At 40.3% G+C, this 57671-nt stretch carries 63 protein-coding genes and 1 riboswitch (1 of these 64 running past the window's edge); of the genes, 7 read left to right on the forward strand and 56 right to left on the reverse strand.

All coding sequences use genetic code 11. The features are described 5' to 3' along the window. Positions 1–439: 439 nt before the first annotated feature. The 25 genes from FZC88_RS15270 to FZC88_RS15390 all read right to left on the reverse strand — a co-directional run bounded on the left by FZC88_RS15270 (position 440) and on the right by FZC88_RS15390 (position 23390). The gene (locus tag FZC88_RS15270; protein ID WP_044336344.1) at positions 440–979 is read right to left on the reverse strand and encodes a ReoY family proteolytic degradation factor; all 540 of its coding nucleotides are present in this window, start codon (positions 977–979) and stop codon (positions 440–442) included. Positions 980–1119: 140 nt separating this feature from the next. Next, the gene (locus FZC88_RS15275; protein ID WP_148995553.1) at positions 1120–2379 is read right to left on the reverse strand and encodes a tetratricopeptide repeat protein; all 1260 of its coding nucleotides are present in this window, start codon (positions 2377–2379) and stop codon (positions 1120–1122) included. 35 nt (positions 2380–2414) lie between these two features. Continuing rightward, the gene (locus FZC88_RS15280; protein ID WP_148969458.1) at positions 2415–3185 is read right to left on the reverse strand and encodes a hypothetical protein; all 771 of its coding nucleotides are present in this window, start codon (positions 3183–3185) and stop codon (positions 2415–2417) included. A gap of 258 nt (positions 3186–3443) precedes the next feature. Further along, on the reverse strand, positions 3444–4736 hold the full coding sequence (aroA, locus tag FZC88_RS15285; protein ID WP_148969459.1) for a 3-phosphoshikimate 1-carboxyvinyltransferase: 1293 nt from the start codon (positions 4734–4736) through the stop codon (positions 3444–3446). Positions 4737–4748: 12 nt separating this feature from the next. Continuing rightward, the gene (locus FZC88_RS15290; RefSeq protein ID WP_148995554.1) at positions 4749–5852 is read right to left on the reverse strand and encodes a prephenate dehydrogenase; all 1104 of its coding nucleotides are present in this window, start codon (positions 5850–5852) and stop codon (positions 4749–4751) included. Between the two features lie 77 nt (positions 5853–5929). Next, the gene (gene hisC / locus FZC88_RS15295) at positions 5930–7030 is read right to left on the reverse strand and encodes a histidinol-phosphate transaminase (RefSeq protein ID WP_148995555.1); all 1101 of its coding nucleotides are present in this window, start codon (positions 7028–7030) and stop codon (positions 5930–5932) included. A 13-nt stretch (positions 7031–7043) separates the two neighbouring features. Continuing rightward, positions 7044–7433: a chorismate mutase gene (gene aroH, locus FZC88_RS15300; protein ID WP_148995556.1), complete on the reverse strand. Its 390-nt coding sequence runs from the start codon at positions 7431–7433 to the stop codon at positions 7044–7046. A gap of 70 nt (positions 7434–7503) precedes the next feature. After that, positions 7504–8589 carry a 3-dehydroquinate synthase gene (aroB, locus tag FZC88_RS15305; protein ID WP_148995557.1) on the reverse strand — a complete coding sequence of 362 codons (1086 nt, stop codon included), beginning with the start codon at positions 8587–8589 and terminating at the stop codon, positions 7504–7506. Between the two features lie 3 nt (positions 8590–8592). Then, complete coding sequence (gene aroC / locus FZC88_RS15310; RefSeq protein WP_148995558.1) at positions 8593–9765, reverse strand: chorismate synthase; 1173 nt, start codon at positions 9763–9765, stop codon at positions 8593–8595. Between the two features lie 213 nt (positions 9766–9978). Next, positions 9979–10752 carry a CheR family methyltransferase gene (locus tag FZC88_RS15315; protein WP_148995559.1) on the reverse strand — a complete coding sequence of 258 codons (774 nt, stop codon included), beginning with the start codon at positions 10750–10752 and terminating at the stop codon, positions 9979–9981. Positions 10753–10897: 145 nt separating this feature from the next. Then, the gene (ndk, locus tag FZC88_RS15320) at positions 10898–11344 is read right to left on the reverse strand and encodes a nucleoside-diphosphate kinase (protein WP_148995560.1); all 447 of its coding nucleotides are present in this window, start codon (positions 11342–11344) and stop codon (positions 10898–10900) included. Between the two features lie 102 nt (positions 11345–11446). Beyond that, entirely contained in the window at positions 11447–12409 is a 963-nt protein-coding gene (gene hepT / locus FZC88_RS15325) for a heptaprenyl diphosphate synthase component II (protein ID WP_148969466.1), read from the reverse strand. A gap of 27 nt (positions 12410–12436) precedes the next feature. Further along, positions 12437–13138 (reverse strand): demethylmenaquinone methyltransferase, encoded by a 702-nt coding sequence (locus tag FZC88_RS15330; RefSeq protein ID WP_148995561.1) that lies wholly within the window; start codon positions 13136–13138, stop codon positions 12437–12439. Positions 13139–13144: 6 nt separating this feature from the next. Beyond that, positions 13145–13978: a heptaprenyl diphosphate synthase component 1 gene (locus tag FZC88_RS15335; RefSeq protein WP_148969468.1), complete on the reverse strand. Its 834-nt coding sequence runs from the start codon at positions 13976–13978 to the stop codon at positions 13145–13147. A 197-nt stretch (positions 13979–14175) separates the two neighbouring features. Continuing rightward, positions 14176–14397: a trp RNA-binding attenuation protein MtrB gene (gene mtrB / locus FZC88_RS15340; RefSeq protein WP_034758340.1), complete on the reverse strand. Its 222-nt coding sequence runs from the start codon at positions 14395–14397 to the stop codon at positions 14176–14178. A 13-nt stretch (positions 14398–14410) separates the two neighbouring features. Next, positions 14411–14977 (reverse strand): GTP cyclohydrolase I FolE, encoded by a 567-nt coding sequence (gene folE / locus FZC88_RS15345; protein WP_148969469.1) that lies wholly within the window; start codon positions 14975–14977, stop codon positions 14411–14413. A 228-nt stretch (positions 14978–15205) separates the two neighbouring features. Then, positions 15206–15478 carry an HU family DNA-binding protein gene (locus tag FZC88_RS15350; protein WP_034758336.1) on the reverse strand — a complete coding sequence of 91 codons (273 nt, stop codon included), beginning with the start codon at positions 15476–15478 and terminating at the stop codon, positions 15206–15208. 622 nt (positions 15479–16100) lie between these two features. Further along, positions 16101–17579: a stage IV sporulation protein A gene (gene spoIVA / locus FZC88_RS15355; RefSeq protein ID WP_148969470.1), complete on the reverse strand. Its 1479-nt coding sequence runs from the start codon at positions 17577–17579 to the stop codon at positions 16101–16103. Between the two features lie 253 nt (positions 17580–17832). Beyond that, on the reverse strand, positions 17833–18543 hold the full coding sequence (locus tag FZC88_RS15360) for a hypothetical protein (protein WP_262371883.1): 711 nt from the start codon (positions 18541–18543) through the stop codon (positions 17833–17835). A gap of 31 nt (positions 18544–18574) precedes the next feature. Then, positions 18575–18775 carry a DUF2768 domain-containing protein gene (locus FZC88_RS15365; RefSeq protein WP_148969471.1) on the reverse strand — a complete coding sequence of 67 codons (201 nt, stop codon included), beginning with the start codon at positions 18773–18775 and terminating at the stop codon, positions 18575–18577. Positions 18776–19140: 365 nt separating this feature from the next. Beyond that, a complete protein-coding gene (locus FZC88_RS15370; protein ID WP_148995562.1) occupies positions 19141–20187 on the reverse strand; it encodes an NAD(P)H-dependent glycerol-3-phosphate dehydrogenase in 1047 nt (348 codons plus the stop codon). A gap of 16 nt (positions 20188–20203) precedes the next feature. Then, a complete protein-coding gene (gene der / locus FZC88_RS15375) occupies positions 20204–21514 on the reverse strand; it encodes a ribosome biogenesis GTPase Der (RefSeq protein ID WP_148969473.1) in 1311 nt (436 codons plus the stop codon). Between the two features lie 174 nt (positions 21515–21688). Further along, positions 21689–21880, reverse strand: a complete 192-nt coding sequence (locus tag FZC88_RS15380; RefSeq protein WP_113970716.1) for a capping complex subunit for YIEGIA — start codon at positions 21878–21880, stop codon at positions 21689–21691. After that, complete coding sequence (locus FZC88_RS15385) at positions 21877–22773, reverse strand: YIEGIA family protein (RefSeq protein WP_148969474.1); 897 nt, start codon at positions 22771–22773, stop codon at positions 21877–21879. Before FZC88_RS15385 ends, FZC88_RS15380 begins: the two co-directional genes overlap by 4 nt. After that, entirely contained in the window at positions 22770–23390 is a 621-nt protein-coding gene (locus FZC88_RS15390; protein WP_148995563.1) for a YphA family membrane protein, read from the reverse strand. Before FZC88_RS15390 ends, FZC88_RS15385 begins: the two co-directional genes overlap by 4 nt. A gap of 96 nt (positions 23391–23486) precedes the next feature. Between FZC88_RS15390 and FZC88_RS15395 the strand changes: the two genes are divergently transcribed. Next, entirely contained in the window at positions 23487–23618 is a 132-nt protein-coding gene (locus FZC88_RS15395) for a YpzI family protein (RefSeq protein WP_113970719.1), read from the forward strand. Between the two features lie 309 nt (positions 23619–23927). On the opposite strand, the gene fni is transcribed toward FZC88_RS15395, so the two are convergent. The 8 genes from fni to sleB all read right to left on the reverse strand — a co-directional run bounded on the left by fni (position 23928) and on the right by sleB (position 30888). Beyond that, positions 23928–24986: a type 2 isopentenyl-diphosphate Delta-isomerase gene (gene fni / locus FZC88_RS15400; RefSeq protein ID WP_148995564.1), complete on the reverse strand. Its 1059-nt coding sequence runs from the start codon at positions 24984–24986 to the stop codon at positions 23928–23930. A gap of 12 nt (positions 24987–24998) precedes the next feature. Next, positions 24999–26132, reverse strand: a complete 1134-nt coding sequence (gene rpsA / locus FZC88_RS15405) for a 30S ribosomal protein S1 (RefSeq protein ID WP_148970016.1) — start codon at positions 26130–26132, stop codon at positions 24999–25001. A 120-nt stretch (positions 26133–26252) separates the two neighbouring features. After that, the gene (locus tag FZC88_RS15410) at positions 26253–26834 is read right to left on the reverse strand and encodes a lysophospholipid acyltransferase family protein (protein WP_148969477.1); all 582 of its coding nucleotides are present in this window, start codon (positions 26832–26834) and stop codon (positions 26253–26255) included. A 1-nt stretch (position 26835) separates the two neighbouring features. Then, positions 26836–27504 (reverse strand): (d)CMP kinase, encoded by a 669-nt coding sequence (gene cmk, locus FZC88_RS15415; protein WP_148995565.1) that lies wholly within the window; start codon positions 27502–27504, stop codon positions 26836–26838. 100 nt (positions 27505–27604) lie between these two features. After that, positions 27605–27802 carry a YpfB family protein gene (locus FZC88_RS15420; protein ID WP_262371884.1) on the reverse strand — a complete coding sequence of 66 codons (198 nt, stop codon included), beginning with the start codon at positions 27800–27802 and terminating at the stop codon, positions 27605–27607. A gap of 49 nt (positions 27803–27851) precedes the next feature. Beyond that, positions 27852–28499, reverse strand: a complete 648-nt coding sequence (locus tag FZC88_RS15425; RefSeq protein WP_148995566.1) for a flagellar brake protein — start codon at positions 28497–28499, stop codon at positions 27852–27854. A 152-nt stretch (positions 28500–28651) separates the two neighbouring features. Next, positions 28652–29998, reverse strand: a complete 1347-nt coding sequence (gene ypeB / locus FZC88_RS15430; protein ID WP_148995567.1) for a germination protein YpeB — start codon at positions 29996–29998, stop codon at positions 28652–28654. Between the two features lie 14 nt (positions 29999–30012). Then, entirely contained in the window at positions 30013–30888 is an 876-nt protein-coding gene (gene sleB / locus FZC88_RS15435) for a spore cortex-lytic enzyme (protein ID WP_148969481.1), read from the reverse strand. 201 nt (positions 30889–31089) lie between these two features. Here sleB and FZC88_RS15440 point away from each other — a divergent pair, with 201 nt between their 5' ends. Continuing rightward, positions 31090–31434: a hypothetical protein gene (locus FZC88_RS15440; RefSeq protein ID WP_148970017.1), complete on the forward strand. Its 345-nt coding sequence runs from the start codon at positions 31090–31092 to the stop codon at positions 31432–31434. Positions 31435–31532: 98 nt separating this feature from the next. Here the strand turns inward: FZC88_RS15440 and prsW are convergent, their stop codons facing one another. Then, on the reverse strand, positions 31533–32219 hold the full coding sequence (gene prsW, locus FZC88_RS15445) for a glutamic-type intramembrane protease PrsW (protein ID WP_148969482.1): 687 nt from the start codon (positions 32217–32219) through the stop codon (positions 31533–31535). A gap of 90 nt (positions 32220–32309) precedes the next feature. On the opposite strand from prsW, the gene FZC88_RS15450 reads away from it, so the two are divergent. Next, positions 32310–33284 carry an asparaginase gene (locus tag FZC88_RS15450; RefSeq protein ID WP_148969483.1) on the forward strand — a complete coding sequence of 325 codons (975 nt, stop codon included), beginning with the start codon at positions 32310–32312 and terminating at the stop codon, positions 33282–33284. 68 nt (positions 33285–33352) lie between these two features. On the opposite strand, the gene FZC88_RS15455 is transcribed toward FZC88_RS15450, so the two are convergent. The 7 genes from FZC88_RS15455 to FZC88_RS15485 all read right to left on the reverse strand — a co-directional run bounded on the left by FZC88_RS15455 (position 33353) and on the right by FZC88_RS15485 (position 39897). Beyond that, positions 33353–34312 (reverse strand): YpdA family putative bacillithiol disulfide reductase, encoded by a 960-nt coding sequence (locus FZC88_RS15455; RefSeq protein ID WP_397541199.1) that lies wholly within the window; start codon positions 34310–34312, stop codon positions 33353–33355. A 246-nt stretch (positions 34313–34558) separates the two neighbouring features. Continuing rightward, complete coding sequence (locus tag FZC88_RS15460) at positions 34559–35836, reverse strand: Glu/Leu/Phe/Val family dehydrogenase (RefSeq protein WP_148995569.1); 1278 nt, start codon at positions 35834–35836, stop codon at positions 34559–34561. A gap of 560 nt (positions 35837–36396) precedes the next feature. Then, the gene (locus FZC88_RS15465; RefSeq protein WP_187443270.1) at positions 36397–36981 is read right to left on the reverse strand and encodes an adaptor protein MecA; all 585 of its coding nucleotides are present in this window, start codon (positions 36979–36981) and stop codon (positions 36397–36399) included. A gap of 71 nt (positions 36982–37052) precedes the next feature. Further along, entirely contained in the window at positions 37053–37964 is a 912-nt protein-coding gene (locus tag FZC88_RS15470; protein WP_148969487.1) for a MerR family transcriptional regulator, read from the reverse strand. Between the two features lie 97 nt (positions 37965–38061). Beyond that, on the reverse strand, positions 38062–38826 hold the full coding sequence (locus tag FZC88_RS15475) for a metallophosphoesterase (RefSeq protein WP_148995570.1): 765 nt from the start codon (positions 38824–38826) through the stop codon (positions 38062–38064). Next, a complete protein-coding gene (locus FZC88_RS15480; RefSeq protein ID WP_148969489.1) occupies positions 38819–39202 on the reverse strand; it encodes a hypothetical protein in 384 nt (127 codons plus the stop codon). The genes FZC88_RS15475 and FZC88_RS15480 overlap by 8 nt, the downstream gene beginning before the upstream one ends. Positions 39203–39261: 59 nt before the next feature. Next, entirely contained in the window at positions 39262–39897 is a 636-nt protein-coding gene (locus FZC88_RS15485) for a CBS domain-containing protein (RefSeq protein WP_148969490.1), read from the reverse strand. A gap of 151 nt (positions 39898–40048) precedes the next feature. Between FZC88_RS15485 and FZC88_RS15490 the strand changes: the two genes are divergently transcribed. From FZC88_RS15490 to FZC88_RS15500, 3 genes are read left to right on the forward strand one after another with little or no spacing between them, the layout of a single operon-like run. Next, the gene (locus FZC88_RS15490; protein WP_044340146.1) at positions 40049–40270 is read left to right on the forward strand and encodes a spore coat associated protein CotJA; all 222 of its coding nucleotides are present in this window, start codon (positions 40049–40051) and stop codon (positions 40268–40270) included. A 6-nt stretch (positions 40271–40276) separates the two neighbouring features. Next, positions 40277–40537, forward strand: a complete 261-nt coding sequence (locus tag FZC88_RS15495; protein WP_113967646.1) for a spore coat protein CotJB — start codon at positions 40277–40279, stop codon at positions 40535–40537. A gap of 21 nt (positions 40538–40558) precedes the next feature. Beyond that, positions 40559–41128, forward strand: a complete 570-nt coding sequence (locus FZC88_RS15500; protein ID WP_113967645.1) for a manganese catalase family protein — start codon at positions 40559–40561, stop codon at positions 41126–41128. Between the two features lie 97 nt (positions 41129–41225). Here the strand turns inward: FZC88_RS15500 and FZC88_RS15505 are convergent, their stop codons facing one another. The 7 genes from FZC88_RS15505 to FZC88_RS15535 form a co-directional block, all read right to left on the reverse strand. After that, positions 41226–41666: a YpbF family protein gene (locus tag FZC88_RS15505; RefSeq protein ID WP_262371885.1), complete on the reverse strand. Its 441-nt coding sequence runs from the start codon at positions 41664–41666 to the stop codon at positions 41226–41228. 122 nt (positions 41667–41788) lie between these two features. Next, entirely contained in the window at positions 41789–42934 is a 1146-nt protein-coding gene (locus FZC88_RS15510; RefSeq protein WP_148969492.1) for a glycosyltransferase family 4 protein, read from the reverse strand. A 49-nt stretch (positions 42935–42983) separates the two neighbouring features. Further along, positions 42984–43511 (reverse strand): phosphatase PAP2 family protein, encoded by a 528-nt coding sequence (locus FZC88_RS15515; protein ID WP_148995572.1) that lies wholly within the window; start codon positions 43509–43511, stop codon positions 42984–42986. A 148-nt stretch (positions 43512–43659) separates the two neighbouring features. Further along, complete coding sequence (locus FZC88_RS15520; protein ID WP_148995573.1) at positions 43660–44349, reverse strand: LysM peptidoglycan-binding domain-containing protein; 690 nt, start codon at positions 44347–44349, stop codon at positions 43660–43662. Then, positions 44342–44941 carry a CPBP family intramembrane glutamic endopeptidase gene (locus FZC88_RS15525; RefSeq protein ID WP_148969495.1) on the reverse strand — a complete coding sequence of 200 codons (600 nt, stop codon included), beginning with the start codon at positions 44939–44941 and terminating at the stop codon, positions 44342–44344. The genes FZC88_RS15520 and FZC88_RS15525 overlap by 8 nt, the downstream gene beginning before the upstream one ends. A gap of 9 nt (positions 44942–44950) precedes the next feature. Continuing rightward, entirely contained in the window at positions 44951–46417 is a 1467-nt protein-coding gene (locus FZC88_RS15530) for a RecQ family ATP-dependent DNA helicase (RefSeq protein WP_187443653.1), read from the reverse strand. Then, the gene (locus tag FZC88_RS15535) at positions 46395–47465 is read right to left on the reverse strand and encodes a YpbB family protein (protein WP_187443654.1); all 1071 of its coding nucleotides are present in this window, start codon (positions 47463–47465) and stop codon (positions 46395–46397) included. The genes FZC88_RS15530 and FZC88_RS15535 overlap by 23 nt, the downstream gene beginning before the upstream one ends. Positions 47466–47688: 223 nt before the next feature. On the opposite strand from FZC88_RS15535, the gene FZC88_RS15540 reads away from it, so the two are divergent. Then, the gene (locus tag FZC88_RS15540; protein ID WP_032087848.1) at positions 47689–47937 is read left to right on the forward strand and encodes a ferredoxin; all 249 of its coding nucleotides are present in this window, start codon (positions 47689–47691) and stop codon (positions 47935–47937) included. Positions 47938–48043: 106 nt separating this feature from the next. Here FZC88_RS15540 and FZC88_RS15545 read toward each other — a convergent pair whose 3' ends face one another. The 8 genes from FZC88_RS15545 to resB form a co-directional block, all read right to left on the reverse strand. Then, on the reverse strand, positions 48044–48613 hold the full coding sequence (locus FZC88_RS15545) for an ECF transporter S component (RefSeq protein ID WP_148969498.1): 570 nt from the start codon (positions 48611–48613) through the stop codon (positions 48044–48046). Between the two features lie 154 nt (positions 48614–48767). Further along, positions 48768–48901, reverse strand: a riboswitch (FMN riboswitch). Between the two features lie 114 nt (positions 48902–49015). Then, positions 49016–49930: a M23 family metallopeptidase gene (locus FZC88_RS15550; protein WP_148969499.1), complete on the reverse strand. Its 915-nt coding sequence runs from the start codon at positions 49928–49930 to the stop codon at positions 49016–49018. Positions 49931–50874: 944 nt separating this feature from the next. Further along, a complete protein-coding gene (locus FZC88_RS15555; RefSeq protein WP_148969500.1) occupies positions 50875–52116 on the reverse strand; it encodes a hypothetical protein in 1242 nt (413 codons plus the stop codon). Beyond that, a complete protein-coding gene (sigX, locus tag FZC88_RS15560; protein ID WP_148969501.1) occupies positions 52088–52642 on the reverse strand; it encodes an RNA polymerase sigma factor SigX in 555 nt (184 codons plus the stop codon). Before sigX ends, FZC88_RS15555 begins: the two co-directional genes overlap by 29 nt. Before the next feature lie 281 nt (positions 52643–52923). Further along, positions 52924–54690, reverse strand: coding sequence for an ATP-binding protein (locus FZC88_RS15565; RefSeq protein WP_148969502.1), 1767 nt, complete (start codon positions 54688–54690; stop codon positions 52924–52926). Further along, positions 54687–55403, reverse strand: a complete 717-nt coding sequence (locus FZC88_RS15570) for a response regulator transcription factor (RefSeq protein WP_113967631.1) — start codon at positions 55401–55403, stop codon at positions 54687–54689. Before FZC88_RS15570 ends, FZC88_RS15565 begins: the two co-directional genes overlap by 4 nt. 117 nt (positions 55404–55520) lie before the next feature. Beyond that, positions 55521–56696: a c-type cytochrome biogenesis protein CcsB gene (gene ccsB / locus FZC88_RS15575; RefSeq protein WP_148970018.1), complete on the reverse strand. Its 1176-nt coding sequence runs from the start codon at positions 56694–56696 to the stop codon at positions 55521–55523. Continuing rightward, positions 56680–57671 carry the 3' portion of a cytochrome c biogenesis protein ResB gene (resB, locus tag FZC88_RS15580; RefSeq protein WP_148995576.1) on the reverse strand. 676 nt of this gene lie beyond the right edge of the window, so only the last 992 of its 1668 coding nucleotides appear in the window; its start codon lies beyond the right edge, outside the window; the stop codon is at positions 56680–56682. Before resB ends, ccsB begins: the two co-directional genes overlap by 17 nt.

The following is a 57671-nucleotide window of genomic DNA, read 5'->3' on the forward strand; positions in this document are numbered from 1 at the left end:
CTTACCTTCTATTAGAAAAAGGAGGAAATATATAGTTTCTTTAGCTCAAAAATCGTCTCATCTCATCCCATAGCTGTCAAGAAAACCATTTGACAGCTATGGGATGAGATGAGAAGGGGTCAGTAAGCTAAAGAAGGAGAAAGTCTAGCCAGTAACGGCTTTAACGCAAAATAAAAGAAGGAGCTAAAAAGGCTTCTTTTATTAAAGTTGCCTTTAAATCGATGTGCATAATGAGTATTGACAGTTTCGTTCATATCAGGAGGCTCGACTTCCTCCCCGGGGAATCTTGTGCCTGGAGCGAAAAGGAACGGTCCCTGTTTTCACACTAACACTTATGATAAAAATAATTTTTTGAAGTTTGCAAAGTCAGTGGTTGAGACCCCGCAAGCGAATAAAAAAGCTCGAATGAAGAGATGTACCTTTCTCTTCATTCGAGCTTTTAGCTTAAGCTATTCAATTCTTTGGTTAATTTCTTGAAGGATTTTTCATCACCGGTATCAAGAGCCTGATCTATGGCCTTTAGCAATCGATCACGTTGAAAGGTTTGCAAACTGTCTTTGAGGAATTGTTCGGCAACAATCCTGTCTTTTTCATTAATCAAAAGATACTTCGGCATAAAAGGGTTTTCTTCAAGTACTGCTGCAAATTGATAACTTGAATTTGCCTTACTGAAGTTCAATTGAATATAAATATCTTCGTCCTTATTTAAACGAATATCGTGAAATGACTTCTCCGCATCAGTTGTCATGATGTTCTCTTTATAGAATCGGAATGGCACATCCTCAACACAATGTGTGGACATTACAAGACCTCTTGGACAGTACTGAGATTCTTCAACAAAATGAACTTTTTTCATTAATTGATCATGACTCATCAGGTAATTCAGTATCCACACACATTCTCTTCTTTTTAATTGATATCGGTTTAAAAACCAGCGAATAAATTCTTTCTTCTCGTTGACAGAAACAGGGGTGGTCATGGTTTTCCCTCCTCTGCAGAATCTTTTTTAGTTTAGGTCCGTTTTCCTTTTGACATACAGCTTAAAAACGTTAGCAACTCTAAGGTGATCTCATGTTTACACACCAGCCAAATCCCTTTGTACCACCGACGTCGTTTCGTTTAGTCTTGTAATCTTTCAATCAGGTCCTGCCACTCGTCATTTGAAGGATCCATTTCAATCAGGTGTTTATATACTTCTACCGCTTCGCCTCTGAGTCCTTCTTCTACTAGAAATTGTCCGTACTCTAGTAAAAACTCTTGATGATTCTTAAAGTAAGTATATGCAATACGGTATTGTTTTAATGCATGATTAAATTGTTCAAGCCCCTCATAGGCCTTTGCCAGATCCCAGTTGATTTGAGGCTCTTCTTCCCCTTCAACCTTAAGCATCTGGGCGATCTCCAATACATCCTCAAACCGATCTTGCGTAAAGAACAATTTATTTATGACTAAAGCTGCTTCGACATAACCTGGATCTAAGGCTAAAGCTTCCCTAAAAAATGTCTCTGCCTCTTTTTCCAGCCCAAGCTTTAAGGAAACTTTCCCACCAAACAAATTCAGCTCCTTGTTGTATTCATCCTGTTTTACGCCCTCTTGAATGGTTTCCAGGCTTTCCTGCAGCTTTTCTTCATGTTCATAGGATCTGGCTAATAATAAATACACCGAATGATATTCAGGATCCAGCTCTTTAACCGAAATAAGCTTTTCTATGGCTTTTTCATAGAATCCAGCCTGATATGCAGTAACGGCATATCCGAATAGTGTATTGATTTCCAGGTGATCCTGAAGAGCTTTTTCGTAATGTGTCAATGCTTCTTCAAAGGCTCCCCCTACACTATAAGCTTCGGCTAACCTTTGATGGACATTGGTTCCACCCAGCTCAGTCGTGCCTTTCTGAATGAGGGCATGATAATGTCTTATCGCTTCCAGGAACCTGCCTGTTTCAGAGTATAATTCCCCCAGGCCGAAATCAATGACAGGCTCATCTGGTAATAACTTCTTGGCTTGTAAAAGCTTCTGTTCACTAACTTCAAATAAACCTTGCATTTGATACAGATCTGCCAAAAGGAGCAATGCTCTTGGATAGGTGGGGTCTTCTTCATCCAATTGTGCGAGTTTGTCTATCGCCTCTTCTTCATTATCCATCTCCACCATCACTTCTGCGAGCTCAATCAGGAGTTCTCCCTCTCCCGGGTAATACTCCAGCAGATTTTCATACAACTCTTTGGATTCCTCAAGAAACCCTAAATGGTGTAATTCTTCAGCCAGGCTGAATTTTTCTTCATGACTTCCAAACTTCAATGCTTGCTTATACTGTTTCTTTGCTTCGTCCAATTTCCCTTCTTCTAATGAAGATAACATTCGTTCAGCGTATGACATGGTCAATCCCTTTCTATAAAAAAGCTAAATAGTCTTTAAATAAAGTACCCGGGTGTTTGAATGACTAGTTCTTCACCAGCACCAGGATAATAATAGCCTCTATTATTTAAGTAAAAACATTTTCCTTTATTCATTGTACATTTTAGCACATGTTGGTCAGTTTTAAATGCAGAGGGCTCAGCACCAGTCTCACCTTCGATATTCATATAGAGGTTATAACTTATTTCTCCACCCACCAAAAAATTTCCTCTAAGGGGATATATTCCAATTTTCTTCAGTTCTTTAAGCCTCAATGGTTCTTTTTGCGGGATTTCATTTGAAAGATGAGGAATTTTCTCGTTTTCCATCGTATTTTGCCATATTTTAAGATGCTTCATTTTTGTTTTTATGTCTATATTTGTCGTAAAAAAAGGGACAAAAGTAATAGGATAATCATATAAAAATCCTTTGATCCATCCCCAGCGAATTTCCTTGAATAGATCTATTTCATCAATGTCAATCCAGACAACGGGAACCTTATGTCTTTTACACGACCGAATGACTGTAGGAGTAATAAGATTTGCAGATGTTTTTAACCCAATCGTGTAATCAAGAGGACTATTTAACAAGGAGGTTTTGCGTTCATTCCATTTAGCTAAGAATTCGTATTCGTACCCTAATGTAAATGCCGTCAGGACAGTAGTACAACCTTTGTGGATAAATTCATCCAGGTAATAATTCTTTATTGAAAGAAAATCAGTTCCTTCAGGCACCTCTAAGTCACACATTACATGTCCGGGGGTCATCATGAAAGATGAAACATCCATCCTCATGTACCGATAATAAGAAAACCTGTCTCTTATGGCCGATATTTTATCGTCTTTAACGAGTAAAGAAGTTTGAGTGACTTTGGAATCTTTAATCCAATTCGCATTTTCAATAATATACGTACTCAAATCACCATCACCTTCCTTTATAGACAAGCTATGAAAGAAGGGATGAAATCATGCTATGCATTCATATAAAAGGAGAGGTGTAAGGACTATAGTATAGTCCTTACACCTCCCTAAAGGAATTCACGTACATTATTTCTGTAAAAGTTTGTTTATATGCTCAAAGAAAGTTGGATACGAAATGTTCACTGCATCCGCACCTTCAAGATAGACGTCAGAATCTGTTATTAAAGAAGCGACAGCCAATGTCATTCCGATCCGATGATCTCCCCAGGAATGAACCTCACCACCGTGTAATGGCGTTTTCCCTTGAATGATCATGCCGTCCTCAGTACCCTGAATGTCAGCACCTAGATGTCCAAGCTCTTGTACGATGGCATCGATTCGATTAGTTTCCTTGACCTTTAATTCTTCTGCATCTTTAATGATGGTCCTACCCCTTGCCTGGGAAGCCAACAGGGCGATAACAGGGATTTCATCAATTAACGATGGGATCAGTTCTCCTCCAATTTCTATTCCTGTGAGATTTGAAGACTCCACCAGTATGTCACCTATCGGTTCTCCACTTTTTGAACTCTCCATTATTTCTATGGATGCCCCCATCTTTTTCATCACTTCAACAATTCCCACACGGGTTTCATTAAGGCCGACATTTTTCAGGAGCACTCGACTATTCGGTACAATCGCAGCAGCTACCATGAAGAAGGCTGCAGAGGAAATATCCCCGGGGACATAGACTTCAGTTCCTTTTAACACCTGACCGCCCTTTACCTTGATTGTATCTCCATGTCTTTCGATATGGCCACCAAATTCGATAATCATTTTCTCAGTGTGATTTCTTGTCTTTTCAGGTTCTTGAATTTCAGTAGTACCTTCTGCCTGAAGTCCTGCCAACAAGAGAGCAGACTTCACTTGTGCACTCGCTACAGGCAACGTGTATGTAATTCCTTTCAGGTCACCCCCGCGGATTGATAAAGGAGTATAGTTGCCTTCTGAACGACCGTCGATTTTAGTCCCGAACTCTTTTAATGGTTCTGTCACTCTTTTCATTGGGCGTTTAGCAATCGAGTCATCCCCAATAAGGATTGAATGAAAAGGCCTCCCTGCCAATATCCCCATAATAAGACGAGTAGTGGTACCCGAATTACCAACATCGAGTATGTCCTGTGGTTCTTTTAAATGATTCCAGCCACCGCCTGAAACGATCACTTCCCCATCACTTACTTGGATATCAACACCTAACTTACGGAAGCATTCGATTGTGCTTAAACAATCCTCACCCATAAGAAAATTATGTATAACGGTTATCCCTTCAGCAACCGAACCAAACATAACAGCCCGGTGTGAAATCGATTTATCCCCGGGAACATGCAGTTCTCCATTAAGACCTTTTTGGGGGTTTATTAATTTCTTTTTTCCTTCCATCCTTATCACCCTTTACCCTAAGAATAATTCATAATCCGTATTTTCTTTTAAGCAGTTTAATGCTCTTTCCCTATCTTCGAGTGTTTGAAAGCTGATGACTAATACTCCGTAAATATCTTCTCTCGTTTCCAGGATTCTTATGTTTGTTAAACTTATGTTTTCCCCGGCAAGGTAAGCAGTAACTTCAGAAATCACCCCTGGATAGTCAGGAACATCAACAAATAAGTCATAGAACGAAGGTATGGCCCCTTTTTCTAGGATTGGAAGATCATCGCGAAAAGTTTTCGCTTCTGTAAAGTAATCAAAGATTCCCTGGGAGTCCTTCTCTTCAATAATGGTGATGACTTCATCCATTTCTGATTTCCACTGTCTGAGAAGTGAAAGCAAAACAGCACTGTTCTGAAGCGTGATATCCTTCCACATCGTCGGGTTAGAAGAGGCAATCCGCGTAATGTCACGGAACCCTCCAGCAGCGAGCCTCCGCAAATAAGGATGCTGTACAGATGATTCTTTCGCTTGATGAACAAGAGATGCCGCTACAATATGTGGAAAATGACTGATCGTACCTGTTAGTTCATCGTGCTCCCTGGGTTCGACGATCAGAAATTTGGCATGCGTTCCTTTCAGCCATCCCTGAAGTTCTTCTACTTTTTGACCAGTAGCACCAGAACCTGGAGTCAGCATATAGAAAGCATTTTCAAATAAGATTTTTTTAGCTGCTGCTACACCGCTTTTGTGAGAACCTGCCATCGGGTGTCCACCAATGAACTGAATCCCTTTAGCAGTCAGTTCCTCGGAACACTTCATAATTTGTTCTTTTGTGCTCCCCGTATCGGTGATTATCGCCGTTTCTTTTAAAGCGAATGATTGAAACTGCGCAATAATCTTTTCAGTTTGAAAAACTGGTGTGGAAATGATGATGAGATCCGCTCTTTCAGCAACAGGTTGTAAAGATAATGACATTTCATCGATAATTCCGAGTGACCTCGCCAATCTTAACTCTTTATGGTTAATATCATGTCCAATGATTGTAGCATCGGGGTGTTCACTCTTTATACAGAGTGCCAATGAGCCTCCGATTAATCCCATCCCGATGACCAATACTGTCCCTTTCATGATTGCCCCCCTCAGTTGATTTGAAAAAAGTCGGAATGGGCTCACATTTCGGAGCCGTTCCGACCATCCATTCCTTTTCACACTTGTTTTTGAAGGGCTAGAAATTCCTTCATTTTCTCAATAACCTCTTCATTTTGTTCATATGAGCCTACCGTTACCCGTACAGAATGAGGATATCCCAGAGCCTCTCCGGATCGTACAATGAATCCCTTACTCATCAAGAATTGAAACACATCATCACCGCTAACACCGAAATCGATTAACACGAAGTTTGCTTGTGATGGTATATAATGCAGGCTGCGTTCCTTGCAGAATTGGTAATACTGCTCCAGTCCTTTACGATTATGCTCCCTGCATTCTCTTATAAACTTCTGGTCTTCAACGGCTGCTGCTGCGGCTCCCTGCCCTAAAGCATTATTATTGAACGGTTCCCGGATTGGTTCTAATTTTCCTATCACATCTTCATTTGCAATTCCAAACCCTACTCGAAAGCCTGCTAATCCGTATGCCTTTGAAAAAGTACGTGTGATCAATAATTGAGGGTATGATTTTAATAATTCCAATGAATTATAGTAGTCCCCGGCCACCACATATTCATAATAAGCTTCATCCAATACGACTAACACATGCGCAGGAACAGCATCCAGGAAGGAGATGAGTTCCTCACTGCGAATATATTCCCCTGTTGGGTTATTCGGTGAGCAAAGCCAAACGACCGAGGTCGTTTCATCAATTTCAGCAAGCATCTTGGTTAATTGATGTCTGCCAGCTGAGTCAAGGGGAACTTCTCTTATTTCTGCTCCTTCAACAATGGCATTGTGCTTATACTGAGGGAAAGTCGGCGTAGCCATAACCGTGCTCTTATCACCGTCTAGTAATGCTCTTGAAATCATCTGAATCACTTCATCTGATCCATTCCCGAAAAGTAACTGTCCAGGGTCAACAGATAGCTGCTCTGCCACCTTCATTCGCAGTTCCTTTGCATAACCGTCGGGATAAATCGCATGTGAAACCGCGTTCGTCTTGAGAAAGGTTTCAACGTTCTTTGAACAGCCGAATGGATTTTCATTCGAAGCAAGCTTCACTACCTTGTCGAGATTGAATAGTTCTTTCACATCATCCATCGTTTTCCCCGGCTGGTATGCTTTAAGATTTTGAATCTGAGATCTCCACTTCATGCTTACCTTCCTTTCAATCGTTTTCATTCGAAATAGACGCGGTATCCTTCAAGTCAGGACGTAGGCTGACTGCATTTTTCATATAAATATGTTGGATGTCTTTCTGAGGTGTAGATGTATTTAAATGAATCATCACTCTAATACAATTCGGCAATGCATCAGGGAGATCCAACTCCTGCATACACATGACAGGAACATATTTCCAGTCTTCAATCCTTCTTAATGCTTTTGCCGGAAATACACTCCTGATGTCACTGGTGGCAGAAATAAATACAGATGCAACATCCTCTGCCATAATATCATTATGTAAAATCATTTCCCTTAAGAGACTTTCAGTTGAAAGGAGAACTTCCTTTTCATTGTCACAATCCGTTGTAGTGGCGCCTCGAACTCCCCTGATCATTCTTCCACTCTCCCTTTATTCCGGCTAATGAGCTCTATTTTTACTTACGTGATTCATTAAGACCAGATTTCTAATTAAACTCTCGAATAAATTGATCTGCCCGTCTTAAGTCCTCAACAGATACTTTCATCATCAATGGTTTCCCAATATCCTTCAATAAGACAAAAACAGGATTTCCATGTTGGGATTTCTTATCAAGTTTCATTCCTTCATATAAATTGTCAAAAGTGATATGAGATGGAATGTTCAGATTGTACCCAAGTGAAGCGACCCAATCAATAAATCCTTGTAGATCGAATGTAAGATCGCAGTATTGTTCACTAAGATAGAGAGCAAAAATCATCCCGATCATCACCGATTCACCATGCGTTCGATTTCCGTATCCACTGGCACTTTCAACGGCATGGCCATACGTATGCCCAAAATTTAAAAACGCCCGGATATTCGATTCTCTCTCGTCCTTCGCAACAATATTTCCTTTAACACGGATCCCTTTCATCAGACAATCGGTTAGAAATACATGATCCAACCGTTCCGGGGAATGAAAATTATCCATCAACTCCTGTAAAAAAGCTCGATCGGATAAAAAGGCGTGCTTAATCACTTCTGAGAATCCGGATAGAACTTCCGTTTTCGGTAAAGTCGTCATATAATCCAAATCAAAAAACACACCTTCAGGCTGATAAAATTGCCCTACCATGTTTTTGCCAAGGGGGTGGTTAATCGCTACCTTTCCTCCAACAGAACTATCATGTGCGAGAATCGTTGTAGGGACACCTATGAAGGGGATCCCCCTCATATAGGTGGAAGCCACGAAACCTGCAAGATCTCCAATGGCTCCGCCTCCGAAGGCTATCACCAGGGCACTACGATCGATATGATTTGCAAGACCGTGGGTGATGGCATCTTCATAAATAGCGAAACTTTTGGCCTGTTCTCCTTTGGGAGCAAGATAAGTCGTTACGTCATATGTTCGACTAAAAATCTCTGAAAAAGCTGTTCCATGAAGGTTGTAGACCTCTTTATCAGCGATGATCCACAATTTAGATACTTGCGGGAAGCTCTTTTTGATAAAAGAAACAATTTCATTCGTCATTTCCACTCCAATTTTCACGTCATACGTTTTGGAAGCAGTGTGAATGGTTATCTGTTTCATTCATTAATACTCCTTGGACTCTTGACGTTGTCTATTGATATCTTCATGAAGCTTATCGAATTGATCACTATGAAATTGTTCCACGATAGCAGAAGCAAGTTCCCACGCAACTACGGCTTCTGCCACTACGCTTGCAGCAGGTACGGCACAGCTATCGGACCTCTCGATACTTGCTTTAAACGGTTCCTTTGTTTCGATATCCACACTTTGTAATGGTTTATACAGGGTGGGAATAGGCTTCATGACCCCTTTAACCCGAATGGGCATTCCTGTCGTCATACCGCCTTCGAAGCCGCCTAGACGATTCGTTTTACGGTAATAACCATGTTCTTCACTCCAGGCAATCTCATCGTGAACTTCACTACCCGGTTTTCGAGCCATTTCAAATCCCAAGCCGAATTCGACCCCTTTGAATGCATTAATACTCATGACAGCCATGGCAATCTTCGCATCAAGCTTACGATCATAATGGACATAGCTCCCGACTCCTGAAGGCATCCCTTCAACGATGACCTCAACCACACCACCTATGGAATCTCCATTTTTCTTCGCTTCATCTATTAAGTCCATCATTTTCTGTGCAGCTTCTTTATCCAGGCACCGGACCGGAGAATCTTCAGTAATATCTCTAAGATCTTTTATAGAATCATAGTGTAGGTTCTCTGCTTTAATTCCACCAATTTCAAGAACATGACCGACAACCTCGATACCTAACAACTTTAATAACTTCTTCGCAACGGCACCTGCAGCCACTCTTACAGTGGTTTCCCTGGCTGATGACCTTTCTAACACATTCCTCAGGTCCCTATGTCCATATTTCATACCACCAACAAGGTCTGCATGTCCTGGTCTTGGCCTTGAAATCTTTCTCTTTACCTCTTCTTCTGCTCCAGGCTCCAGAGGTTCGATACCCATCACTTTCGTCCAGTGAGTCCAGTCTCTATTCTCCACAACCAGTCCTAAAGGAGATCCCAGAGTATATCCATGCCTCACTCCTCCAACGATCGATGCCTGATCTTTCTCGATTTGCATCCTCCGGCCACGGCCATAGCCTTTTTGCCTTCTTGCCAGGTTTTCATTGATATCCATAGCTTCTAATGGCATTCCTGCAGGCAGCCCTTCAATGATGGTCGTTAATTGTGGTCCATGTGATTCTCCAGATGTTAAGTACCTCATTTCACTTTCCCCCTTCAACTCGTTAAAGAATTATGTACCAATATAACATAGAATTCAGATCATTTCCTAGCCCTTAAGTTTAAAAAATTTTCTAAAAACCTCTCTAACACAGAAAAAAACGATGCGACCTAACATTTTTAACTTTTAAACTGTAGCATTCGCCAGAAGCAAGCGTACAGCCGTCCAGTAAATGCAGGATCGACATCGTAAATTTCAGATTTTTTTATAGAAGAATGTGTCTTCTGTCTCGAACCCGTATTGGGATGGGTTGAAAATTTGTTCGGTACTCCCGACAAAGAGTACACCGCCTGGTCTCAGTGATGCATTGAATTTTTTATATAATAGGTTTTTCGCTTCCTCAGTGAAATAAATTAACACATTTCTGCAAACAATCAAGTCGTATTTCCCCTCAAATGGGTCTGACAGCAGGTTCTGCTGCTTGAAAGTCACGTTTCTCCTGATCACTTCATTCAATTTGAACAAGGCGCCTTCCCGGGTGAAATAACGGGCTTTCATTGCGGAGGGGACCTCATTCAGTGATCGTTCAGGGTAGAGACCATTCCTTGCACGTTGAATGGCATTTTTATCGATATCAGTCGCGGTGATGGTCCGTCCAGAAAGAGTCATGTGTTCCGACAGCATCATGGCGATCGTGTACGGCTCTTCCCCCGTAGAACAAGCTGCACTCCAAACTTTAAGCGATTTGTTTTCGTGTAGAAGTCTGGGAAGGATTTTAGTCTCGAGAACTTCCCACCGTTTGTAGTTTCGATAAAATTCTGAAACATTGATCGTCATTCGATCAAGAAACTCTTCCATTTCTTCAGTGTCACGGTTCAGCTTACTGAAAAACTCTTGAAAGCTCCCGCAGCCTTTTTTTTCATACAAGGCCGTTAATCTCCTTTTCATTTGAGCTTCTTTGTAAAGGGAAAGATCGATACCCGTTTTTCTTTTTATCCCTTGAATAAATTCAAGATAATCATTTGACATAAGGACCCACTCACTTTGCTACATAAAAGGTATAAGACTATATGTATTATATCGAACGTCATTCAGAAAAGTTAAACACTATTCCATAAAAAAAGGCAAGTCGCCTTAACACGACTTGCCTAAAAACATTATGATATATCAGATATTAATAAACCCACTCGTTCATTAATTTAGAATACTCTACCAGTTCTTCCTCTTTGAAGAATAAGCCGATTTCTCTAACAGCGCTTTCAGCAGAGTCAGATCCGTGGATGATATTCTTTCCGACTGTCAAGCCGAAATCACCGCGGATTGTTCCAAGGGCAGCATCCTTAGGGTTTGTTGCTCCCATCATTCCACGAGCTGTCGAGATGACGTTTTCACCTTGCCAAACCATTGCAAATACTGGCCCAGAAGTGATAAAGTCAACAAGTTCTCCAAAGAATGGTCTTTCCTTGTGCTCTCCGTAATGCTCTTCAGCAAGCTCATTTGAGATGCTCATTAGCTTCGCCCCTACCAATTGAAAGCCCTTTTTTTCAAAACGTGATACGATATCACCGATTAACCCTCTTTGTACGCCGTCCGGCTTTACCATTAAAAATGTCTTTTCCATTTTCCCCACTCCTAAATATGTATGTATAGAAGTCCTAAGGACATCCCACGAAAATAGTAACACTGATTGGGGTTTTTGGCAACGTTTCCATTTTAAATTTTCTTAATATTTTCTCTTACCAATATAGTTTGCGATATTCTTCAAAGTTTTCTTCACGCGGTTGTATGGGAGATGATTCAGATCTTCCAACGCTCTGTCTAAGTACATTCTGCTAAGCTGATGGGATCGATCTATGGCATCGGTCGCCAAGATGGACGAAATGATATCTTTCATCTCTTCAGGAGAAGTATATTCAGTCACTCTTTCTATCTTCGTTTTAAGAGCAGGGTTTTCCATTGCATATAAAATCGGAAGGGTGATATTACCTTGCCACAAGTCACTGCCTGCAGGCTTACCCAGTTCTTCCTCACTTGCTGTCAGGTCTAATATATCATCTGTAATTTGAAAGCTCATCCCAACATTATACCCAAACCGGTATAATCGTCGATGTATTTCTTCAGGTGCCCCGGAAGAAATGGCACCGATCTGGCAGCTTACAGCAATTAGCAGGGCTGTTTTCCGCTTGATTCTTAGAAGATAATCCCTCAGATTTTGGTCAAATCGATATTTATCTTTTATTTGAGCGATTTCACCTTTACATACTTCAACAATGGTGTGAGAAAGTATTTGATGTGCTTCAGGGGCTTTAATATTCGTCATATACTCGAGAGCTCGTGCAAAGATGTAATCTCCGGTGTACATGGCAATACGATTGTCCCATTGAGCTTTAATCGTTGGCTTTCCTCTTCTTAACTCTGCATCATCGATCACGTCATCGTGAACAAGGGATGCCATATGAATTAACTCCAAAGCCACTGCTACATTTTTCACAATGTTAATATCATATTGTCCGTATTTTGCAGAGAGCAAGACAAAAACAGGACGGATTCTTTTACCACCTGCTTGTAGTAGGTGAAGGGACGCCTCTTGTAAAAGTTGTGATTCTGACTCAATCGCAACTTCCAGTTCCTTTTCAATTTCATCAATATCCGTTTTTAAAAACGAATACATCCTGTTTAGCTTCATAGTTTATCCACCTAATTTACAAATTTCTTACTTTCTGCCTGAATGCATGGCAGCCACTCCGCCACTATATGGTTTTACATGTATATCTTTAAAGCCGGCTTCTTCAAACATTTTCGCAAGCTCCTTCATCCCTGGGAAATCTCTAGCTGACTCCTGAAGCCATGAATATTCATTAAAGCTCTTGGCAAAGATTTTTCCGAACAGTGGCATCACGAAACGAAAGTATGCATAATACATCTGTTTGAATCCGAGCATGGTAGGTTGGGAGGTTTCAAGGCAAACAGCCATCCCTCCTGGTTTCACCACACGATTCATTTCTTTTAAGACGTGGAGGTAGTCAGGAACATTCCGTAAGCCAAAGCCAATCGTGACATAATCAAAGGTATTATCGTCAAAAGGCAGCTCCATTGCATTTCCATGGATCAATTCAATGTTATCCAAGGGGGATTTTTTCACTTTCTCTTCTCCAATTGACAGCATATTTTGGCTGAAATCCAGCCCTACTACATGGCCCGTTTCTCCGACTTTTTCTCCTATCGCTAACGTCCAATCCGCAGTTCCGCAGCATACGTCCAGCGCCTTTGTGCCTGGCTTCACATCCATATGCTTCATGGTATCTTTTCTCCACTTTTTATGCTGTTGGAAACTGATTACCGAATTCATCTTATCATAATTCGAGTATATTTTTTCAAATACTCCGTGGACTTTTTGTTCTTTGGACTGCTGCATTTCGATTTACCCTTCTTCCGCATATAGTTTGGTCATAGGTTCAGGCTCAGCATAAGGTAATAACTCTACAATCAGCTTTTTAAAATATGGTGTTACCGGTTCTATGTTCTCTAACTGAGTTTGAATGGTTTTCTTCGTAGAGGAAATTAATTTATCCACACTTGAAAGCAAATGTCTGGACTCTTCTTTCGTTAGCTTTAAAGATGGTGTTTCACTGGCCGATTCGAACGTTAAAGTCGACAACGCTTTTATAAAACTCGTATTCTGCGAGTGCTCTATACAAATTCTCTCTTGAACGAGCTTCTTGTATAAAAGGGCTTGCTCAACAATCCGGATCCATTTGTCATCTTCAAAAAAACGAAAGAATTTTGAAACGATCGCTGATTCTCTTGTCTTTAAGCTTGACATTAGCCCATCCAGGTTTTGATGTTCCTCTTTATATATGGATATTTTGCTTTCGTTGATTTCTTTAATCGCCTTGGCTAATACTGCGATAAGGTCCACATCATCTGTGTCGGCAAGGATTTTATAGTAAAGGCTGCTGAAGTATACTCCTGCAAGTACCGTAAGCTGCCTCTCTTTCAATGGATCAAGCTCAGAGATTGTAACCTTTTCATGGGTATCAAGGGCTATCTGCAATAACATGGCAGTCGAAATCCACTGTACAACTTCTTTGTTCAACGTCCGTCCCTCATTGACAAAAGGAAGGAGCAAGAAATAAATCCGATCCCGATCAATATAAGGTTGATCGATATATTCCTTTAAGTAAGAGTGATGCAACTGCTCTTCTATGTATTGATGAATGATATTCGCTTGATGGTTACAATCAATGAATTTCATACCCTTTAATCCCCATTTCTACTATGTATCGGTCTAAAAATTTCAGCAATAGATATTATACCATAAAATCCTCAACAATAGGGAATCAGTCTTGCCCCCATATCTAGCTTTAGTATAACAAAGGGGACGACTAAGAAGTTCAGCTATTCATAGTCAGTCCCACCTGTATCTTCTCTGGAACGGAAATTCTCAGAGTATTATTTCTTGTTATCACTTTCGACTTCGCCGTAGCTTGTAACGATTGTTGCTTTTCCTCTAACTTTAATCGCAGATGTATGGTCTGTAAATTGAGCAATCATGACTTCACCTTTATCAAGCTTTTCTGAATGATGAAATCGGGTATCTGTCCCTCTTGTCAGCCCGATCACGTTCACACCATCTTCAATCGCCTTAATCACAATATAATCATTTGAATTCATCCTTGGCTCACTCCTAATTCTTTATAAAAGAAAGAACTTCGCTTCGTGCTTGAGAGTCTTCTTTAAACGAGCCTCTTACCGCAGTCGTCACTGTACTTGAACCAGGCTTCTTTACACCTCTCATTGTCATGCACATATGCTCAGCTTCAACCACTACCATTGCACCATAAGGCTCAAGGGTTTCCATGATCGTATCAGCCACTGTGGAGGTGATTCTTTCTTGCAGCTGAGGTCGTTTAGCAACAGATTCAACTGCCCTTGCCAGTTTACTAAGTCCAGCCACTCTTCCGTTTCTAGGAATATATGCTACATGAGCTTTTCCGTAGAAAGGTACCAAGTGGTGTTCACACATCGAATAGAATGGAATATCCTTCACAAGCACCAATTCCTCATGCTCTTCACTGAATATGGTTTCAAAGTATTCTTTCGGATCGTGACCGATCCCCGAAAATACTTCTGCATACATCTTCGCCACACGTTTTGGTGTGTCTAATAAACCTTCTCTATTAGGATTCTCTCCAATAGCTTCTAATATTAATCGAACTGCTTCTTCTATTTGGCCATGATTGACTTGTGCCATTATGTTGTCCTCCTAAAATAACTTAAAGAAATAGTAACATTGTTAATATTAGCACAAGCCTATAATGTCATCAAAGACTAGTGCTTTAGAAGTTTTATAATAATATAAAACTTCCTTTAAAGGAATAAAACTTCGTACATATTTTAAGAAGAAACAACCATACTATAAATGAATAGCAAAAAAGGCCGCATAAATATGCGACCTTTTCTTTACGCTCAAAGTATGTAATTATTTTACAGCTTCTTTAAGCGCTTTACCTGGTTTAAAAGCAGGTACTTTGCTAGCTGAGATTTCGATCTCTTCACCTGTTTGTGGGTTGCGACCTTTACGGGCTGCACGCTCACGTACTTCGAAGTTACCGAATCCGATTAATTGTACTTTATCACCGTTTGCAAGTGAATTTTGAATTGTATCGAAAACAGCGTCAACCGCTTTAGTAGCGTCCTTCTTAGATAGCTCAGCAGCTTCTGCAACAGCATTGATTAGTTCTGTCTTATTCATGCCATTCACCTCCTCCCAAGGAAATGTCTCAGTCATGATTCATTTACTTTAATATCATTAGTAAACAACTTTAGCGAATTCTATACATAAAGTGTAGAAAAAACGCTTGAAAACGTTGCTGAATCAATATTCAACAACAATTCTGTTAAAAGATTATCACAATAGATTAACCTTAGCAAGAACAAATCAAGAAATAATGGGAATCTTTTCTTATTTGAAACACAAATGTAATAGAATCCCCTCAAAGCCCTTTATTCTTGAACTCTATTCAACCTATCACTTCTTTTCGATGACTGCAACTTATACCTCCATCGCCAGGTACTCTATCTTACTTCCCAACCTTGGAATTCCTTAAACATCGACAACCTATTTTTATCTGTGATGAATATCCACAGTGATGTATGGGTTCTATTACAAAAACCTATATATATCAAGGTTTCATAGCCTTCCACAGTGTTTTCAAACTCTATTCGCCCCAGCTATAAATTTATAAATATACAAGAGGGAAATCTGCAAAATAATGTAGGTATTTCCTAAGAAAAATTCAGATCTGTTTGATAAAAATAAATGATTTTAAATAAACCAAACAAAAAAAGACCCTCCTAAGAAGGTCCAAAGACATTTATAATATGATGGCGATCAATCCACCTGATCCCTCGTTGATGATTCTTTCCAACGTATCTTTGAGTTTATATCTTGCATTCTCAGGCATTAAGGAAAGTTTCGCTTGGATTCCCTCTCTTACAATGGAACTTAAGCTTCTGCCGAAGATATCGGAATTCCAGATGGAGAGCGGGTCATCTTCGAAATCCTGCATTAAATAGCGCACTAGTTCTTCGCTCTGTTTTTCTGTACCGATAATTGGTTCGAACTTGGATTGTACATCCACTTTGATCATGTGGATGGATGGTGCCACTGCTTTCAAACTGACTCCGAATCTGGAACCCTGTCTGATGATTTCCGGTTCATCCAGACTCATATCATTTAACGAAGGTGCTGCGATGCCATACCCCGTCTGCTTCACCATTCTCAATGCATCTGAAATCTGGTCGTATTCCGCTTTTGCATGAGCGAAGTCCTGCATTAACTCCAGGAGATGATCTTTCCCGCGAATTTCCACCCCTACAATCTCCTTCAGTACTTCATCATACAGTTCGTCAGGGGCGTACAGGTCAATTTCTGCAATCCCTTGCCCCATATCAATGCCGGCAAGTCCTGCCCGTTCAATATGGTCAAATTCACTGAAGTAATGAACCACACGATCCACATCCCGCAGCCGTTTAATATCCTTAACAGTTTCTTTGACGGCTTCCTGATAGTTCTGTCTTAGCCAGTGCTCTTCTTTCAGAACCATTACCCAGCTTGGAAGATTAACATTCACTTCAAGTACCGGGAATTCGAATAGTGCTTCTCTCAGCACGTTGAGGACGTCTGAGTCTCTCATGCTCTCTACACTCATGGCTAGAACTGGGATGTCATACTTATCTTGAAGTTTCACTCTTAGGTCTTCTGTCTCAGGAGCATGAGGTCTCGCCGAGTTGATGACCATGATAAATGGTTTACCTACTTCTTTCAGTTCCTCAATGACTCTCTCTTCCGCTTGGATGTAATCGCCTCTGCCAATTTCACCGATGGAACCGTCGGTTGTCACCACAACTCCGATCGTGGAGTGTTCCTGGATGACTTTACGCGTACCGATCTCGGCCGCTTCATGGAATGGAATAGGTTCTTCATACCATGGTGTATTGATCATTCTAGGCCCATTTTCATCTTCATATCCTTTAGCACCCGGTACCGTATATCCCACACAATCTACCAATCTAATATTCACTTCGAGGCCTTCATCGACATGAACAGAGATGGCTTGATTCGGAACAAACTTCGGTTCAGTCGTCATGATGGTCCTGCCTGCCGCACTTTGAGGTAACTCATCCTGCGCTCTTGCTCGTTCTGATTCACTTGCGATGTTAGGAAGGACGACAAGTTCCATGAACTTCTTGATGAATGTTGATTTTCCTGTTCTAACTGCTCCTACCACACCTAAATAGATATCTCCGCCTGTTCTTTCGGCAATGTCCTTAAATAGATCGACTCTTTCCAAGAGATTCCCTCCCATCTTATATTCCAGGGATGTTTCATCCGTGTATTCTGTCTCACATTCTATATTTATGATGTTGTCCCAATGACTTATGACTATTAATATGCTTTTTTTCCCCCCTTATGATTAAAAGTATAAAAATTTATTATGTCTTTAGCATTTATGATCATTAGTTTTGATGAAATTTCCCTATAAAGGATGACATAAAAATAATAACCCTTCCCTTACAATATATTTTGCAAGGAAAGGGTTATGCCTATTTTGTCATAAAGACAGGATCGTTATTTTCATCCACCGTATAAGGTAAAGAATAAGCTGGAACAAAAAAAGTGTCCTCGACTAGTAAATTCCGGATATCTGTACCGGGTTCCAGTTCTTTATCAGTCGATTTGATCTGTTCAAATAAGTCCATTGAGTAATCTACAAATATGTCACCGTCACCATTTATGACAAGGGGTAGATTCTTGTTTGAGTATGGGCTATGTACGTACACTTCACCATCATACCCCAGTTCTTTATAATTTAATGTATATACATTATTGGCTACTTCCTCTTTAAATGGCGGGTAACCTTGAGCTTCTATTCTGATTTTCAATTCCCTTATTTGTTCCGCCAACCGTAGATCAAAAATCTTGACTTGAGGATCTTCCTCCACGTCAGTCAAAACATATTGAAAAATCCCACCGTTTTCAAAAGCATTCCCTGGAATCTCTGCTAAGTACTGAGGTGAAAGCTTTCTGAAATCAATCGGATACTTCTGATAAATGGGTGTATCCTGGTCTCGGGTCTTAATTGGAAGCAACCCATTATTGTCCTTCTGATAGGTTACGACCGCATCTTGTACAGCTTTCACCTGCGTTTCATAAGGGATCTGATTCTGACTAAGCTTTTCCTCAGGGTACATACATCCAGAAAGAATACTCATAGTTAAAATAAGAAGAAATGCAATTAAACCTAAGCGTTTCAATCCAAAAACGTCCTTTCAATCGGACAGCAACCTAATTGGTCGGTCCACTAAATACAATATAGATCATCATAAGTCCACCGGCAATCATCATTATATATGCCATGAATGCAGTAATAAAGCGCAAGAATTTCTGTTTGATCTTATACCTGCTAAAATAGATCGTTAATATGGCAAAAAACATGAATCCCATCGATGCAAACGAAATCCACATCTTCATCATTGAATCCAACATACATCCCTCCTGTTATCGAATGTATTATATCATAAGATTTTTACAAAAGAATAGAAAAGAATCGTTGTTCAAGAATCTGTTACAAACCTCAAGATGTACCTTTACGGACTTCCCCTCGGGAGAGATTATCAAAAAAAAGAGCTTCCCAAGTATTTAAACATCATTTGAATGATGTCAAAATACTTGAGCTGCTCTAAACAAAGCGAGACCTACCCATCCATAGGCAAAGCTGTATATATTCATGACAGTGTATGCAACAGGGGCGCACTTCGCATCCTCGAATGCCTATTCTTCCAAGATTAATTCATTGTTTCGAAAGATTCATTAGTGAAAGTTGTGATGCATTCTACCGTAAATGAATCAACTTAATTTAATCGCTCACCAAGAATGTTCACGAGGTCTTCCATCTCGTTTGTCTTTACACGTCCCATTAAGTGGTCTACCGCTTCTTTCGCTTCTACTTTATTGAATAGCACATCATACAAAGCGTCGGTAATGGGCATATTCACTTCATACTTGTCTGCTAACTGATGAGCAGCTTTCGTTGTGCGTACGCCCTCAACGACCATCCCCATATTGTCCAGGACCTCATCAAGGTTATGACCTTTACCAAGCATATTTCCCGCTCTCCAGTTTCTTGAATGTACACTTGTACATGTAACGATCAGATCACCGATGCCTGTTAAACCAGAAAATGTTAATGGGTTTGCTCCCATCTTGGTTCCCAAACGGGCTATTTCTGCAAGACCCCTCGTTATAAGCGCGGCTTTTGCATTATCTCCATAACCCAATCCGTCTGTAATTCCGGCTGCAAGGGCTATGATATTCTTTAAGGCTCCACCGATCTCAACCCCCAGCATATCGGGATTCGTATATACACGGAAATTCATGTTCATGAATAAGTCCTGAATCTCTTCAGCAGCCTTCATATCCTTAGAGGATACGGTCACAGTCGTTGGGTGCCTCAGACTCACTTCTTCAGCGTGACTAGGTCCGGACAATACCACCACTGTATGTAAGTTATCAGGTTTCATTTCATCTTCAATCATTTCTGAAATTCTCAGAAGTGAATCAGGTTCAATCCCCTTACTCACATGAACAACGGTTAATGGTGCACGTTGAACCTCTTGAATTTGACCCAATACTCCGCGGATCGCTTTCGTCGGTACAGCCAGAATGATTGTATCAACGCCATCTAAAGACTCACCAAGATCATGATAACCCTTGATGGTTTCCGGGAGCTTGACCTCTTTCAGGTACTTTTCGTTGGTATGTTGAGTATTAATTTCATCAATCTGCTCTTTTTTGTGTCCCCATAGTCTTACTTCCAGTCCATTATCAGCCAATACCATCGCAAGTGCCGTCCCCCAGCTTCCTGCGCCAACAACCGTTATATTCTTTGAACTTTTCATTTTTACACCCACCTTATTATTTTCTTGCGCGAGCAATAATACGAATAGGAGTTCCTTCAAATCCAAATGCATCACGTATTCTATTTTCCAAGAATCGTTCGTATGAGAAGTGCATTAATTCCGGATCATTCACAAATACCACGAATGTTGGCGGCTTCACAGCCACTTGAGTCGCGTAGTAGATTCTGAGTCGCTTCCCATTATCTGTAGGAGTCGGATTCATTGCTACTGCATCCATGACCACTTCATTCAACACGCTCGATTGAACTCGCAGGGCATGATTTTCACTTGCCATATTGATGATCGGCAGTAATGTATGAATGCGCTTCTTTGTTTTGGCAGATAGAAAAACGATCGGAGCGTAATCAAGGAATTGAAAATGTTCGCGGATATTCTTTTCCCATTTGTTCATGGTTTTCTCGTCTTTATCAACGGCGTCCCATTTGTTCACAACGATTACGATTGCTCGACCTGCATCATGTGCATACCCGGCAATTTTTTTATCTTGCTCGATAATCCCTTCTTCTCCATCAATGACAGATAAGACGACATCGGAACGTTCAATCGCTCTAAGAGCTCTTAACACACTGTATTTTTCAGTGGTCTCATACACTTTACCTTTTTTCCTCATGCCTGCAGTATCAATGATGACATAATCCTGTCCATCATACGTGTAAGAGGAATCAATGGCATCCCGCGTCGTTCCTGCAACATTACTCACAATCACACGCTCTTCTCCTAATAAGGCGTTAACCAGGGAGGATTTCCCGACATTCGGTCGACCAATTAATGAAAATTTGATCACATCTTCTGCATAGTCCTCTTCTTCCTCTTGGTTAAAGTGTTTCACAACATCATCAAGTAGGTCTCCTAACCCAAGACCATGAGAACCTGAAATTGGATATGGTTCCCCAAATCCAAGGGAGTAAAAATCATAAATCATTTCCCTCATTTCTGGGTTATCAATTTTATTAATACCCAGTACGACCGGTTTCTTAGAGCGATAAAGGATTTTGGCTACAATTTCATCTGCAGCTGTCACACCTTCACGGCCATTCGTCAAAAAGACAATCACATCTGCCTCATCAATGGCAATTTCAGCCTGCTGCCTGATTTGATCTAGGAATGGTTCATTCCCAAGTTCAATCCCACCTGTATCTATAATGTTAAATTCATGAGTCAGCCACTCAGCAGAACTATATATACGGTCTCTTGTTACACCAGGCACATCTTCAACAATGGAGATTCTTTCACCAACAATTCTATTAAAGATCGTGGACTTCCCAACGTTTGGACGCCCTACGATTGCTACTACTGGTTTTGTCACGTTATTCACCCTTTCTGTAAGAAGGTTGTCCTATTCTTACATTTCCTCTTTTTATACCTTTTCAATCATCAATCGGAGTTATGCATAAGAAGGACCGGCCCTTAAGGTATTGTTTCCTTATGGGACAGTCCCCCCTAACTTAATTATTTTATCAATAAAAGAATAAACTAGCAATCAATGTTTTACAATGATAAATAGTCCTTCATCCAGTTCATGGGCAATGCCATCGAGAATCGCCTCTAAATTCGCACAGATCTTTTGCAATTCCTCATCTGTTTTACAATAAAAGACGCTTGTTCCACTTGGAACTTTTTCAGGTGATGTCGTAACCGTCGCGAGAATAAACTTTTGGATCGTTGTACTCATTCTAATTTACCACCCTCCTGATTCGCTTTCGATTCTGACGGCATTCTTATCGCATTTTCCAATGTCGGCACCTGTCCAAGAATGGCAATGGCTTTCTCTACATCCTTTCGCTGCGGAAGGACGAAGACACCTATTCGACCATCGTCTAAATCCCTCTTGGCCAGTGGCGTCAATGCGGGAGTTCCTGAATCTTTAAATATCCCCAACGAAGTAGACATATCATGAAGAATGGCCTGCCTTTGACCAAGGTTCGCTACCGTAGATCTGGCATCGAATGATTTGGGAGAAAGGACAAACCCCATTCCATACTTTAAAATTTCTTCTTGTCTTACCTTTAATCCAATATTCATGATGTAAATATTATCAACGTAAAGTCCGGCCCCATCAAAATGAGGCTTCACATATTCAATAGTTACGATATCCTTCAATCTGCCTCCAGCCATTAGTTTATGTGCAATCACCATACATATCGCACTGATCACCAGCGCTACATAGAAGTTAAAGACAATATAAGCTAAAGTGGCTAAGAGAGACGTGAAAATGACCAAATAATTACGGCTTTCAAATGCTACGGCAATCCCTTCGATGTATGTAGCCCCTCTAGGGACAAGTTCATATGCATCTAGCTCTGTCAATGTGTTCCTCTCCATATTTCGCACATCCCGAAATTGAGACGCAGCAACGGTTAAGAAAGTAATCGCCGTGAAGTTCTCCTCTAGTAAAGCAGGAATCGCGATAGTGCCTAAACCAGCAGCAATAAATCCAAGAGCAATATGTATAATCTTCCCATGCAAATAAGTGGGATATTGGCGATAGTCTGTACGCAGCATATAGATTCTGGTTAATGTCCCAACTACTACTCCGAAGATGACAGGATACACATACTCATTCATAGATTTTTCATTTCCCCTTTGTTTGTTTGAACTTTGATGTTGAATAACTGATTTATTTCTTCAAATAACTTAACAGCTAATAGAATTCCAATGGAAATAGCCAGGACATCGAGGTAAACAGGTCCACCGATGGGATATAAAAATCCTACATTATTTAATGGGATACTCATAAACACTTCCCCCACTATACTGCTCCCGGCAACAGCGATCATCCGGAACATATACGAAGACGAGCTATAGAAGAAAATACTCAGGAGAGAAAGCGATAGAGCCATTATTAGGTTTCGATCAATGAACAATAGAACAGGATCATATATAGCCACTAACCCAATGCCCGCATAAAGCATCCCCATCGCCAGAATCGCTACAAGCATATATAATTTTTCTTTCAAACTATAAATTCTTATGTAAAGGATACAAATAAGTCCTAAAACAAAAACCGGTACCGCAACCTCCACAGAACCTACTTTCAAACCATACGGAAAGACGCATAATAACACTAAACAAATGAAGGAATAATGGAAACGATATGGGTGTGCCTTATTCATCATAAACGTCGTAAAAATCCAAATTCCCCAAATCAGCCATAAATACAGAATCCCATCCACAATACTCACTCCCTCCTATTATCTACATTATGGAAAATCTTTATGTATCTCATTCATGTATGAATCATTTTTTCAAAGAAAAAATAAGAAAGGGAGGTGTTTATGATGGGTAAAGATCGTCAAGAAAAGAAACTAAAACAAAGCAAACGAGTCGAATCAGACAGAGACCAGGCCCTGCACTACAACGGAGCAACAAGCCTGCAAGGACCGGAAGAAGCCAAAAAGGGACAGAGATAACAAGAAAAGCGGAAGGGGCTCGCACTGGGGCGACAAGCATAAGGCGAGTCACCCGGAAAGGCGTCCTTTGCCTTTATGGGTGACTTGGCTTATGACCTCGAGACCCAAGCCCCTGTAGCTGGACATCAAGAAAAGCGAAGGCGGCTTGGGTAGAGGCGACAAGCATATTTGGCTGGATGTCTTGTAAACAAACTATAATTCAGCCGTTTTATGGGTTAATTCTGCCACTTTACAAAAATACCCGAAAAAGCAACAACTAAAATCAAGCAACAAAAAAAGAACGAATTCTCAAAAGAGAATTCGTTCTTTTTACTTATTAAACGTTCTATTGCTATAACTTCCTGGATTCAATCCTCTAACGTCCAGCCAATGAAACACGTCGCCTGATAAAACGAGTGGAACTCTGTGAAGATCTTCTAAACGCCTGCACCCCAGCGCACTCATCAGGAATTTAATATCCGTATGAATTTGATTCACTTCTTCAATGGTGTCCATAAGCCCCGAGTCTAATAGCTGCTTGAGGATGATGCCGGCCATCCCTACACCAGATGCTCCTAAGCCTAGCGACTTAACGATGTCTAAGCTATTTTGGACACCACCAGAAGCAAGAATGGGCTTCCTGGATGTTGCATGATTTTCAGCAATCGAAATGGCAGTAGGTATACCCCAATCATCGAAGAATTCCAACATTCGTTTTCTGCGTTGATTTTCGATTTTAGAGAAGTTCGTACCACCGAATCCCCCCACATCAATGGCTGAAATGTTCGAGTGGGACAATGATTCTGCAGTCTCTTTACTGATACCAAAACCCGTTTCTTTCACTATGACAGGTACTGGAATACTTTCAGCAATCTCCTGAATCCTGTCCATCGCCCCTCTGAAGTCCCTGTCACCTTCTGGCATGGTTAATTCTTGTATGACATTTAAGTGGATTTGCAACGCATTGGCACTAATCATCTCTACGGCATCTCTTGCCTGTTGAACGGTTGCTTCACTTCCCAAATTCCCAAAAACGATGCCATTTGGATTATGTTTGCGAACGATTTCGTACGTTTTTCGTTCAGATGGGTCTTTTAGCGCGGACATTTGAGATCCGACAGCAATGGCCAGACCTGTTTCACGTGCAAGAATCGCTAATTCTTCATTGATTTTAGAAGTTGATTCACCACCGCCGCCTGTCATAGCATTTATGAAAATTGGCGAACTCCAAATAAGTTCGCCAATTTCTGCCTGTAGATGAATTTCATCTACTGCTATATTCGGTAAGCTTTGGTGGACAAAAGCAACTTCATCAAAACCTGTTCTTCGTTGTTGGCCAGTTGATAAAGCGTAATTAATGTGGTCTTGCTTTCTTTGAGCTCTTGTCACTATTCATCACCATTACTTAAGATCTTTTAATTTGTCACCAATCATTTCACCTAATTGGAAGCCGGTATTTTCTTCGGGCATTTCGTAGTCAGTCACTTCTTCCTCTTTTTCTTCAAGAGATTTGATGCTTAAAGATAAACGTTGATCATTCTCATTTACATCCAATACTTTCACTTGTACTTCTTGGTTTTCCTGAAGGACTTCGTGCGGCGTACCGATATGCTTATGTGAAATTTGAGAGATGTGAACAAGACCTTCAACACCAGGCAACACTTCTACAAATGCTCCATATGACACTAAGCGCTTAACCACTCCGTCCAGAACACTGCCTTTAGGTGCCTTTTCTGAAATATCACTCCAAGGTCCTGGCAGGGTTTCTTTAATGGATAAAGAAATACGTTCATTGTCACGATCGACACTTAGAACTTTGACCTGGACTTTTTGTCCTTCAGTTACTACGTCAGAAGGCTTTTCAACGTGCTCGTGTGAAAGTTGGGAGATATGAACCAATCCATCTACTCCACCAATGTCTACGAACGCTCCGAAATCTGTGATACGCTGAACTGTACCTTCAAGAACAGCACCAGATTCAATATCCGTAAGAAGCTGCTTCTTCTGGTGTTGCTTTTCCGCTTCTACAACAGCCCGGTGCGAAAGGATCAAACGATTCTTATCCTGATCCAATTCAACAATCTTGAACGTCAAAGTTTTGTCCTTATAGTCCGAGAAATCCTCAACAAAATAGTCTTCAACTAATGATGCAGGAACAAATCCTCTGACACCAAGATCAACTACAAGTCCGCCCTTCACGACATCTTTGACTTCTGCTTCAAAGATGTCGCCATTTTCAAAGCGAACCTTCATTTCTTCCCATGCTTTTTCAGCATCTACTTTTCGTTTGGAAAGAACAAGAAGTTCTTCTTCAACTTTTGTCACGATTAACTCAAGTACATCCCCTTCACTGACTACATCAGAAGCTTTTTCGATATGAAGGCTTGAGAGTTCACTAATTGGAATGATGCCATCCACTTTGCTATCTTGAACGTCGACTAAGACCTGTTTCTCTTCAACCTTAGTGACTGTCCCTTTAACTTTTTCACCGATTTCAAGATTTTTCACTTCAATTCCATTCATGTCTTCCATTATGTACTCCTCCTTAATCCATGACTGCAAAGATTTTTGATAATTGCGAGACTTCGCAATTTAAAATATTCTTTCTACTAACTTCTAATAAATACTACTTTTTGTCAAGCGAGAAAGCTCATATTATTCATGCTCATGTATTAGTTTTTCGATGTGCTGCATAATAATTTCAGTTGTTTTCTCTGCATTCAGTTTTTGTTCTCGAATGCCCTCCATAGCAATAGGCGGTCCGAATACGACCTTTAATTTCCTGAAAGGCTTATAGGGTCCAATGATTGCACATGGTACAACGTAAGCCTCGGAACGAAGAGCAAAGAAACCCGCTCCTGCCAATCCCTTACCTATTTTACCTGTCTTACTTCTAGTACCCTCTGGGAACAGTCCTAAAACATCTCCTTGTTTAAGGACCTGCAAACCTTTCCTTAGTGCTTCCCGGTCGCTCATTCCCCTTTTCACCGGGAATGCCCGTAAATCCGGTAATAGCTTACCTAATACCGGGACACTGAAAAGCTCTTCTTTAGCCATGAAAGAAACAGGTCTGGGAGCTGAAATCCCCACCACCGGGGGGTCCAGGTTATCAATATGGTTGGTGCATAATAAGACTCCCCCCTCTTCAGGGAAATGCTCCAAACCTTTGACCTCAATGCGATAGAGAGGGGAAAGAATCGATTTTACGAGACCTTTAGCAAAGGAATATAAGTTCACATTAACCTTTCCTTTCTACTAACAGCATAATTTGATCCACGACTTCAGGGATGGATAGTGAAGTTGTATCTATTTCAGTTGCGTCGTCCGCTTTCTTAAGTGGAGCTACTTCTCTTTCTGAATCGATCTTATCACGGCGGGCAATTTCAACTTTTAATTGTTCCAGATCAGAAGGGAACCCTTTCGAAATGTTTTCCTCATGTCTTCTTTGGGCTCTTTCATCTACGCTTGCCAGTAGAAATACTTTTATTTCAGCGTCAGGAATAACATGGGTCCCGATATCTCTTCCGTCCATTACAACAGCACCTTGTTTAGCCAACTGCTGCTGCCTGTTCACCATCTCTTCTCTAACTTCAGAATGAACGGCCACATGAGATACTGAATTGGTAACTGTGGCTTGACGAATTTCATCTGTCACATTTTCCCCGTCTACATATACAATTTGTCCATCTTCAGTCGGTTCTAGCGTGATTTTTGTTTGAGCTAATAATTCCTTCAGCTCATTTTCATCATGCAAGTCTATATTCTGTTTCAAAGCTTTATATGTTAATGAGCGGTACATCGCCCCAGTATCAATATAAAGATAAGATAATTTCCCTGCTACAATTTTCGCCACAGTACTTTTCCCTGCAGCTGCAGGACCATCGATCGCAATTCTTAATTTCTTCAACTAATCCACCTACTTAATTTCCTAATAATTTTCTTACCTATTTTAACATAAATCTCACACCACGTTGAAAGAATCTTTATTCAAAAAAAAGAGCAGGCAATCAATTACCTGCTTTACCGGATAAGGTTTCGACTATTTCGCTGTACTCCATTTTTTCGACGCCTTCATAAAAAACGATCTTATTGAGCTCCGGAAGGATATTTAATTCATGGATGACAAATTGGACCGCTATTAATAAAATGAAATGTATAATGACTAATTTGATTAATATTCGCTCAACGGATTTAATTGTATTCACCCTTTTCCTATTCATTATTATAGAAAAAGTATGTGTAAATTATGGGATTTTATTCAAGTAACCCTTTTTTTCTTAAATTCAACTGTCTTTCAAAACAATATCTTAAAATAAGCTGACGTTGATTTTCAGTTAAATGTACAAATTCAACGCTTGCAACTTTTTTGTGACCTTTTTCCCAGACGCGGATAACTTTACCTTCTATTTCTACATACTGGTTCTCACCCGTTTGCATAGGCAAAACGATGGTGGTTGATATGTTAGAACCACTTTTCAGGTCCATTCCTTTCCTCACCAATACCGCGCATCCTCCTGCACTGATATCCTCAGTAACCGTAGGAAAATAATCCTCATTTATTTTTATTGAGATATCTGTGTTCGCTTCTACTCGCACAAACTGTCTTCTTTGGACCTTCTCTAAACCTTCCTCTCCTGGATAATGAATGTGGATCATCGGTATTTTGGATAGTTTGCGGCCCTTCACTTCTGTTTCAAACATAAGTACCGTCTGTTCATTAACGATGAAACTTGCTTTAAGTTGTGTACCATCTATTAAGAAAACGGCTTTCTCTGTTTTTGTATGAATAGGGTAATCGATAAAGAGCCCTTCTTCCCCGATCTCAACGACCCGGCACCTATACCGTTCAAATGTATCATTATGTATGGGTTCCAACTGTAATGTGGTACCTGCTTTTATCATAGTACAATACTCCCACTTTCCCATTTTATGTATCTATATTATGGCATGACATTCCTCACCTTTCCATACCTTTTTGAATCTCTATTCTGAATTTTTCTACATCTAAAGAAAAGGGACGGACCTCCATATCGAAGGTCCGTCCCTCTAAAAGCTTAGACGACTTCTTCATAAATCGGTTCTGCTTTTCTGAGCTTCTCTACTTTTTCTTCTTCTCCTGTGTTTGCATTGATAAATATTCTAAAGGTATCTTTACCCAGCATACCTAAGAATTCGTAGCATAGCACTTCTTCATTAAGATCATTCACAATTACCGCTTTACGCTCTTCCATTACTTTTAGATTAGGGTTTGTCGTTTCTTTAGCTTCTGCTTGTGTAATGGACGGTTGTCCGATTTCCCTGTCATGATTATTCTTCAAATATTCTTCCGCAGCAAATCCGACGATGTGTCCATTATCCAATGCTACCTTTATTTTAACAGAGTCCGGATATATCCTTACACCATCCAATACTGTCACATAAGTGAAAATACCAATGTTGTCATACTGTGCACTTTCAAATAGTTCTAATTTCTCAAAGTCGTTATCCTTCAGGAAGGCAGTCGCTTTCTCTGCCGCTTTATTTAAGCTGATTTTTGCTTTCTGGACTTCCCGATTGTTGATATACCAGATTGGATATCCACCTTTTTGAGTAATGTCCATACTTGCATGGGTTTTACCCTTTTCAACCGTAACACTATAAAATTTATAGTCAGAGCCTTTTCCGCTCTTCGTTACTTTTGCATCAATCTTTTCACTTATCCCGGAGTATTTTCTTAAGATCGAAACAGCCTCATCCTTTGAAATCTCTTTCCCTTTAATCTTCTGAAAATTTTGGTCTTTCTTCTCAGTATTCACAAATGTTGTAGAACCAAAGTTTGCTTCATCATATCCGGATACATTCTTTTCAACGGTTTTAAAACCATCGATAATGGTGTTATCAACCTGTTCATTCCCTGACGCCAAAGCAAGCTCCACATCCATCCATCTCAGGTTGTTCTCCATAACCAGATGTTGAACCTTTCTTAACTGATTCTGAATATCTGCACTTTGCTCATACAAATTTTCAAGTGATTTATATTCTTTATCCGTTAAAGGATTCTTATCTAAATCCCTCACTGCTACTCGGTAGCTGAAATCTCCAATATTACTTAAGAACTCTTCTGTTTTATTAAACGGCAGCAGCGTTAACGGAAGCTGCCCTACATCACTGTGCGCCTGAGAAGTTAATCTCCATATATCGGCAAGTGCCGGAGACAATGATTTCCTTGAATTCATGGCAAGAGTCGAACCTATTTTATCGTGTACCAGATCCACTTGGTAAGTTAACTCATGGAACGCTCTTTGATAGTTATTTTCAGCATTGATTAATATCGCATTTTTTTCCTGATGCTCTTGGTATCCCCAGAATGCGGTACCTGCAACACCAAGGACGAGCACCGTTATTAAAATGACACGTAGCAATGTACTTCACCTCTTTAACTACAGAATATGTGCTTTCCAATTTTCTTGATTTGTGGACGTGACCAAATCCACTTGCTTGTTGCTGTCACAGGGTTAAAGTAATAGAGAGCACTTGAAGAAGGATCCCAGCCGTTTATGGCATCTAAAACCGCTTCTTTCGCTTTTTCATTTGGCGTTAACCATATTTGCCCATCTGCTACGGCTGTAAAGGCACCAGGCTCAAAGATAACCCCCGCCGCTGTGTTCGGGAATGCTGAGCTGTCAATTCGATTGAGAATGACGGCCGCTACTGCAACTTGTCCCTCATAAGGCTCACCACGGGCTTCTCCATATACGGCATTTGCCATAAGTTGAATGTCGTTTTGTGAAAATCCATTAGGCGTGTTCACTGCCGTTGGCTTGGATGGAGTGGGTGTTGGTTTTGGAGCAGGCTTCTTTTCAGGAGCTGCTTTTCCACCGGATGTTCCGCCTTTAGCCCCGCCACCTCCAGGACCTTTTTGTTTATTTAAATCTGTTCCGCCATAGTGACTGAAATTGTTACCTTTTTCTATTTGTTCTTTTACGAATTGCTTATTATACTTTGAAGCTTTCACTAGTTTTTCTTTTGTTTCGGCACCAGCCAGGCCGTCGATGGGAAGACCGAACTCATATTGAAAGTTTCTCAGTGCCCAATATGTGCCCCACCCGAACACTCCATCAATATCGCCGTTATAATATCCGATATATTGAAGTCTGGACTGAAGCTCGATTACATCCTCACCTGTTGCGCCATGTTGTATCACTTGATTCGTAAATGCGTCTGCCTTCTCTCCTTCAGACGAAATCATAAAAAGAGAACACATAAGCACCATGACGACTGAAGTAGAAATCAATTTGAAACGACTATTCATAATGCTTTAACCTCCATATCTTCAATTAACATTAACTCTAGTTTTTGTAGAGGCTCCCATTTTATACAAGTGAATAATAAAATTTAGAAAGCAACAATGATAAGACTCTGTAATGTCCCAGCAAAAGCCATGTAAACAATCTGAGTTAAAATAGAATGAGGATTACTTCAAACAAATCCGCAATAAGAGGGGGAGGTCATGATGGAAGACTATTTAGCGAAGTCATTAGATGAGTGGAAAGAAGATATTTCAGAGGTGTTGGATCAGATTAATACTGACTACGAAGAGATAAAGAAGGAACTGAAGGTGTATTCCTATAAGTACGGAATTACAAAGCAAGTCATTCAATCAACAGTGAATGAGGAAATCATCGAAAATATCAGGGAAATGTATCATAAGCCTTTTGAAGAAAAGTACAATGAACTGAAGGAATACATACGCGAATTGGACGAAAAAAGAAAAGTGTTTCAAATGTTCGTGAATAAAATTGATGAAGTGAAACGGAAAGAGGCTCCTAAAACCGACCTTGCTGCTGCGTATAAGTAGATATTTTATTAAACCGTCTTTCATTGGGCGGTTTTTTTATGGGAGTTTATACGGATCTGAAAATGCAAAAAAGGACGCTTTAAATAGCAAGCGTCCTTTTAAATAATTTCTTTTTCGAAATCAGTACCCGTGTATTTCTTTTCAGTTAATCGATGAGCACTTTTCACTTTCTTCAAACCAAGCCACCATAAGAAAAACATAAACGGCACCATATAATAGATCCAGTTCTTCTCGGCTAAAAAGATGTAATTATATGTTCCGTGTAACAACAGGGGCACAGAAATCGCAATGAAAAGCCACTTATGCCTTTCTTCACTGGAGGAAAATTTTGCTTTTCCTAAGTAATATCCCATAATGACACCGAACAACGCATGACTTGAAACAGGCAGGATCGCTCTTCCAAATGCATGTTCAACACCGTTTGCAACCAAATACAAAATATTTTCAATAGTAGCGAATCCAAGTGACACACTTGCACCATAAATAATGCCGTCGTATGGTTCATTAAAATCAACATGTTGGAAAATCGCAAACATTAAAATAAACCATTTGAAGAATTCTTCTAAAAGCCCGGAAGAAATGAATGCCGTCGACCAATTGGAATCAATGATTCCTTCAACTTCTAACACATATTGTAAGAACATAATAGGAAAGGTGATAAGGGCCCCATACATAAAGGTTTTGAACACTAGCGTAATGGGTTCTGCGTCATATTCATCCCGCAAATAAAAGTAACTTAGCAATGCTAATCCTGGTGCTATACCCGCTGATAAAATCACCAGCATAAAAAAGTCCTCTTTTCTTTCTGTTTTCTTAATCGTATCATGTTAATGTAGGAATGGAAACAGGAATTTATTTGGTTGGAGGAATGAACTTTGAAGAAAGATATTTTGGTCATACATACAGGCGGTACCATCTCTATGATGGAAGACGAACAGACTGGAGCAGTCACTCCCGGGAAGGAAAATCCCCTTTCGGTACAAACGTCTATCGTATCGAATTTAGCAAATCTGACGGTCTTAGAAGCATTTCATTTGCCTTCCCCCCATATTACACCAGAACATATGCAGCAATTAAAAGAGATAATCGAAACGAAATATAGGGAAAAATCATTTGACGGAGTCGTCATTACCCACGGAACAGATACGCTCGAAGAAACTGCCTACTTCCTGGATTTAACCCTTTCTCTTCCAGTCTCCCTTGTCGTTACAGGGGCAATGAGATCAAGTAATGAGATTGGAGCGGACGGTCTTTATAACCTCATTTCATCCGTTCGGGTAGCTGCTGATGACAAATCCAAGAACAAAGGAGTTTTAGTCGTACTGAATGACGAAATCCACTCTGCTAAGAACGTGACCAAAACTCACACAAGCAATGTATCTACCTTTCAAAGTCCACAGTATGGCCCAATCGGGATTGTGACTAAAAGAGGCGTTCTTTTTCATCATCAGCCTACATCAAATGAGCATTATCAGGTTTGTGACATATCCAAGAGGGTTACCCTGATCAAAGCATATGCTGGAATGGATTCAGGCTTATTAGTTGCCATAAAAGATTTACAGTACGATGGGGTTGTAATTGAAGCATTAGGGCAAGGAAATCTACCTCCTGATACGGTAGATGGAATTAATGGACTGTTAGCAGCTAATATCCCGGTTGTATTGGTTTCAAGATGCTTTAATGGGATTGTTCAGGATATATACGGCTATTCAGGAGGAGGGAAACAACTGAAAGAAAAAGGAGTGATCTTCTCGAATGGCCTAAACGGACAAAAGGCAAGAATCAAGTTAATGGTGGCTCTGTCCCAAACCGATGACATTAAAGAACTAGAAACGATTTTCAAAAATTAAGATTGTCTCATTGGTTGAAAAGTAACCATAATATAAGAAAGAGGCTCACAGCAGAGCCTCTTTCTTTGTCATTTTTCTTTTTGTGTAATGGATTTAGCGATCAATCCGCCATGCATTCGACCATTTTCAATAAAGATCTCATTCGCATTGTTTCCCGCAGCAATGACACCTGCAATATAGATTCCTTCTACATTGGTTTCCATCGTTTCTTGATGAAAAGCAGGCCGACCTGTATCCTTGTCAATGTTTATTCCCATTTTCGTCAGGAAGCTATGATCAGGGTGATAACCTGTCATTGCAAACACAAAGTCATTTTTGATTTCTTTCTTCTCACCATTTACCTTGTAGGTGACAGAGTCGTCTGTGATCTCCTCTACACACGCGTTGAATTCCATCGCTACCTCACCATTTCTGACAAGCGCATCAAAGTTAGGAAGTATCCAGGGCTTAACACTTTTCGAGTACTCGCTTCCCCGGTATAAGACGGTGACTCTTGATCCCGCTTTATTCAATTCAAGTGCTGCATCAACCGCTGAGTTCTTCCCTCCGATCACAACCACATCTGTGTCAAAAAAGGGATGTGCTTCTTTAAAATAATGAAAGACTTTCTCTAATTTCTCTCCTGGGATTTTTAAATAATTGGGATGATCATAGTAACCGGTCGCAATGACGATATTTTTACTTTCATACGTTCTCTTTGAGGTGGAAACGGAAAAACGTCCATCTTGCTTCTCCACCTTTTGAACTGTTTCGAATCGATTGATTCTTAATTCTTTCCGCTTCGCTACTTCACGATAATACACGAGTGCTTGATTCCGTCTTGGTTTGTGTTCTTCAATAACAAAAGGAACGTCACCAATTTCCAGCTTTTCACTTGATGAGAAAAACGTTTGATGAGTGGGATAGTGGTAAATGGCATTCACGATATTCCCTTTTTCAATGATTAAAGGATCGATACCCTTTTCTTTTAGACTAATAGCAGCTGACAACCCACATGGTCCCCCGCCTACAATAATGCATTCTTCCATTTTCAAATTCAGACACTCCTTCAATTCCTCTATCTGAATGGTAATTTACGTTCGTTCATTTCAGATGTTAAAATAATTACTACCCAATTATTATGGAATAAGTTTGCGATTTGGTCAAAAGGAAGCACTCGAAGCTCATGGCCACGTCAGTAGTATGATTTCTAATTTCTGCTGAAATTATTGTAATGCGCCATTATTTAGAATTGAAAAAGGATGAGATGTCATTCATCTCATCCTTTACTGGGATTAAATCCAACCTCTGAACCGGCATGCTTCGGCCATTTTTCTGACTCCTACCATATAGGCGGCAAGTCTCATATCGACTCTTCTGGACTGGGAAGTTTCGTATACATTATTAAAGGAGCTGACCAAGATCTTCTCCAATTTTTCTTCCACTTCTTCTTCAGACCAGTAATAACCCTGATTATTTTGTACCCATTCAAAGTAAGAAACCGTCACCCCACCCGATGATGCTAACACATCAGGCACCAGTAGGATTCCACGCTCGGTGAGGATTTTCGTTGCTTCCAACGTTGTCGGTCCGTTCGCTGCCTCTACCACAATGCTTGCTCTTATGTTGTGAGCATTTTTCTCCGTGATTTGGTTCTCGATGGCTGCAGGCACGAGAATGTCACAGTCCAGCTCTAATAGTTCTTCATTTGTTATCGTATTATTAAATAATTTCGTAACCGTTCCAAAACTATCCCGACGATCCAGCAAATAATCAATATCCAGCCCATCTTCGTCATGAAGTCCACCGTAGGCATCAGAAATCCCAATCACCTTTGCTCCTGCATCATGCATAAACTTTGCAAGGAAGCTTCCGGCATTACCAAAGCCTTGAACGACTACTCTCGCTCCTTTAAGCTTAATTCCTTTTTTCTTGGCTGCTTCATGAATACAAATCGTGACGCCCTTCGCGGTTGCCGTTTCACGACCATGGGATCCCCCAAGCACCAATGGTTTCCCTGTAATAAATCCTGGCGAATTATACTCATCGATTCGGCTGTATTCGTCCATCATCCACGCCATGATTTGCGAGTTTGTAAAAACATCGGGAGCCGGAATATCTTTAGATGGTCCGACAATTTGGCTGATTGCGCGTACATAACCACGACTTAATCGCTCGAGCTCTCTAAATGACATATCCCGGGGATCACAGATGATGCCCCCTTTACCTCCACCGTATGGAAGGTCTACAATTCCACATTTCAAGCTCATCCATATGGAAAGCGCTTTAACTTCTTTTTCAGTAACGTTCGGGTGAAATCGAATCCCACCCTTTGTTGGTCCAACTGCATCATTATGTTGAGCACGGTATCCCGTGAAAACCTTTACTTTCCCATCATCCATCCGGACTGGTATTTTAACCGTTAACATTCGTACAGGTTCTTTTAATAATTCATATACTTCTTGTGAATACCCCAATTTATCAAGAGCAAGATGAATAACCGTTTGTGTAGATTTCAATACATCGTGTCGATCAGATGCTTGGTGATTTTCTTTCCCCTTATCGGCTACCATTTATGTAAACCTCCCAGTATACTTCACTGTTTAACGGAACCTCGTCCGCTTTCATGACATAGTATACACGTTTGAATTCTACTTGCAAAGAAGGAAAATCAAAAAAAGAAGATTTTTTTGAAAACGCTATCATAAACGAAAAGCGGAGGCGGCTTGGGCAGGCCCGACAAGCATAAGGCGAGACCAGCGGAAAGGCGCACTTTGCCTTTTTGGTGGTCTTGACTTATGACCTCGAGGGGCTAGCCGCCGGAGCTGGACATTTCGAAAAGCGGAAGGGCTTTGCCCAGAGGCGACAAGCATAAGGCGGCCCCACCAGAAAGGCGCTCTTTGCCTTTGTGGTGTTCTTGACTTATGACCTCGAGCCCCAAGCCCCTGGAGCTGGACATCGCGAAAAGCGGAGGCGGCTTGGCCAGGCATACAAAAAATCACAACAACCATCACCATAACAAAAAACACTTCCAGGAATCACCCTAAAAGTGCAAAATAATGTCGATATTTTCTATAAATCATAGTAAAACATATATCTAAAGGGGGGGAAGATTGGGTGCCAAATAACATAATCAGAAATAAAACAGAATTTTATCAATGGAATCCTTTATTAAAACAGCACGGCCGTACTCCATCAGGATATGTTTCGTAATCTTTGATTGTTGACCGTATTCAGCGCAAATAGCCTCCATGACCAAGCTATCGTATTCCAATAGATTTTCAATAAGTAAGTAGTAGTTTTTTTCATAATAATAAATGCTTAATTGTATAAGGCGATTGTTCACTTTGTTCAATTCGTTGATACGTTTAAGGAGGTCCAGTACATCCTCGAAATCCTCAAAGTAAACGAGCACATCATGATCATTCATGGACTTCATGATTCCACTTTCGTCTTCCCAATCAGAAAAGTCATCTTCTGACTCTAATGTGAGGATCATGCAGATTTCCTGATCATCAAATGACTCAATCTCAACGGTGATTTCCATCTGTGTTTCAATGCCGAACTTCCCTTGAACTTCATCTAACATGTCTTCAAAAAGATCATGCCACATATAGGAATCTTTCCATTGGTCTTGTTCAAATAAGCCTTTTTGCTCTAATTCTTCCACACTAATGGAAAATTTTATTTTGTTGTCAGAAATTCTTTCAAGCTTCATCTTCGTACCCCCTAGAGTGTGACGATTTATCACCATACTATGTAAGGGGCAGAAAACAGTGCATAATCCAATTATAATTTACTTTTCAGCCATAGTTCCCAATCAGGTTTGGATTGTCCGACAATGTGTTCCTGAAATTCCTCTTTCTTTTCTTTTGGGAGATGGTCTACTGCAAAACCGCCAATTCCAATTTCCAGGCCATCCCGCTCACTCTTTAATGAAGTAACGAGTGACAACAGGTTATCTACATTTTCCCTTAAGGTGCAGGAGAAGAACAGAAACTTAGGGTCGACTTCGTCAAGAACGACGTCGATATCATTTTCTTTAATACTCGAGCCTAAATAGATTACTTCAAATCCCTTTCTTCTTACATAGAGAGTAAAGATTAACAATCCCAACTCATGCCATTCGTCCGGTCCGCAAACTGCTACTACTTTAGGCAAGATTCCGTTGTGAGGAAAAGAGTGCATGATGATTCCGATACGGGATCTCAGTATCGATGTTGCAAAATGCTCGTGAGCCGTCGTAATTTTCCCGTTCTCCCACAGGTCTCCGATTTTAACCAGCAAGCTGCCCAGGATATCGATCACCACTTTATCTATCGTGTAAACAGCAAACGACTGGTTGATTAATTCATGGGCTTTTGTTTCATCAAAGCTTAAGAGTGCTTTTAACAAATCATCCGAGATGCTCTGAGTGCGGTCCTTTCGTTCAGAGGATGCAATCTCATTTTCTTCCAGCTCTTGTTTATCAAGTAACGCAACTGCCTGACTGATCGTAAATCCCTGATTGACCTTTTCAACCAGCCATTTCAATATATTTAAATGTTGTTCTGTGTACAATCGATGACCTGATTCATTACGTACAGGAGCAATTATCTGATATCTTCTCTCCCATGCCCTTAATGTACCTGGTTGTATTCCTAAGATTGTGGACACAGCTTTTATATTGTATTTGCCTTCTAACTTCTTGTCATTGCTCATAAATAGTCCCCCAAAGTAATTCTCTTCTCTCTAAAATTATAATCGAGAAACCGCACTGTGTAAAATTTGTACAGGTAATGAACAACAAATGTTCATTTCATTCCTTTTCGATTTTCAGTAAATGGGTCTCTGCAGGAGCTCCCAAGCGTAATGGGAGCGCAGTTGTCCCATAGCCGTTACTTACTAATAGGGTGGTCTGTGGGAGCTTTTCAAGTCTTCCTTTTTTATACAGTCCCCAACCAAACAATCGAATTTGTCCACCGTGTGTATGGCCACTCAACATCAGGTCAATCCCCTCTTCTTTTCGTACCTGCCTTACAAGTCTCGGGTCATGACTGATTAATATATTAAATTCATACGGTGTTGTTTTTTTAAGGGAAGAAGAGTAAGAAGCTTTCTGCGTACTCGCATCGTCCACTCCGATCAGGTTAACCTTCCCGTTTTGAATAGGCACCTTAACTGAATCATTTACAATTTCAATGATTCCCTTTTGTTTAAATATATCCTTCAGCCTGTTCGTATTCACTTCATGATCATTATTGCCCCATACGAAATAAACCGTTCCCAGTGTCAATAGTTTATCTAAGTTTTGCTCAACTCTTGAGTAGGGCACTCCTTTTTCCAACAGATCCCCGCCAATGATGACAAAATCGACTTTCCCTTTCACTTCATCAATAATTCCGTCTGACACTTCCCTCTTATGTATATCAGATATAAAAAAGATGGAAATCGCGCTCATATGATGAGGAAGGGCAAGAAGCTTGACCTTCTCCATTTTCACAACATTTCTACGTGCTTCATATAACATAAAAAAGAGGAGACTGACTCCCCCTACTAATAAAAATATACTAAATTCAAGCATTGTGGCCTCCTTGTCGGTGGAAATCTATAGAAATAATACCATAAAAGATGGATAAGAAGGAAAAAATCATTGTTTGCCACATTCCAAAAGTGCTCAACAAATAGATGATGCCTATATGAAATGGGATGAAGACTAATTCTTTATGTAGTTTACCATTCATTAATCTTAGAATAGAAAACAGTTCGAATTTCAATAAATTCCCTTGGACGATTAACCCGACCATAAAGGCCATCATTGCCGCAAAGAATGGCACGGGATTTAAGAGTAGCTCCACAATAAACTCAGAGCTGTTCAGCAGTTCACCCGCCGGAAACCATTTAATGAATAGATACCCTAATAGAAACGTGATAAGCAGTTTAACAGTATGATTGATCAAAAAAATCCCTCCCATAAATCTTATGAGAGGGATTTCTTTTCATACAGGGTTTCAGTCAATTATTCATCTTCATGAATATCAAGAATGCGGAATCCTGATTTCTCCAACTTATTGAGAAATTTATCCATATTGTCCTTCTTTTCGACCTTTAGTACGATACGTCTTAATAATTTATCGGTTTCATCAAAGGTAACCAGGGAGATGACCGATTCCGAATACTGCTGGACGATATCTCCAAGACGGGCAATCCTTCCTTCTGTTTCCACAGAAGAAAAGGCGATTCTCACTCCCTTTTGATCCATCCCGAATGCACTTCTGAATTGATCAAGTACATCAAAGCGGGTGATCAATCCAAGGAACTTTTTATCTGGCCCTACGACTGGAAGAATCGGAGAATCCTTCAATTCGACCAATGCATTTTCAAATACATCTTTGTCAGTTATATATTTGTCGGTATCGGCAATAATATCACGAACCTTTTTCTCCTTGAGAAAGGCTTCTTTATCCATTCCTGAAAGGAAGAAGCTCTGATAAATATTGTAGCGTGTTGCCACCCCTTTATATTCTTCATTCGAGAGTACCGGCACCCCATCAATTTTATGGTGCTCCAATACATTAAGGGTCTTTTCGATCGAGTCATTTTCATCAACCACATAGCATTTGTGTTTCGGTATCATGGCACTTTTTACAAACATTTGACCACCTCATCATTAATATCCTACATCTGTAGTATTCAACATTTTCACAAAGTTTCCCTTCATATTTATGAATTTAAATTAATTAACATGTTCTATTTAACCTTTTCATATGTTGTTACGAAGGATTTTCTTTAAAGGAGGGATTATCGTGCACGAATTTTACAAAGCTTATTACCCATATGTAAGCCCATTCGATCCGTGTAAGCCTATTACCCGGAAAGTCTATTCAACGCCCCCTAATCTTTACTTAGGGTTTCAACCTCCCAACCTGGAGCAATATTCGCCTAAAGAAGCGTTACAAAAAGGTACTCTATGGAAAGTGTTTTATGATCCCTACTATAGCCCGTATGAAAAGATGAAGGGAGAATAGACTGACATGAAACAGCTTCCCCCCCATTATTATGAAGTGCTGGAAGAGTTACAAGCTGTAGATTTCGTGATTCTTGACCTTACCCTTTACCTTGATACACACCCTGAAGATTATGATGCAATCTCTCAATATAATATGTACATCAAAACGCGAAAACAAATTAAGAAGAAATTCGAAAAAGAATTTGGTCCTTTGACAAACTTTGGATATAGCTACTCCAATTACCCATGGGATTGGAAGGATGCTCCATGGCCATGGCAAGTTTAATATTTCGGGAGGTGCATGACAATGTGGGTTTACGAGAAAAAACTTCAATATCCGGTCAGAGTAAGTACATGCAATCCTAAACTGGCAAAATTTCTGATTGAACAATACGGCGGTGCTGACGGAGAACTTGCAGCTGCCTTAAGGTATCTCAACCAACGCTATACCATCCCTGACAAAGTCATCGGATTGTTAACGGATATTGGTACGGAGGAGTTTGCTCACTTGGAAATGATCGCGACAATGGTTTATAAATTAATTAAAGATGCAACTCCCCAGCAGATGAAGGACGCCGGACTCGACCCTCATTATGTTAATCATGATGGAGCGATCTTCTATCACAATGCTGCAGGTGTGCCGTTTACTACAGCGTATATAGCGGCTAAAGGTGATCCGATAGCTGATTTATATGAAGATATAGCAGCTGAAGAGAAAGCAAGGGCTACCTATCAGTGGATCATTAATATGAGTGACGATCCTGATCTGAATGATGGTTTGCGGTTTTTAAGGGAGCGTGAAATCGTCCACTCCCAACGCTTCCGTGAAGCAGTTGAAATACTTAAGGACGAAAGAGATAAAAAGGTATTCTTTTAAGCATGGAAAATTGGCTCATTTCTTCGAAAGAAGAAATGAGCCTATTCTTTTACTATAAAATAAATATGAGCTCGTTTTTTAGTACTAACATTTACTCTCACTTACTACCATGAAATAAATTAATATCCCATTCTTTTTTCATTTTTTCGTACACATGATGCCTTTTTTTCCACGCTTCCTCTTTCCATAAATCTTTACTTCGATCGATGATCTCACACCTTAATGCATGATATTCTTTTTCCTTTTTCTCCTTTTTTTCATATAAGATTCTTGTAGCACCGAAAAGTCCGACAAGAAGCATAGTGATAATTAGATGAAAAGAGCTGGATACAAATACAGAAAACATCGCTGCAAAAGAATAAGAATATGGTCCAAGCACGAATTTCGTCACATAATAGAGAAAAAAGAAGGAAGCAAACATGGTTGCCCATAAGGTATAGAGGTGTACCGCTTTGGCTTTATCAAATTTTTGTTTTTTGTCTATTAAATTATGTAGCATCTGTCCAGTGGCTTGATCTGTCCACTCTCCAAATTTCATCCCCATTCACTCCTTTCCTTCCTTTATAGTTTATGAACTTGTCCATAAAGTTAGAATAGTAGAATAAAAAAAGGACCTCTTCAGATCCTTTACGAATATCAGGAAGGCGGGTTTAGGTTTCTTCACCCTGACATCTGATTCCGACTATTAAGAAAACTAACTTCATGAAATTCCGTTATGAGTTGATCAAAGATGCAATCCCAGGACTGTTTTTCAGCCATTTGAAGAGCATTTTTTTTCATTTCAGTTAGGAGATCTCTATTTAATATCTCTTCAATATGATGAATAAACGAAGAGTAGCGATGAGCTTTCGCCATCCTTCCTGTTTGATTATGCACTACGATGTTCGTCACACCGCCTTTATCAGCCACTACCGCTGGCAATCCGGAGGCAAATGCTTCTAATACTACATTTCCAAACGTCTCTGAAGCAGATGGGAAGACAAATAGGTCAGAGGATGCATACACTTCCGCTAATTCGTTTCCTGTTACATAACCCGTAAAGAGTACATTTTCGTTTTTGGTTTTTTCCATAAGCTCATTCCTCATCGGTCCATCGCCGACTATCACCCATTGAACTTGATCTTTTAATGTTTGAGGAAGATATTTAATCGTCTTTTCGAGTGTGTCCAAGTCCTTTTCAGGAGCTAAACGCCCCACATAAAGAAGAGTGTATTTCTTGTTTTTATTAAATTTCCTCCTTAGTTCAGGGCTTCGCTTTTCCGGAGAATAGGTTTGACAATCCACTCCCCTGCTCCATATGGATAAGTCGGTAAAACCTTGGTTTTCTAAGTGAAGCTTCGTTTCAATTGAGGGGACAAAAATTCGATCTGCCTGTGAATAAAACCATTTCATGTATTTCCATAATAATGGTGCCACCCACATCATTTTGTAATAATTCAAATACAGATCAAAATGGGTATGATAAGAGGCAACCAATGGGATATTCATTTTCTTTGCACCCCGGACCCCATATAATCCCATTGTAAGAGGTGTGGTTACATGAATCAGTGTAGGTGAAAAATCTTTCAGCTGTTTTTCAATGGTTTTCGGGTTGGCAATAGCCGTTCTGCATTCAGGATAGAAGAAAAAAGGAAAACTTGTAAAGGAATGTACATTTGGATAGGACTCTTTTTTCTCTTGAAGATCAGGAGCAAATACTTTGTACTCAATTCCCCTTTTCTCATAGTGATTCGTCAATCTCTTTAACGTTCTTGCGACCCCGTTCACTTGAGGATAGTAAGTATCTGAAAACAATGCCACTCGCATGTACCCTTCCCCCTTTATGATTGCCTTTCAATTCTTAGATTTTATACGTTTATCCCATAAACAAAAGGACCATTAAAGTCGTAGCAAATGCAAGAAATGCTCCCGCCAATACATCTGAAGGATAATGGACTCCGAGCACCACTCGGGAGTATCCCACTAACCAACTTAAAGGAAAAAGGATAAGTATCGTGTATGGATACTGAATCATAAAAGGAATCGATATGGAAAAAATGGCGGTTGAATGACCAGACGGAAATGAATGATCCTTAAATTCATAGCCGTGTATCATTGCATCGGGTAATGTTAGATAAGGTCTGATACGTTTAACCAATTTCTTGGTGATTGACATAATAATATGACTGATACATAACGTTATCATGGCAGCCATTACCGTTCTTTGCATCTGTGAATAATATTGACTCAAGAAAAACAAGATCAGGACGGAGGCTACAGTAATCCTCGCTCCACCCAAATGAGTGACATAGCCGAAGAATGAACGATACAGCCGCTTGCTTCCATTGATTCTGTAAAACAACAGGTCATCTACTTTTCGAAAGCGCGTAAGCATTCTGTCCATGAAACCAACTCCTCTTCTTTTAGTGATGTCACCTCCATTATATTTTAGGTTTGTAATGCTTCTTATAAATGAATGTAAATTTTATCGTGAATATTTGTAAAAAAAAAAAAAATAGCACCCCCCAAAATCGACTTGGGGGGAGTGCCTTTTATTGATCTAATGGGATTTCCAGTACTTGCCCTGTCTGAATTTCATTATTTTGAATATTATTCCATTCCTTAATTCGTTCAACTCCTGATTGGGAATTGTAGTATTTCATAGCAATCCTGAAAAGGGTTTCCTTGGAGGCGACCGTGTGATACACGATCTTGTTTGTTGGCTGCTCTTCCACAGGCTCTTCATTTTCCTCTTCTGTCGGCTTTTCCTCTGCTGATTCTTGTTCAGCAGGTGGAGAAGCAGGTTCAGTGGATGCTGGTTGTTCTTTTCCAGTCACTGAGGGAGCAACTTCATTCAGGGATTCTTCACTTTTGTCATTCCCGGCAACCTCTTCTTCTTTGGAATCAGCCTCTCCAATGCTCTCCTCATTATCATTATCGGATTGGTCGTAGCGAACTTCTTCCACATCATCCACATCTTCTGACATGACCACCAGGGGGCCATTCCTGCTATCAAAATATGAATAAATGCTAAAAACCGTCAAGGGCAAAAGAATAAAAAATAAGAGCAGCATACTGATCAATGGATATTTCATTCTCCATTTGTTTTTCTTCTTTTTCTCTCTATGTAACTCACTTCTCGCTGGAAGAGGCTCTCTTTTTTTAAATGATGCTTCCTCTGGGACTCGTTCAATCTTTTGCTTTAATTTCGCTGCTTGATCTCGATATGGGTCTTTACTCATGAGACATCCCTTCTTTACTTCCTTGTCTTCCTTTCTTACGCATATGTATACCCAGTAAGAAATCGATGACAAAGTGCATGATGATTGTTACCAATAAATTCTCTGTTTGTTCATAAATGAAACCGATCCAAAAGCTAAGCAGTACAATATTGACAATTAAAAACCAGTGAGCCCAGTATCTAAAATGTATCAGTGCAAATATAATACTTGAAATGATTATACCAAAGTGAAATTGCAACACGCCTCTAAATAATATTTCTTCACTGATGCTGATGAAAAATGCAAGCAGTGCAATTTCACCAATGCTTCTATCCGTAAATATCCTTGCATTCACCCCGCCATCGTCATAGTATTTACTGGGTAAACGCTTCATTAATACGATGTCGATGATCACAATCATCACACCGCTTGTTAATCCAATTGTCAAAATGGTCGGGGAAATGTAAAACTGTTTCCAAAAACCGGACCATGTGTCAAATAAAAATATACCTAATCCTAAGGCAATCGTTAATAGTAAGAATTGAGTGAAATACAAATGAAATGTTAACTGGTTCTTAGAAAGCTGTTCTATGACTTCCCCTTGTTTCTGCATGAATACCACTTATCCTAATAATAATTTTTCCAACCTTTTTTCCCATCTTGTTTCAATCGGGTTTTGAGTGTCAGTTGGCCGACACTTGAAATCCTTAAGGGAATAACCGCATTGATCGCAACAGAAGTTGTTCTCCTGTTCTAACACTTCATCAAAATAGTGAAGGAGCTTCTCTCTCCTACAGGAATCAACCTGTAACCACTCGATCATGGAGAGCAGTTTGTCCTTCTTGTATTGTAAACGATTGTTGCGAATTTGTTTCATCTTTTCTATTAATCTATCATGACTAAGTGTCCGTCCTCGAGTCAGCTCATCTGAATAATACGTAAGAAATCGATATTGAATCTCCGACAGTTGCAACAGATCGATTATCTCATTCGCCTGGCCCTGTCTGGCTTCCTTTACATACCTTTGTATTTGTAAATCTTCAGGCAATTCACTTTGAATAAGCTGCAGTGGGATCGAAAGGTCTTGTTCAGAGTATAACACGACAGACACACTGCTTTCCCCATCTCGTCCCGCTCTTCCGATTTCTTGTGAGAATGATTCTATGTTTGAAGAGAAATGAAAATGAATGACAAATCGAATATTTTCCTTGTTTACACCCATACCAAAAGCAGAAGTGGCACATATGATTCTTAGCTTATTGGATAGAAATTGTTGTTGAATGAGTATCCTATCCTCTTGTTCCATTCCCCCATGATAGTGAGCAACACCTGATACACCATTTTCCCCAAGCCATAAAGAAACGTCTTCTGCCATACGCTTACTTGAGAAATAGATAATGCCCGGTCCGCCCCAGGTTGTCACATATTCTAAAAGCTTATCCAGTTTATCGCTATGATTCGTGACTTTCTCAACGAATAGACCAATATTTTCACGATTAATTGAATAGACTTTTTCCACAGCACCTTCCATTTGGAGCACTCGTTTAATGTCTTTTCTCACTTCACCTGTGGCAGTCGCCGTTAATGCCAAGGTCGTTGGATTGCCAATCTTCTCTTTCATCTCCCCCAATTTTAAGTAATCAGGTCTGAAGTCAGGACCCCACTGAGATATACAATGTGCTTCATCAATGACAAATAAAGAAATGTGTAAAGTTTGTAGTAAGGGAATAATAACCGGACTCATTAACATTTCCGGGGATATGAATATAAATTTATAAACGTGTAATTGCTCAAGGGCCGATCTTCTTTCCATATAAGGTAAAAACGAATTCAGTGCAATCACCCGTTTTTCACCCATAACTTTCATCTGCTCCACTTGATCCTGCATTAAAGAGAGAAGGGGAGAAACGATTAATACTTGTCCTTTCTTTAGATACCCGGGTAATTGATAGCACAGCGACTTACCTGTTCCTGTAGGGAGCATCGCCACCGTATCCCGTTGATTTAGAACAGATAGAATGATTTCCTCCTGACCTTCTCTGAAGGAAGAATAGCCAAATCTCTCTTTAAGTTCTTTTTGCAAATTCACGGTTCTCACCTGCCTTCGCAATCGCTACTCTAATTTGAAAATAAGATAAATGAGGAATCTTCTCTTTTATCGGTTTTAGCCTTTTAGTTTGAGCGTCGTTCATAACTAAAAGCACATTCTCATATTCCTCTTGAGAAATGAACGGATCTATTGCAAACTCTTCCTGAGTTAAGATTAGTTCAATCACATGGTCTTCAATAGTATTTATTTTTAAATCACGTATACGCGCGATTTCTTCGATTGAATGACCCCTTTGATACAACTCATATGTTTTGCTTGTTGAAATGGTCAGATTTTGAAGCTGATCATTTTTTAAGCTGATTGAATATAATAAGGGATAAGTCGAAGGATCTTTTTCTAATTCAGATAATATGCTATGAATTAAATCAAGAAACTGAAAGCGGAATTCTTCTTCATGCATATTCAATTTTTCAGCAACTTGCAATTCTGTCCATCCATAATCCTTGAAGCCCGTTAACCGGAATACGAGAACGTCTGGATTTAAGGATTGTGTTAGACTGGTCAACAGGGTATACAGCTCCTTATACAAATCGGAAGACATTTTTTCAATATTAGGGTTCGCCCGTAAACAGCTCTTTACCCAATCTTGTATGCTCTTGTTACGTTGTACAGGAAAATAGAGCGTTTCCTGCTGTTTCCCGTTCGATAGAACCTGAACAAGGAGGCTTAATCTTTTCCAAAACAGAAACGTTTGATCACCGTAGACAAGGCCATTCATATTTGATGGAAAGGAGTCACCTTGAAAATCTTTTTTTACAGATTCAGTACCAGCAGTTGTCACAATCGCTTTCCCACTATCATCGACAATGACATACCCCAATTTCTCTAATTCCTTTACCTTCTGGTTAAAGTACGCTCGTTTAAGCTTAGGTAAAGAAAGGAAAAATGGCTGCAAATAAAAGAGGTGAGCATCCTGAATCGACTGGGAAGACTTTTTTCCTTTTAAGATATGAAAAACAGAGTAAATCGATCGCTCTCCATTTATTTGTATGAAGCAATATAAAATCACATAATTAAGATAGGTCAATTCTCTACTCCTTAACATGTAGGTTATTGTCAAATATTGTACCATGAATTTGTTGTTTAACCATGTTTTGTTTTTCATATATAGGATAAAAATAAAAAGAAACCACCTAACTATTGAAAAGTTATACAATCCTCTATAAAATAAACATTAAGTGATTTTTCACAAACTTACATTGTGTATAATGATGAATTATATAGAATTATTTATTCGGGAGGTTTTTTCTTTGCCAAAATATACAATCGTCGACAAGGATACATGCATTGCATGTGGAGCGTGTGGGGCTGCTGCTCCAGATATTTACGACTATGATGATGAAGGTATCGCATTTGTAACATTAGACGATAACCAGGGGACGGTCGAAGTTCCTGACGTATTAGAAGATGATATGATTGATGCATTCGAAGGTTGTCCTACAGATTCAATAAAAGTAGCTGACGAGCCATTCGATGGAGATGCACTAAAATTTGAATAGTAGTTCCGAAGCTAAGGGAGAATTTCCCCTTAGCTTTTTCTTTTTGTGCTGATGACATTAGAAAACCCCTCAAATGTAATTGAGGGGTTTATGATTTATATTTGCACTATGCCGCTTTCTTTAGGGCTGTCTGTCTTGCCAACCAGCCTTGAAGACGAACAAATAGTAAGATAAAGACTGATGTTACAAGGATTCCTTTTAAAATGTTGAAAGGAACAATTCCTGTAATGATAATCTCAGCAGGAAGCTCAAAATTCATGAAGTATTTATATGCGGGAAGGAACACAAAATAATTAAGAATTCCCATACTGATACTCATGACCACAGTTCCTGTGATAAGTCCGATCAACAAACCTTTTTTAGATTGAAAACGTGAATAAATATAATATGTCGGTAGAATCAAAAGCACTCCCGCCATAAAGTTTGCAACATGACCAATCGGAACGCCGGTATCGCTTCCTGTCATGATGTAATCAATCACGTTCTTGAATAATTCAACTAATATTCCTGCAAGAGGACCTAATGTTACTGTCGCAATCAATGCAGGCACATCACTGAAATCTACCATTAAAAACTTTGGAAATGGTGGAATCGGGAAGTTAAAAAGCATTAACACATAGGATATGGCACTTAACATACCAACCGTTACAAACGTGCGTGTATTCATTTTTCTCATAAACCTCTCTCCTTTAGGAGATTCATCTCATATCGAAGATAGCTCAAGCCAAAGGTAGCATTAAAAAACCCCTAGATACGTATATCTAGGAGAACGATAAGGCATACCCTAATAAACGTTCAGCTTCCCTTTTTCTAAACGTTCTGGCATAAACCTTCATCTTCTCCCATCCAGACTATACTGTCGGCTTTGGAATCGCACCAAATCCTGCCCGTGAAGGCTCGCGGGCTTAGAGACAAATGTCTCATCACCGCCGGTAGGGAATTTCACCCTGCCCCGAAGACGAATCTTTATTTTTTTATACATTTTCATTATACATAATGACAGGAGTTATGTGAAGGAAAACAGTTTGAATTCGAAATATTTTTGTTTACTAATGGAATATTCAGGTTTACGATTCCATTATTGTATGTTTAATACTTGTTGAGGATATATAGGTGTCTTAAGATCCAGGTCATTCCAAGCCACCAAGTCATTCACATCGACTCCTTGTGCGACTGAAATGGAGTATAAGGTGTCCCCTTGTTTCACTACATACCCACTTCCAGCTGACAGAGGGATGGCTAACGATTGATTAATTACCAAATTATTGGTTTCATTTAACCCATTGGCCCTCTTAATATCCTCTACGGATATATTGTATTGCTGAGAAATCCCCCAGAGGGTTTCTCCCTTATGTACGACATGATTTACCATGTTTTCATTATTATGAACTTTTTTCGTACTTACATCATGAGTGATATCAGCTGTTCCAGAAACACCCACTGCCTGATAGGGATCCCGCTCCTGAGCAAACACAAGCTGCCCGACCTCACCTTGTCCAAATACCATATAGGGATCGATTGCATTTTCCTTATCAATCGTCCATTCACCCCTGTGCACTTCAAAATGCAGGTGAGCTCCTGTGGATCTGCCTGTATTTCCTAAATTTCCAAGCTGTTGACCTTGATCCACTTCTTGATTTTCTTCAACAAGCCGGTTCTTAAGATGAGCATAAACGGTTTCATACCCATTTTCATGCCTAATGAATACTACATGTCCGTAGCTTGGAGATAGATATGATCTAATCACCTTACCTTTGGCAACAGAATAAACAGGAGAGCCTATGTCTCCTCCTATGTCCATTCCTTTATGAGTACCAGACCTTGTCCCATATGAATCCGTTATCATCCCTTCAACAGGAAATGTCCAGGATACCGTTTCCTCCACGATCTTATTCGTCTCTGCTTTCGCTATCTTTCCTGTAAAGAACATAATGCTCACACACAATGCTAACAGGAATACAATTAAGAGCCTTCTTACATAATCCAAAATCATGCTTGTCCTCCTTACCCATTTAACGCAATACCTTATTTCTTCCCTACTGAAGCTTCACGTCCGCTACCTTTTCATCTATTAACCCATTCTTACCTTCTCACCATCATTTCATGCACTCCCCACTATATGTAGACCCTCCATTCAATATTCACAAGTGAATGAGATAATTTTCCTTTGAGTAGTTTGTCTAAGTCTAAGATAAATATACACCCAAAAGCGGAGGCGGCTTGTTCAGAGGCGACAAGCATAAGACGAACAGGCCGGAAAGGCGTTCTTTGCCTTTTTGGCCTGTTTGACTTATGACCTCGAGGGGCTAGCCGCTGGAGCTGGATGACACCCAAAAGCGGAGGCGGCTCGTTCAGAGGCGACAAGCATAAGATGAATTGGCCGGGAAGGCGTCCTTTGCCTTCTTGGCCAATTTAGCTTATGACCTCGAGGGGCTAGCCGCCGGAGCTGGATGACACCCAAAAGCGGAGGCGGCTCGTTCAGAGGCGACAAGCATAAGATGAATTGGCCGGGAAGGCGTCCTTTGCCTTCTTGACCAATTTAGCTTATGACCTCGAGGGGCTAGCCGCCGGAGCTGGACGACACCAAAAGCGGAGGCGGCTCGTTCAGAGGCGACAAGCATAAGACGAACAGGCCGGAAAGGCGTTCTTTGCCTTTTGGGTCTGTTTGACTTATGACCTCGAGCCTCTAGCCGCCGGAGCTGGATGACACCCAAAAGCGGAGGCGGCTTGTTCAGCCCTGACAAGCATAAGATGAATTGGCCGGGAAAGCGTCCTTTGCCTTCTTGGCCAATTTAGCTTAGGACCTCGAGGGGCTAGCCGCCGGAGCTGGACGACACCAAAAGCGGAGGCCGCTCGTTCAGCCCCGACAAGCATGCCCTTCACACAAAAAAAGACCGGAAACGGATTCCTTTCCCGCTTCCAGTCTTTCTGTGATAACTAATTTTCGAATGTTTTCTTATTCGGGCTGATAGGAGTCTCAATGGGTTCGTTGAACATGAATCCATTCCAGCTTTCCTGTTTAATGTTTTCGAATTGAACTCTTTCATACCCGGAGCTTTTGCTTGTCAGTAAAATGCCTTCAATCATTTCCATGGCTGTTTCGTTGTCTAATATTTCTATGTCCAGTTCATTTAAGAAATTGATGGTTAGATATTCATCTGATTCCTTTACACTGATATTGATGTTTTTAGGAATCACACTTTGGAACAGGCTCGTCTCTGAGCTTTTCATTGCCTGAATGGACTCTTTGACATTTCCTCTATTTATATTATCCGGTACGAGGAAGCGTTCCCTTCCATTTGGCGAGTAAAGGTAATAAGCCGTATGAGCATCTTCATTAAGGTCGATTTTTGAGAATTCCCCGGTGGAGCTGAATTCCGGGACTGAGCCGTCTTGTTCTTGAAGAACCACTTCATTTAACCCCTTATGCTGAAATGAGTATAATAGAGTATGGTAAAAAGCGTATTCCACTGCACTACCGCCACTATAAGAATGCTCAGGATCCAAAGTGAAAATGACTTTGTTTTCACCCATTGTAAATTTGCCTTTTAAAGGGAGAAAGTCTTCCATCCCCCACTCACCTTCAGGCAACTCACCTGCAATTTCTTCATAACGGGTCAACCAGCCTTCTTCCCCTTCTGCAGGGCGATCGACAATTGAAATAGGTACAGGTACCGCTTCAGGTGAAACGAGTCCATAAGAATAGTAGTCCTGCCCTTCCAAGTCTTCTTCATATAAAGATAATCTTTCTGCCGTAGTTGGTTGAATGTCTTTTTCAGTCTCAGCCATACTAAGCTCGCTATTATCCTTTTCAACTGTCATTTGGTCTTTATCGGCGTCATCATGTATCATTTCTGATTTATCACTTGATTTCGCCAGGGAATCTTGTGCTGAATTCGGTGCTGAATCCCCACCTGAAGATTCCGTTGATTTCATTTCTGATTTTTCCATAGTATTTTCATTGAATTGATTTAATACGGTTGGAGCAAGCATGACCATGATGAAAATGGCTGCCAGCGCTGCGACTGTTGGAATAAAACGGTTAAATGCAATAAACTTCTTTTTGTTCTGGCGTTCTATTTTTGCATATATCGATTGAGGAGTTCGAACATCTTTGATTTGAGGAAGCTTTTTGACGAGGTCCTCTATATCACGATCTTTCCATTCTGACTGTTTCAATGTCTCTTTCCTCCTTTGGTAGCCGTTGATTCATTTCAATTCTTAACCACTTTATGGCTCTATGCTGGGTCGTTTTCACTTTACTTTCAGACCAGCCGAGGACTTCAGATGTTTCAACAATTGAAAGTTCTTGTAAGTAACGCATAATAATGACCATCCGATAATCCGTCGAACAGTTTTTCAAACATTCGTACAATACCTGAACTTCTTCCTTCGCAACAGTAATTTCTTCCGGAAGCGCCCCATCGTCTGTCACATCATTCCGGCTCCAATCGAATTTATCCAATATCCGATGCTTCCAGTTCTTCTGTTTTCTAAAATGATCTATGGCTACATTTTTTGCAATCGAAAAAAGCCACGTTTTTTCAGAGCTTTTCCCTTCAAAACGCTCATGCGATTTAAGCACCCGTATATATACTTCCTGCACCAGATCTTCAGCCTGCTGCTTATTCTGTACCATGTATATAAGGAATTGAAAGACGTCCTGATGATACTCAGTGTATAATTTCTCAAAAACGGAGTTCACTTGCTTCCCTCCCCGTCAATTTATTAGTCGTTTTTTCTGTAAAAAAGTTACACACTATCAATATAGTATTTTTCTGGTAAAAAGGAAAGACTTATATTAAATTCAGGTTTCACCTCAAATTCACTTCAAATAAAAAGTCAACAAGGTACTTATCCCCTGTTGACTTCTCATATTCTCATCATTTTTTCAACATCATTTTCTACTCACAGAGAAAAAATAAAGAATGTTTCCCATGTAACAAGAAAAAACGTCAAGTTTCTATGGATATCATCGATTCTTGGCTAAATGGGAAGAAAGAAAGTGAAGGTTGTCCCTTGATCGACTTTACTTTGTACTTGGATATGACCTTTATGGGACTCAATGATGTTCTTTGCGATCGCGAGGCCCAGACCAGTACCGGACTTCCCTCTTGTTCTGGCTTTATCCGCTTTATAGAAGCGCTCGAATACAAAAGGAAGATCTTCTTCAGGAATCCCGGAACCCGTGTCTTTTACGTGGAATAAATAACCACCCTTGCTTTCCGTCAGGGAGACGGTTACTTCTCCATCTGTAGGAGTATGTCTTAAAGCATTATCAATAAGATTGGTTAATACTTGTTCAATCCGGTCCGGATCCATGTGAATTTCATTTTTGATTCCTACGTCACTTTCAAAGTAAACGGATACCTTTTTTTCTTTGGCCAGTCCAATAAATTTATTCGTCACTCTTTCGGTGAAAGGCATGACACCAATGACGTCTTTATTTAGTGTGATATGCCCCGCTTCCATACGGGCCAAATCCAGAAGGTCGTTGACCAGACGCCCCATCCGCAATGACTCATCATAAATAATTCGGGCTATCTCTTTCTTTTCTTCTTCTGTTTCCGCAATATCATCAACGATCGCTTCACTATATCCTTGAAGCATAGAGATTGGGGTACGGAGTTCATGTGAGACATTGGCGATAAAGTCTTTCCGAAGCTTATCCAATCTTCTCTCTTCTGTCATATCGCGCACCACCGCCACGGCTCCCCTGATGTTGTTGTTATTGTAGAGAGGACTGATAATCACCACATACGAACGCCCCTGCAGACTCAATTCACCTGTCTGCTCCATTTCTGTAACGACCACGCTCTGCAATAATTCTTTTACAGTAGTTGGGATGGCTTCCTCACTGTTTTCACTTTGCTCATAATACCAATGCTGAAGGAAGCGATCGGCAGGTGGATTAGTGATCAAGATCGTGCCGTCTCTATTAAAGGTGATAACTCCATCGGCCATACTGCTCAAAATAGAGGAGAGCTGCTCCTTCTCCTGGCTCAATGCGTTAATGTGAAACTTAAGCTGCCTGCCCATTTGGTTAAATCCTGTTGCGAGTTCACCGATTTCATCCTTCGTCAAAATCGGAACCTTTGTATCAAACTTACCCTTTGCTACCTCAAAGGCTGCTTCCCTCATTTTCCTTAGTGGTGCAGTGATACGTGTGGAAAGGAAGAAAGCAAAGATGGTCGTTAGAATAATGGCAATCCCGGCAGCAAGCAAGATCAGTTTCGTTGTTTGACGTGTTGTATCTTTAATAACACCAAGAGACTGATAGAGATATACCGCTCCATCTTCTTCATCAATATGAAGAGGAGTCCCTACAATGATGATATTTTCATATCGGTTAGACGACATTTCCGAAGATAATTCAATCTCTTTCTTGATGGTGATTTCTTTTGTTTTCACCGATTGAAGTTGTTTATCATCAGAAATATACTCATGAATATTGTTTTGAAATGCTGTAGAATCCTGGGAATAAAGTGATTCATTCTGGTCTAATGAAATAATGATATTGACTGGATCATCGATGATTTCTTTCCCCAGTTCCATCCCCAGCTCCAGGTCTTTATGATTTTCAATGACTCTCGCCACTTTTTCAGCCGTTTGGGTTAGTTCTTTTTCGACCACATCGACGTGATAGTTTTGAAAGAATTCCAGTAAAAGAATCGTAAGGATAAATAACACAAAGGAAACTAAGAGGAGAATCGTTAGCCACAGCTTCCCTACAACACTACGCCATAGCCTCATTCATTTGTTACCTCGAACTTGTAGCCTACTCCCCATACGGTAACAATCATCTTTGCAGCCATCTCGGATACTTTATTCAGTTTTTCTCTTAATCGTTTCACATGTGTATCGACCGTACGCAGGTCCCCGAAGAATTCATAATGCCACACTTCCTTAAGCAGGTGCTCACGGTCAAATACTTTGTCAGGAGCTTTTGCAAGGAAATATAGGAGCTCGTATTCTTTTGGTGTTAAGTTCACATCTTTACCGTCAGCGGTTACCCGATGGGCATCATTATCGATTGTAAGATGAGGATAGACAATAAGGTCCTTCGCCTTGGCATCTGTTTGAATAAAGCTAGTCTTTGAAGAGCGTCTTAATAACGCTTTCACTCTCAGTACCACTTCGCGAGGGGAAAAAGGTTTCACTATGTAATCATCGGTTCCCACTTCGAACCCTTGCACTCTGTTCACTTCTTCTCCTTTAGCAGTAAGCATGATCACAGGCGTCGCTTTCTTTTCACGAAGGTACTTACATACTTCGATCCCGTCCATTCCCGGCATCATGATATCCAGTAAGATACAGTCGTAATTATTCTCCAGAGCAAGCGCCAAAGCTTCCTCTCCATTTTCGGCTTCATCGATTTCATAGTTTTCTCTTTCAAGATACATTTTTAACAGTCTGCGAATCCGGTCTTCATCATCTACAACTAAAATTCGAATATTTTCCTCCATGGGTACATCCCCCTTTTGTATAATTACACCATATTATCCTATATTTTATATGAAAAAAGAAGCTGACTCAAAGAGAATATCACTCTCGTTATAGCCAGCTCCTTCCCCGTTCGTCATTTAAGCGTATGAATGCAGTCCTGCGATAATGAGGTTTACAGCCACCAGGTTGAATAGAATAATGGCGACCCCGATGACGGCTAACCATGCAGACTTCTCACCGTGCCATCCTTTAGAGAGGCGTAGATGCAGAAATGCCGCATAGAATAAGAATGTAATTAATGCCCATACTTCTTTGGGATCCCATCCCCAGAATCGAGTCCAGGCAATTTGAGCCCAGATCATTGCGAAGATGAGCCCTCCCAGTGTAAATACTGGAAAGCCGATTAATACTGAGCGGTAACCGATTTCGTCCATCAGGTCCAGATTCACATTTTTCACGAGTGGCTGTAATTTCGCAGCTATTCGCTTTCTGAAGATTAAGCGTAATAGAAGATAAATTCCAGTTCCAATCAGAAACGACCAAATAACGGTATTAAGTTTCTTAGCATTGATGAGGGCTGGCATTTCTACCAGCGGCTCCATTACATTGTCAGTTAATAATTGTCCTTCATTCGGTCCGACAAGGGCCGGCAGTGTGTATTCAGAAATCGCTTCGGCCCCTTCTTGATCGACATACTGAAAATTCGCTTCATAATTTCCCAGGGTAAAAGCAGTTGATGCAACTACAAACCCTAATACGACCACTAAAGAATACATGACGGTTTCTAGCCAAAACGATTGTTTGCTTCCTTTTGTATGTTGCACTGATTTCAATAAGTAGATTAACCCTGCCACAAAACTGATGGATAAAATCGCTTCCCCCGCTGAAACAGTTGTGACGTGGATTTTCAACCAATCACTTTGAAGAGCAGGAATCAGTGGACTAATGTCTTTAGGGAACATACTGGCATAGGCGATCACCAAAAGTGCAAATGGTAATGCAATGACACCCAGTATCGTTGTTTTATACATAAAGTAAAGTATGATAAAGGCTCCGACAAGCATCATTCCGAAAAAGGTTGTAAATTCAAATAAATTACTTACTGGAGCGTGTCCTGCTGCCCCCCATCTTAAAAAGAAGTAGCCTAATTGAGCGGCAAATCCGATAAGGGTTAAAACAATTCCAATTAATCCCCACTTTTGCTGATTCGTTTCAGTTGTATTCTTTTGGCGGATGCTTCCACCAAAAAACAACGTAGCAATCAAATACATCATGAAGGATACATAGAGTAAATTACTACTCCACTCTGCCATTGTTATCGTTGACATCTTCATTCCTCCTTGCTTCGTCTTTTTGTTGTTGATCTTCAGGTTCCTGTATACCGGTACCTTCCAAAACGAAGTTGATTTCATTTTTTAATCCATGCCAGTTTTTATTCGAATGACCGGCTACGATGACTCCATCTTCACTTCGCCTGATCCAGATTCTTCGGTGATGCCAATATGCACCTTGTACGACACCTATCATAAAGATGGCTCCACCAACGGCTAAAATCCAAAGAGTGAGATCCTTATGAACGGTTAAAGCAGATACATCTCTCGTCTCAACACCTGCAAATGACAATTTATATTCATTGTCACCAAGCGGTTCCAGATTTTGCTGGATTCCTACAAAGCTCACTTCACCATCGGGCTTTTCAGGAGAGAACAACTTGAATAGGAATGCAGGATTATTCGGTAAAGGAGACTTTGTTTGCGGCTCTCCTTGTTCATTAAATCCAGAGAAATCAGGATAATATCCCATCAATTCTACTTTATAACCTTCTTCAAATGCATAGGTATCCTGAGGATCAAATAGGTCGACGGTGAATTTACCGAAACTGTCCCCTGACTCTTTATTATCGAATGTAAAGGACATTGATTTAAATTCGTCCAACTTGTAACTGGTTTGATAGACAGCGAAATTCCCGAATTTAAGGGGATGATTCACTTTAATGGAGTCCTCTTTTTCCACTTCACGGTCAGCCGTTTGTCCTGGAAGTTTATCTCCGGATTCTTTATACAGTACCACGTCAGACTGGAAATTCTTTGCGATGGTTCCATTCTTATCAATGGCTTCCCCAAATACTTCTTTGTCTTTATCTTTATCGTATGTCTCTAACGTAAACCCTTTATTTTCTAAGTAATATTCTTGTTTCGTACCAGGAACCGCCCTTGTTTCACCTTCACGGATCCACACGGTTTCATCAATATACATTCCGGGAACGAATCGCAGCATGCCCCCGAAAA

The organism is Rossellomorea aquimaris, assembly GCF_008180865.1.
GTDB lineage: Bacteria > Bacillota > Bacilli > Bacillales > Bacillaceae_B > Rossellomorea > Rossellomorea yichunensis.

Coding starts and splice junctions, on each gene's coding strand:
- FZC88_RS15275 (WP_148995553.1), bottom strand. CDS start 2,379: ATGTCATACGCTGAACGAATGTTATCTTCATTAGAAGAAGGGAAATTG.
- ndk (WP_148995560.1), bottom strand. CDS start 11,344: ATGGAAAAGACATTTTTAATGGTAAAGCCGGACGGCGTACAAAGAGGG.
- hisC (WP_148995555.1), bottom strand. CDS start 7,030: ATGAAGTGGAGATCTCAGATTCAAAATCTTAAAGCATACCAGCCGGGG.
- mtrB (WP_034758340.1), bottom strand. CDS start 14,397: ATGAATTCAAATGATTATATTGTGATTAAGGCGATTGAAGATGGTGTG.
- aroB (WP_148995557.1), bottom strand. CDS start 8,589: ATGAAACAGATAACCATTCACACTGCTTCCAAAACGTATGACGTGAAA.
- folE (WP_148969469.1), bottom strand. CDS start 14,977: ATGGCACAAGTCAATCATGGCCAAATAGAAGAAGCAGTTCGATTAATA.
- FZC88_RS15570 (WP_113967631.1), bottom strand. CDS start 55,403: ATGGAGGAAAATATTCGAATTTTAGTTGTAGATGATGAAGACCGGATT.
- FZC88_RS15385 (WP_148969474.1), bottom strand. CDS start 22,773: ATGAATGAGTATGTGTATCCTGTCATCTTCGGAGTAGTAGTTGGGACA.
- FZC88_RS15290 (WP_148995554.1), bottom strand. CDS start 5,852: ATGAAAGGGACAGTATTGGTCATCGGGATGGGATTAATCGGAGGCTCA.
- FZC88_RS15565 (WP_148969502.1), bottom strand. CDS start 54,690: ATGAGGCTATGGCGTAGTGTTGTAGGGAAGCTGTGGCTAACGATTCTC.
- FZC88_RS15440 (WP_148970017.1), top strand. CDS start 31,090: ATGGAAGACTATTTAGCGAAGTCATTAGATGAGTGGAAAGAAGATATT.
- FZC88_RS15470 (WP_148969487.1), bottom strand. CDS start 37,964: ATGAGCAATGACAAGAAGTTAGAAGGCAAATACAATATAAAAGCTGTG.
- FZC88_RS15395 (WP_113970719.1), top strand. CDS start 23,487: ATGGGTAAAGATCGTCAAGAAAAGAAACTAAAACAAAGCAAACGAGTC.
- FZC88_RS15330 (WP_148995561.1), bottom strand. CDS start 13,138: ATGCAGCAGTCCAAAGAACAAAAAGTCCACGGAGTATTTGAAAAAATA.
- FZC88_RS15545 (WP_148969498.1), bottom strand. CDS start 48,613: ATGAGAAAAATGAATACACGCACGTTTGTAACGGTTGGTATGTTAAGT.
- FZC88_RS15315 (WP_148995559.1), bottom strand. CDS start 10,752: ATGTCAAATGATTATCTTGAATTTATTCAAGGGATAAAAAGAAAAACG.
- aroH (WP_148995556.1), bottom strand. CDS start 7,433: ATGATCAGGGGAGTTCGAGGCGCCACTACAACGGATTGTGACAATGAA.
- FZC88_RS15365 (WP_148969471.1), bottom strand. CDS start 18,775: ATGTTGGATTCAATGATGAAGATGTGGATTTCGTTTGCATCGATGGGA.
- FZC88_RS15485 (WP_148969490.1), bottom strand. CDS start 39,897: ATGTTTGTAAAAAGTGCCATGATACCGAAACACAAATGCTATGTGGTT.
- FZC88_RS15525 (WP_148969495.1), bottom strand. CDS start 44,941: ATGCAGAAACAAGGGGAAGTCATAGAACAGCTTTCTAAGAACCAGTTA.
- FZC88_RS15465 (WP_187443270.1), bottom strand. CDS start 36,981: ATGAAGCTTGAAAGAATTTCTGACAACAAAATAAAATTTTCCATTAGT.
- hepT (WP_148969466.1), bottom strand. CDS start 12,409: ATGAAGCTAAACAGGATGTATTCGTTTTTAAAAACGGATATTGATGAA.
- FZC88_RS15520 (WP_148995573.1), bottom strand. CDS start 44,349: ATGAGTAAAGACCCATATCGAGATCAAGCAGCGAAATTAAAGCAAAAG.
- FZC88_RS15335 (WP_148969468.1), bottom strand. CDS start 13,978: ATGAAATTCATTGATTGTAACCATCAAGCGAATATCATTCATCAATAC.
- aroC (WP_148995558.1), bottom strand. CDS start 9,765: ATGAGGTACTTAACATCTGGAGAATCACATGGACCACAATTAACGACC.
- sleB (WP_148969481.1), bottom strand. CDS start 30,888: ATGAATAGTCGTTTCAAATTGATTTCTACTTCAGTCGTCATGGTGCTT.
- FZC88_RS15425 (WP_148995566.1), bottom strand. CDS start 28,499: ATGATAAAAGCAGGTACCACATTACAGTTGGAACCCATACATAATGAT.
- FZC88_RS15370 (WP_148995562.1), bottom strand. CDS start 20,187: ATGAAAAGTTCAAAGAATATAACGGTTGTTGGCGCAGGAAGCTGGGGG.
- FZC88_RS15475 (WP_148995570.1), bottom strand. CDS start 38,826: ATGCTTGAATTTAGTATATTTTTATTAGTAGGGGGAGTCAGTCTCCTC.
- FZC88_RS15380 (WP_113970716.1), bottom strand. CDS start 21,880: ATGAGTACAACGATCCAAAAGTTTATTCTCGCGACGGTTACGACATCA.
- FZC88_RS15460 (WP_148995569.1), bottom strand. CDS start 35,836: ATGGTAGCCGATAAGGGGAAAGAAAATCACCAAGCATCTGATCGACAC.
- FZC88_RS15455 (WP_397541199.1), bottom strand. CDS start 34,312: ATGGAAGAATGCATTATTGTAGGCGGGGGACCATGTGGGTTGTCAGCT.
- FZC88_RS15270 (WP_044336344.1), bottom strand. CDS start 979: ATGACCACCCCTGTTTCTGTCAACGAGAAGAAAGAATTTATTCGCTGG.
- FZC88_RS15510 (WP_148969492.1), bottom strand. CDS start 42,934: ATGCGAGTGGCATTGTTTTCAGATACTTACTATCCTCAAGTGAACGGG.
- FZC88_RS15350 (WP_034758336.1), bottom strand. CDS start 15,478: ATGAATAAGACAGAACTAATCAATGCTGTTGCAGAAGCTGCTGAGCTA.
- FZC88_RS15505 (WP_262371885.1), bottom strand. CDS start 41,666: ATGAAATTTGGAGAGTGGACAGATCAAGCCACTGGACAGATGCTACAT.
- FZC88_RS15495 (WP_113967646.1), top strand. CDS start 40,277: ATGAAACAGCTTCCCCCCCATTATTATGAAGTGCTGGAAGAGTTACAA.
- prsW (WP_148969482.1), bottom strand. CDS start 32,219: ATGCTGGTGATTTTATCAGCGGGTATAGCACCAGGATTAGCATTGCTA.
- aroA (WP_148969459.1), bottom strand. CDS start 4,736: ATGGAAGGAAAAAAGAAATTAATAAACCCCCAAAAAGGTCTTAATGGA.
- FZC88_RS15515 (WP_148995572.1), bottom strand. CDS start 43,511: ATGGACAGAATGCTTACGCGCTTTCGAAAAGTAGATGACCTGTTGTTT.
- ccsB (WP_148970018.1), bottom strand. CDS start 56,696: ATGGCAGAGTGGAGTAGTAATTTACTCTATGTATCCTTCATGATGTAT.
- FZC88_RS15550 (WP_148969499.1), bottom strand. CDS start 49,930: ATGATTTTGGATTATGTAAGAAGGCTCTTAATTGTATTCCTGTTAGCA.
- FZC88_RS15500 (WP_113967645.1), top strand. CDS start 40,559: ATGTGGGTTTACGAGAAAAAACTTCAATATCCGGTCAGAGTAAGTACA.
- FZC88_RS15280 (WP_148969458.1), bottom strand. CDS start 3,185: ATGGATGTTTCATCTTTCATGATGACCCCCGGACATGTAATGTGTGAC.